Genomic DNA, 47221 nt, shown 5'->3' on the forward strand with positions numbered 1-47221 from the left:
AATTCGAAACCTTCTACACGAAGAACATTCTTCTGAACGAAGGTCTGCGTGCCTGGATGGCACCAGCTGACCAGCCTCACGAAAACTTCATCTTCCCCGAAGAGGTTCTGCCCCGTGGTAACGCTCTTTGAGCGCTGATTGTTAGCCAGCAAGGCGCCTCGCAAGGGGCGCCTTTTTTTTGTGCGTTCCGCTTCGCGGGGTTACGTCTCAAGGTGGTGGGTGCCCCCGCCAGTGAAGCGGCATGACCCCTGGGGGCAGGGCCAGAAACCCCGCTGGGGCCTCGCGATCAGCCTGGAAAGTCCGATACCATCGGCGGGTTCCGTCAGCAGTGACGTGGCAGCGGATTTCGGTTCGCCGCCGCAGGCGTCGCCGGCTGGCTTCAATCCCCCCAAGGAGGAGGTGCCCGTGAGCCACAGTTCCATGACCCAGGGTCTGCTGATCGCGGAGAACGCCGGCTGATTTCGGCGCCTGTTTCCTGATCAATCGGTTCCGCGACAGAGCGGACCCGGCGAGAGCCCCCGATGTCCTGCTTCCTGCGGGGTGTCGGGGGCATCGTTTTGGCTCCGTTCAACCGGGCCGCCGCTGCTGCTCCAGGCGGATTGCGCCAAGCAGGGCCTCCAGTGGCCGCTGGGGCTCCTCCAGATCACTCTGGCCGCGCTGCAGCAGCACCACCCCATCGCGGAACGCCCGCACCCCATAGGTTGCCCGCAACGACCTGAGTGCTTCCAGGCTGCCCTCCAGGGCCCCGCGATCGCTGCGGAACGCGTTGGCGTAGCGGCGCAGCCAATCCAGGTCCAGGGCGATCCACTCCACGGCCTTGCTGTTGCCCTGGCGATCCCGGTACATCACCCCTTCCGGGAAGCGGATCAACACCGACCGTTGGGCCAGATGGGGAATCAACGGGGTGTTGGCGGCCACGCTGGCTTCGGCGGGAATCAGGCGCAGAAGCTCCCGGGCGGCGACCCCATGGTTCCACTGCCGTGCTGGTGAGCTGTACACCCAGGGGTTGAGGCTGTCGGGAATCAGGAACGAGAGGCTGCGGTTCGGGTTCGCCAGCAGGGTGAACAGCAGCGAGAGGGCGATGCAACCGATCCAGACCTGGCGCAGCCGCCGCCGCGCGAAGGGCTCCGGATGGGATCGCCACCACTCGATCGCACCGGCGAACAACCCGGGTACCACCAGCAGGGCGTAGCGGATGTTGATCGAGAGGGGGTTGTTGGAGCCCTGGGCCAGGAGCAATCCCAGCAGGGGCAGCCCCATCAGCAGCCAGCTGTCGAGGCTGACCAGGGGGACCAGCATCAGGGGCAGGCCCTGGGCCAGCAGATAGCGCAGGGTGTCGCCCGGCGGAGAGATCAGCTCCATCAGCACCACCAGCGGCTGCCTGAGCGCCCTGAGCAGCACCTCCAGGCTGCTGGCCTTCTCGGCATCGCCGATGTACTGGCCGAAGTTCTCCACCATGAAACGGCGGGAGTTGTCCTCGCTGAACATCGGCATCAGCACGTTGGTGACCAGCAGCACCCAGCCGATCCCCAGTCCAGCGAGCCCCAGGGCCAGCGGCCAGCGCCGCCGTTGCCGCAGCAGGATCCAAAGGGCCACACCGACCAGCAGCACCCCCGTGTCCTCCCGGATCAGAGGCAGGAGCAGAGCGGCGACCGCCACCAGCCAGCCCTGGCGCCGTTGCAGGCCGAGCATCAACAGGAAGAAGGCCAGAGGCAGCTGAGCCAGATCCGTGAAGTTGCCCCAGGTGGGGCCGATCACGGCGTTGGCCCCGAAAAAGCTGATCGCCACGAAGGCGGCCAAGCGGGGATCCGTGAGCCTCTCGAGGGCGAGCCGATGCAGCACCAGCCCGGCGGCGGTCATGAGCCCCACCTGCACCAGCGCCAGGGCCCAGATCCCCAGCAGCCCCACCAGCGGCACCCAGAGCAGCAGGGCCGGGGTGAAATGCTGCCCGAGACGGTGATAGCCCAGGGCCGGCAGCTGGCCGGCATGGATCACGTTGGTGGACAGCTGCGACGAGAGGGTGCTCTCAAAGGGGTGCCCTCGGAGGCCGTTCCACAGCACCTGCAGGAAGATGCCCTGGTCGTAGGAGGCGGTGAGCACCTGCAGGCGCCACCACTGCAGCAGGAGCCCGACCACGGCGAACAGCAGGGCGGCCACCAGCACGGCCCGGTCGGCCCGTGCCGCCTCAGGGGGGCGGGGCTGCTGAGTGCCCGGGTTGGGCGCAGTGCCAGCGTTGCCAGTTCTGGTCACCAACAACCTCCAGGCGGCAGAGCGATCCCTTGGGGAGCAGTATCCGTGCCGGGGGGTCGCTGGCCTGGCGGATCAGATCGAACGGACCGGGAATCCCGGCGTCCTGGTCATCCGGCAAGCGCAGCACCTCACGCTGGGCGTACCAGCGCAGGCTGGGCCGCTCGGCCGCGTCCCCATCCATGTACACCGGTGGCCGCTCGCCCGCCGCCAGGGCCGCTGCCGGAAGCACCGACCAGCGCTCATTGAGCTCCCAGTTCCACAGGGGGCTGGTGGCCAGCAGCAGTAGCGACAACCACCAACCGGAAGTGAGCAGCAGCAGGCCCTGCCGCCGGCGCGATTCCATCGGCCGCAGCAGCAGCCATCCGCCTCCGAGCAAGCCGACCCCCGCCGGAAGCGGCAGCCAGCGGTAGGGGGCCAGGGCCGCCTGGCCCGGCAGGTTGGCCACCGTCCACGCTGCAAGCAGAACTCCGCCCAGCACCATCCAGAACCAGGGCAGGCGCCGCAGCACCCCACCTCGGGCCCCCCTTGGGCAGAGCAGGTCGGCCAGCGGCACAGCGCACAGCAGGGCGAAGGGCAGCCAGAGGGGGTGGCTGTACCAAGGCAACTGGGTGCGCAGGGGCAGGATGGAGGCGGCCATCACGGCTTGCAGCACCAGGCACCACCGCCCCCAGGCCCGATGCCGCTGCCGCCAGGCCATCACCACACTGATCGGCCAGAGCGGCAGCCAGGGCCAGCCCCCTTCGAGCACCTTCAATACCGGCACCCTCCAGCCCAGGGAACTGCCTTCGCCCGCATCCAGCAAAACCCTGCCCACCCCGTCGCCCCCCCAGAGCCAGAGGGCCTGCTGGCCGCGCATCAGGCCGTGATACGCGTGCCAGGCCAGGCCAGGCACCAGGCCAAGCGCCAGCCCGGCCAGGAGCCAGCGCCAGCGCCGCGGGCCGGGGGTGGGGTCGAACGCCAGGCCCAGGCCACCGGCCAGCAGGGCGGGCAGCAGGATCGGCGCCTTCAGCAACAGCAGGGAACTTCCCGCCAGGCCCGCCAGGGCGCCGCTGGGCCAGGCCCGCTTCGCGCTGCGGCTGCGCAGCAATGCCCACCAGAGCAGGGCCATGGCACTCAGCTGGGCGCCGTCCAGCATGGCCAGCCGCCCCTGGCGCATCACCGGCAGCAGGGTGAGCAGGATGGCGGCGGTGGCCAGGGCTGCAGTGCGTTGGCTTGGCCGCAACTGCCATTGCACAAGGCCGCCCAGGGGCACCACCAGCGTGGAAAGCACCGCCGGCACCAGCCGCACCACCCACTCGGGCGGCAGGGCGGAGGCAGGGGCTCCGGAAAGCTGATGCCAACAGGCGATCACCGCGGCGATCAGCCAATGCAGCCCCGGGGGCTTGTTGAGGTAGTCATGGCCCCAAATGGTGGGCAGAAGGCCCTGGGGCAGGCCCCGATTGGCGATCTCCAGGGCCACCCGCGCCACGATGCCCTCGTCCCAGTCGCGCAGCGGCAGGTTGCCCAGCCCGGCCAGGGCCAGCACCAGCGCGGCCGCCCAGAGCAGAAGCAGCAGGCGCCAGGGGGGTGGGCCAAGAGAAGGACTCACAGGAGGGGTCATGGAGCGGTGGTTCCTGCGTTCAGCGGCACAACGAAAGCAGAACCACTCGGACATCCCGGCGGCTGGGCGCAGACCCAGCGACGCAGACGGTCTTTCTCGGGGCCATCGGGGAAGGGCCTGTAACTCTCGATCACCGCAAAGCTGCCCGCCACCGCATCGGCGCCCTTCCGGCGCCAGGCGGCAGCCTCCTGCTCGCTGAGGGCCTCGGGAGTCACAAGCCAGCCCTTGCGGTTCGCCAGGTAGAGCACGGTGGGATCGGGGCCGCTCATCACCACCACGCGGGCCTGCTCAGGGGTGCTGGCCTGAATCTGGCGGCCCAGCTCCCAGGCGGCCGAGCCGGTGATGCGCTCCCGGCTCCAGTAGTCAACTCCCAGAATGGTGAGACTGACCAGCACCATCAGGCTGAGCACAGCCCAGGCCCCACGCCGCCAGCCGATCGACCCCGAGCGCAGTCGCACCCAGCCCTGGCCCATCAGCGGACAGGCGAACAGCATCAGCGGCAACTGGTAGTACTCATGCACAGCGGTGGTTTCTGGGGCCAGGGCGCCCGCCACCACCACCGCCACCAGACCCAGCGGCAGCACCCGTACCAGCGGGTGAACCCCGGCGGCTGAGCCAGCGCGGGGCGGCAGCAGGCCCAGGATCAGCAGGGGCACCCCCAGCACGGCCAGGTTGCGCACCGCCACCCGCAGGGCCAGCTCCCCCCAGTAGCTGAACCCCAGCAGGTCGGACCAGGTGTAGCGGTTCGCCTGGCCGCCCCAGAAGCCGAAACTGAGACCGCTGCTTTCCCCCAGCTGGCGGGCATGCCAGTACCAGAGCGCGGTCACCGCGGCGGCTCCCAGTGGATAGAGCCAGGCAATGGGACGGCGAAGCGCCTGCACCCACCCCCCCTGTCCCCGCGCCCAGAGCCAGAGCAGGGGCGCCCCCAGCCAAAGGAAGGGGAGCACCTTCACCAGGCATGCCCCGCTGAAGGCCAGCCACGACACCAGCACAGCGGAGCGCCGCCCCCCTTCCAGCCAGACCAGAAAGCGTTCCAACGCCAGGGCCGCCAGCAGCATCAGCAGGGCCTCCGGTTGCACCGTGCGTCCGTAGAACACTGGAATCGGCAACACGGCATAGAAAATCCCCCCCCACCAGCCGGCCCGCTCTCCCAGCAGCCGCCGACCGATGCGGATGACGAGGAAGATCGTGAGCACGCTGCAGAGCACCGACAGCCCGCGAGCCAGCCACTCGTGTACCCCAAACAGCCTGTAGAGCAGGGCCACCCCGTAGGGGTAAAGGGGAAACTCGGCTTCCACCAGGCCGCTGCCGGCACCGCCCCAGTCGATCTGGGGCAGCCAGAACCGCATCCCCTGTTCGGCGAAGTTGCGGGCCATGGCGGCCGTGTCCGCCTGGCGCCAGCTGTGGATGCCCAGGATCGGTGCCTGGATCTGCACCAGGCGTAAGGTCGCCCCGATCAGCAGCGGTAGCCAGAGCGGCAGGGGATGGCCCTTGGAACGGCTGACGCCCATGGTTCAGCAGGTTATTGGGAGGGCGCTGGCGGGTTGCTCAGTTGGCCCTGCACCGCATCCACCGCCGCCGGCAGGGAAGAGCGAAGCGCGGGAATCCGGGTGAGGTTGCCGCTGAGGCTGACGGCCAGATCCGCCAAGCCCTTCAGAACCGGCTCGTCATGGCGATTTTGTGCCGCCTGGGCCACGGCGGCGGCCTGGGGGGCGCGCCAATCGGCCAGCAGCACCACCGAGTGGTAGGCCGCTGGCCAGGGGTTGGCGGGTTCGAGCGTTTCCAGGCGGCTGAACCACTGGGAGGCGACCATCGGGCGGTTCTGCAGCACCCCGAGCAGGGCCAGGCTCCAGAGGGCATCGCGATCGTCGGGGTTGATGCGCAGTTTCTCGTTGGCCCAGCGGGCCACTCGCTCCTGGTAACGGAAATGTCCGTCGAGCTGGTGTTCAGGGCCGATGCTGGCGAACACGGCCGCCAGTCCCCTGGGGCCCTGCTCCATCCCCCGGGCCAGGCCGATGAAGCGCTGATCGAAGCGCGTCGGTGCTGGCGCGTCGGCCCGCCGGCGCCAGAGCTCAATGGAGCGCCCCTCGTTCCAGGACCAGCGGCTCAACCGTTCGAAGCGGCCGTCGCTGCGCACCTGGCGGCTCAGCTGGCGGGACACCTCCCGGTGGGTGCCCTGGTCACCGGTGGCCAGCACCAGCCATTCCGCCTCGCGCAGCACCAAGGGATGGTCCTGCGCCCGTTTGCCGATTTCTCGTCCCACGATTTCGCCACCGCCGCTGCGGCCGAACACCGTGACGTTGCTCTGATTGAAGTCACCGGTCGTCGGAATCACGATCACCGTGGTGGGGGCGGTGCCCACCCGTTGGCGCAGGACGCGGATCAGTTCCGCCATCGGGAAGGGCGGTTTGCGCTCCAGAGCTTCAGCTCGCTCTGCGGCGGTGGTGGTGGCGCCGCCGATCAGCCCAAGGCCCAGCATGGCCAGGGCGGCCTTGCGCCCCCAGCGGGCGCGGAACCAGAGGAGCAGGACCCACCAGCCCCGGGCCAGCAGCAGCACCAGCAGGGGCAGCACCGGCGCGATGTAGCGGGGGTCCTTGTTGGGGCTCAAGGTCGTGAACAGCCAGCCGCTGAAGGCGCAGCCGATCAACCAGCTCCAGTCCCAACCTTGGCCGGTTTCCGGGGCGCTGGGCTGAAGGTGTTTCCTCCAGGAACTGGTCGCCGCCGCCAGACCTCCGACCAGCCCTGGTAAGCCATTCATGAGTCCCAGCTGTTCGGGCCAAAGCCTGAGGTACCAGAGCAGGCTGGCCAGACTGAACGCTGGCGGATCTCCTTCCTGGGCGGCGGACTCCAGCACCGCCCTGTTGGTGCCACCGATCGTGGTGATCCAGTTGTGCTGCAGCCAGGGAAGAATCAGGGCGAGCACCAACCCCAAAGCGGCCAGAACCTGCAGTCGCCGTTGAGGTCGACCCAGGCCCATGGCTGCGGCCCAGAGTGCGGGGAGGAGCACCACCAATAGTGCGCTCTGCTTCACCAGCACGGCGGCCGCCAGCGCCAGGGCGGCCGCGCCCGCCTGTCCCCAGCTGCCGCCGCGGGGATCGGGTGCCGCCCAGCGTCCGAGCAGCCAGAGGGCCAGTGCGCTGGTGGCCGCCAGGGGCAGATCGAGCGTGAAGTCAACCCGCAGGGCCACCAGGGCCGGGGTGGTGCTGGTGAGTGCCGCGGCCAACAGGCCGAAGCCTGGCGAAACCAGCTGGCGCCCCCAGCAGGCCACCACCACCAGCAGCAGGCCCTGCCAGATCGCCAGGGCCCAGCTGGCCTGATCGGGGCTGTCGCCGGCCAAGGCGATCACCGTGCCGTTCAGGAGGCTGGCGAGGGGGGGGATCTTCGGCGACAGATCCAGAAGCGCCTGCCAACCCTGCCAGCCGCCGCCGGGCAGCAGTCCAAGGGCGCGGCCATGGTCCACGGCGCTGTTCAGGTAATCGGCCTGGTCCCAGGAGGGCAGCCGTTGATCCAGTTGCAGCCAGAGCCTGTCGGCCAGGGTGCCGGCGGCCCAGATCAGGCACAGGGCCAGCCACCAGAGCCAGGGTCGGGGGAAGCGGAACGTCAGGGGCCCGGGGCAACCAGGCGCTCAGTCTGAACCGGCGGCTCAGTGCTCACGGACGTTGTGCTTTCTGGCACATCGATCCTTGAGAACTTGGGGCATTAGGGGGATTATTTGGTCGGCGCATTGCGCCTCTTGTGTGTGAGGACCCCATGAAACTTTTCCAGCAACTCCTGCTGGCCCCCGCAGCCCTGGGCCTTCTGGCTCCGATGGCTGCTTCGGCCGCAGATCTCAACCTTGACGCCGTCAACAAGTACGCCGGCGCCGAGGAGCAAGTCACCAGCATCACTCAGTTTTCCGACGTCCAGCCCACCGCCTGGGCCTACCAAGCGCTCTCGAACCTGGTCGAGCGCTACGGCTGCGTCGCCGGCTATCCCAACGGCACCTTCAAAGGCGGTCAGGCCCTGACCCGCTGGGAAGCCGCTGCCCTGCTCAACGCTTGTCTTGATCGGATCACCGAAGTGACCGACGAACTCAAGCGGCTCATGAAGGAGTTCCAGAAGGAACTCGCCGTGCTGCGCGGCCGCGTCGATGGCCTTGAGGCCAAAGTGGGAGAACTGGAGGCCAACCAGTTCTCAACCACCACCAAGCTGCGTGGTGTGGCCACCTTCACCATCGGTGCTAACGCCTTCAGCGGTGATGCCAACGCCACCCTGGGTGAATCCGTTCTCCTCGGCGGCAAAGTATTGCCTGGTGGGAACTTCGCAGGAGCCTCTTCGTTCCTGCAAGGCGCCACCGCCATGAACTACAACCTCGACCTCTTCCTGGACACCAGCTTCACCGGGAAGGACCTGCTCCGCACTCGCCTGCGTGCCGGCAACTTCGGCGCCAGCCCCTGGGGTGCCGCCAATGCCAATAACCTGGTCGGCCTGAACGCCTTCGAGGTGTCCTTCGAGGGCGCACCGGGTGCGGACACCGTGATGGTGAATCGCCTCTTCTATCAGTTCCCCATCGGCAGCAACTTCACCGCCACCGTTGGTGCGAAGGTCCGTCAGGACGACATGCTGGCCCTGTGGCCCAGCGCCTACCCCGCTGACACCGTTCTCGACATCTTCACCTACGGCGGTGCCCCCGGCACCTACAGCCTGAACCTCGGTTCTGGCGCGGGTCTCTGGTGGAAGAGCGGCGGCTGGAGCATCAGCGCCAACTACGTCTCCGCCAACGGCAATAACGGCAATCCCAACGTCGGTGGCATCGGCACCGACGGTGCTGCCCAGACCGGCACCGCCCAGATCGCCTACTCAGGCACCAACTACGGCTTGGCAGCGGCCTACACCTACACCACGCCCCAAGGCGGCATTGCCGGCCTTTACGGTGGTAACGGCACTCCCCTGGCCAACCTGGGCTTCGCTCTCTCTGACAGCGTGAGCTCCGTAGGCATCAGCGGCTACTGGACCCCCACCAGCTCCGGCTGGGTTCCTTCGGTCAGCGCAGGCTGGGGTATCAACAGCCACAGTTCGGACGTCGCCGAGATCGATGGCGCCCAGAGCCAGTCTTGGTATGTCGGCCTCCAGTGGTCCGATGTGTTCATCAAGGGCAACGCCGCCGGCATGGCTGTGGGCCAAGCCACCTTCCTGACCAAGTCGGGTGATGACAGCATCTTGTCTGCCAACGACGGCAACTATGCCTGGGAGTGGTGGTACAAGTTCCAGGTCACCGACAACATCAGCGTGACCCCGGCGATCTTCTACCTGAGTGCTCCTCTGGGTCAACTCCAGAAGGCCAACGGCGATTCCTTCGACAACTTCGGCGGCCTCGTCAAGACCACCTTCAAGTTCTGATCGTTTGATCGGAACGGCTTCGGCGAAGTTCCTCACACTCTTCTTCGCCGAAGCTTCTTTCATTCACTTTTCACAATTTCTTCCTCAATCAACCCAGCTGGTGAATCACCAGCTGGGTTTTTTCGTGCCGAGCGCGCAATTTGTTTCTGGCCAGAGTTTTTGGGCGATCGGTGCCTGTGAAGGCCGTGTAGTCCGCGCTACACGGCCGGGTAATCCTTGCCAGTCGATTTTTTTGAAAACTGGCTAATATCAGCCAGCACCCTATGGTGCTTCCTCTTTTTGGTGTGAGGACCAATGAAACTCTTCAGCAAGCTTGTGCTTGCCCCGGCCCTTTTGGGCTTGGCAACGCCGATGGCGGCTTCAGCCGCCGATCTCAATCTCACTGATTTCAACCGTTACTCGGCGCCCGTCTCCAGCAAGGAGCAGGTCACCAGCATCACCCAGTTTTCCGACGTTCAGCCCACCTCCTGGGCCTATCAGGCGCTTTCGAACCTGGTTGAGCGCTACGGCTGCGTCGCCGGCTACCCCAACGGCACCTTCAAGGGCGGTCAGCCCCTGACCCGTTGGGAAGCCGCCGCTCTGCTCAACGCTTGCCTTGATCGGATCACCGAAGTGACCGATGAGCTCCAGAGACTCCTGAAAGAGTATCAAAAAGAGCTCGCCATCCTGCGTGGTCGCGTGGATGGCCTTGAGGCCAAGGTTGGTGAGTTAGAGGCCACCCAGTTCTCCACCACGACCAAGCTGCAAGGAGAGGCCACCTTCGTTCTTGGCGGTGTGGATGCCGGTGGTGACCGGCCAGGGGCTGGTGTGTTCGGTCCTGGTGGCAGTGTCCCTGGCGGCAGCGGCCGCAATGCAGCCGATAAGTACAACCAGCAGTTCGGCGCCACCACCTTCAGCTACGACCTGCGGTTGAACCTGCTCACCAGCTTCACCGGCAAGGATTTGCTCTATACCCGTCTGCGCTCGGGCAACTTCAATAACGCCTTCAATGGCCAAGGCCTCAACCTCACGGCCCTGGACAAAGCGAGTAACGGCGCCAACAACGCCAGCGACGCGATCGGGGTTGATCGTCTCTACTACAGCTTCCCATGGGGCAAGGAGTTCACCTTCGTGCTGGGCGCCAAAGCCCGGAACACTGAGCACCTTGGGGTGACTCCAACGCTCTACGGGGGCGGCAAGGGTGAAAGGATCCTTGATCTGTTCTCGTTGAATGGCGCGCCGGGCACCTACAACAAAGCCACCGGTTCATTGGGGGCTGTGATCTGGAAGCAGAACGTCAAGAAAGGTCAGGGCCGTTTCAGCGCCTCGGCGAGCTATGTGGCTCCCCAGGGTAATGTCGGTGCGCCCAATGATGGGGACAGTAATTTCACCTGTTCCAGCGGCGAGGGTGGCATCGGCACGGATTGCTCCCGTTCCAGCTTCCTCACCCAGCTCGCCTATACCGCTCCCCAGTGGAGCGTCTCGGCGGCCTACCGCTATGGCCAGTCAGCATCCAACTTCCGCAGGGGCACCAATTTTGTTGCCTCCAACAGCTGGTTCCTTGCCAATGGTGAATCCAACAGTGTGGCTGTGAACGCCTACTGGCAGCCCAAGACGAGTGGCTGGGTCCCCTCCATCAGCCTGGGCTGGGGATACAACTCTCTGTCCGATAACTCGATTCGTTCCACCGGTGTCGAGTTTGTTGCCCCTTACGTCACTCAATCCCAGAGCTGGTTCGCCGGCCTCCAGTGGACCGATGTGTTCGCGAAGGGTAATTCTGCGGGCATGGCTGTTGGCCAACCCACCTTCGCCACGGCCCTTACTCGAGGCAGCAGTGGTATCGGCAACACCACTCCGACAGATGGCAACTATGCCTGGGAGTGGTGGTACAAGTTCCAGGTGACCGACAACATTTCCGTCACCCCCGCCATCTTCTACCTGAGCCGCCCCCTCGGTCAGCTCACCGGAAATGGCAATTCCTTCGACACCCTCGGCTACCTCGTTCAGACCACCTTCAAGTTCTGATCCCAAGCGCCTCCCTCACACCCCTCACGTGCTTCACGCACACCGCCCCCCTGTTTCAGGGGGGCTTTTTTCATGGCGCCAGCTGGCGGCCCGCACAATCGATCCTGATTCGGGAAAATGGGGCCTCTTCCGAGACTTGGAACCATTGCCTGCCGCCTCCAACCCCGACCCCTACCGGGTGCTGGGCGTCAGCCGCCAGGCCAGCCCGGCGGAGATCAAGGCCGCCTACCGGGCCCTGGTCAAACGCCACCACCCCGATGCCGGCGGCGGGAGCGAGGCAATCGTGGCGATCAATGCCGCCTGGGCGCTGCTCCGTGACCCGGCCCGGCGCCTGCGTCACGACCAGGTCACAGGCCATGCAGGCGCCGCCGCCGCTGCCAAGGGGCGGCCCCACCGGGCTTCAGGCGCCCAGCGGGACGGGGAGTTGCTGCGCTGGCTGCAGCAGGTCTATGGGCCGATCGACCGGCTGCTGGGGCAGGTGATCAACCCATTCCCCGCAGAGTTACGCGCCCTCTCGGCCGATCCCTACGACGATGGCTTGATGGAGGCCTTCTGCTCCTTCCTTGCGCACGGCCGTCAGCGGCTCGAGAAGGTGGAGAGCCTGTTCCAATCGATGGCCTGCCCAGCCGCCGCCAAGGGTTTTGGCCTGAGCCTCTACCACTGCCTCAGCCAGGTGCAGGACGCCCTCGCTGAGCTGGAGCGCTACACCATGGGTTATGTGGACAGCTATCTGCGCGACGGGCGCGAGATGCTGCGGGAGGCCAAGCGGCGCCGCACGCTGCTGCACGAAGAGCGGCGTCGCCTTGAGCTCTAGAAGCTTTCCAGCTGGTCGAGCCGCAGCCAGAGATCGGGCACGGGCCGGTTCCAGCGCAGCTGGGCGTGGTCGCCCTTGAGGGCCAGCACCTCGCCGGGCCCCTCGAACAGGTAAGCCGGTGGCTGGGGATCACTGGCGGCGGCCTCGAGGCTGCCGAGATAGGCGCTTCGGTTCACCTTCACCAGGGAGCCCTTCTTGATCGGAGCCACCGCTGGGCTGGGGGCCGAGGCCGTGCTGGGGGTTTCAGCCATCGCGACTCGGGAACGATCCATGTGTGTGCAGGTTACCGGCCCTGGCGGTGGAGACGCCGCATCAGCAGGCCTATAAGAGGGCCAGAACGGGGCGCGCGGTCTTGACTCACAACCTGGCCCTTTCGCTGACGCTGTTCGGCGGGCTGCTGCTGATGGCTGTGTGGCTTGACGACATGGCCGCCCGGATCAGGGTGCCCGGCATCCTGCTGGTGCTGGTGCTGGGTCTCCTGATCGACAACAACCTCAGCGCACTGCCAGGTGATTCCCCGCCCCTGCTGAGCCTGGCCAACGCGGAGCAGATCTCTCAGTTGGCGCTGGTGCTGGTGCTCTTCTTCGGTGGGCTCACCACCAACTGGAGGGAAATGCGCCTGGTGGTTCGGCCCGCCGTGCGGCTGGCCACCCTCGGTTCGTTGTTGACCGCCGCCTTGGTCACCGCCTACATCCTCGGTCTGCAGAGCCTGCCCTTCTCGGCGGTGCCCGTGAGCCTGGCTGTCGCCCTGTTCATCGGCGCGATGGTCTGCAGCACCGATGCCTCCGCCACCCTGGGTTTGCTGCGTCCCCTTGTGGGGCGACTGCCGCAACGGCTGATCGATCTTCTGGAGTGCGAGTCAGCCCTCAACGACCCCATGGCCGTGGTGCTGGCGGGGCTGGCCCTGGCGCTTGCGGCGGGGGATGCGGGGCAGGGATCTGAGGTGGTGGTGGAGGTGATGCGCCAGTTTCTGCTCGGGGTGTTTCTGGGCTTCATCGGTGGCAAGGCCGCCACGCTTCTGCTCAGCAGTCAGCGGAGCCAGTCCTATGGACGTCTTGGGGCGATCGTCAGCCTGGCGTTGCTGATGGTGGTGGCGGGGGGCTCGAACCTTGTGGGGGCCAGCGGCTTGCTGGCGGCCTATCTGATGGGCCTGGTGCTGGGCAACGACCCCCAGGTGGATCGGCCGCTGCTGGAGGAGTCCCATGCCGGTTTCGCCAAGCTGGCCGAGCTGGTGTTGTTTCTCTGCCTGGGGCTTGTGGTGGAGCCCAACGACGTGGTCAATGATCTGTTCTGGGCGCTGTTGCTCCTGATCGGCATGGTTCTCTCCCGTTGGGTCGTGGTGGAGCTGTTGCTGCTGCGATCCGGGTTCCAGTGGCCCCAGCGGCTGTTCACCACCCTGGCGGGCCTGCGCGGGGCTGTGCCGGTGGCCATCGCCATTCAGGCTGCCGCCAGCCCGGTGGCCTGGGGCCAGATGATGCCACCCCTGGCCCTGGCGGTGGTGCTGCTGGGTCTGATGACTCAGGGGCTGTCCCTGGTGCCGGTGGCGCGTTGGCTGGGCCTGGCCCAGGACACGCCCGCTGCCCCATAGCCTGGTCTTTCCTTTTGCACTGACCCGCGTGCGCCTGTTGCTCCTTGGCTGCACCGGTTTCGTGGGCCGCGAGCTGGTGCCCCATCTGCTCGGGCGGGGTCACCAGATCACCGTGCTGAGCCGTCGCCCCGGGGCCCTTCCGGCTCTCGGATCGGCAGAGCTCGATCGGCTGGTGCTCGATCCCGCTCAGCCTGCGAGCTGGCAGGACCCGGCTCTGATCGCCGCTTTGAGGGCGGCCGAGGGGGTGGTGAACCTGGCGGGGGAACCGATCGCCGAGCGCCGCTGGAGCCCCGCCCAGCTGCAGCTGCTGGTGGACAGCCGGGTGCGCAGCACCGAGCTGCTGGTGGAGGCGATCAAGGCGGCTGGGGCTCCGCCGGCGGTGCTCGTGAATGGTTCGGCCGTGGGTTATTACGGCACCGATCGCGACGCCCGCTTCGATGAGGGCAGCCCGGCGGGCAGCGACGTGCTGGGCCGGCTCTGCGGGGCCTGGGAGGCGGCGGCCGATGGGGCGCTTGCGGCTGGAGTGGGCCGGCTGGTGAAGCTGCGCATCGGCATCGTGCTCGGACCCGATGGCGGCGCCCTCGGCAAGATGCTGCCGGTCTTCCGGGCCGGCTTCGGCGGCCCCATTGGCTCGGGCCGGCAATGGATGAGCTGGATCCAGCGCACGGATCTCTGCCGTCTGGTGGCCGCGGCCCTGGAGGATCCCGCCTTCGATGGCACCTACAACGCTGTGGCCCCCAAGCCGGTGACCATGGCCGTCTTTGCCTCCAGCCTCGGCCGGGTGCTGGGTCGCCCCAGCCTGCTGCCGGTGCCAGGACCGCTGCTGCAGCTCCTGCTCGGCGATGGGGCCCAGGTGGTGCTGGAGGGTCAGCAGGTGCTCCCTGAGCGCCTGCTGCATCAGGGCTTTGCCTTCAGCTATCCCGAGATCAGCGCTGCCCTCGCCGCTGCCACCAGCCCAGGGCACCGCTGAGCAGCGCGGCGGCCATCAACAGCCCGATGGCGGGGGTGAACAGGGGTTCCCAGAGCCGTTGAAACAGCGCCAGGGGCGCCTCGATCTGCCGTCCGTGCAGCACCACCGCAAGGGCGAACCACAGGGCTCCTGCGATCACGAGGAACACGTCCGCCACCAGAAAATTGTCCAGGACGTTCTTGAAGCGGGCGCCTGAGCTCGGTTGATCGATGCCTGGAGTGGCAGGCGGGGCTTGGGCAGCGGGGTCAGCCATGGGCGGAATTGTGCAGGGCCTGGGCGGAGGGCCCCAGCAGGGCGGCGATCTGATGGGCCATCCTCGCCGCCCCACCGCCGGATCCGATCCGCACCTGGCCGTTGCGGTGGCAGCGATCGGATAAATCAGCATCCGCCAGCAGCACGCTGATCAGTTCAGCGCTGGCCTGAAGGTTGGCCGCAGAACCTGGTGCCCCTGGGGCGCAGAACAGGGACGGACCCAGCAGTCGCCGTTGGGCCTCGGCAAAGCCCGGGGTGAACTGGGGACCGAAACCGGGCAGTTGCAGCACCGGTTTGCCCAGTCCCACCGCCTGCTCCGCCGCCGTGCCCGTCATCGACAGCAGCAGATCGCTCTGCTGCACGATCGCCGCGAACTGGCCCCAGCGCAGCTGCAGGCCCAGGGGCCCGTGCCGCAACACCGTTCCATCAAGCCGCCAGCCCAGGGGTTCAGCCAAGGCCTTGACGCTCTCCAGGGAGAGCTCGCCCACCAGGGCCGCCTCCAGGGCCAGGGTTTCCGCCTGGCGCAGCGGCGCCGCCAGGCGGGTCAGCACCTGCAGCATCAGCTCGAGGTTGCGCTCGGCCTCCGGAAGCCGGCTGCCGGGCAGCAGCCCCAGGCGCTGGGCCGCCGGCGGCGCGCCCGGCGCCTCCAAGGGCCCGCTGGGCTCCAGAACGCGGTCGAGGAAGGGGTTGCCCAGGAAGGTCACCGGTCTCCTGAGCTGCTGGCTGAGATCGCCCGCGGTGAGAGCATCGCGGCTGAACACCCGCTGGAACCGCTGGCTGCGCAGGCAGGCGCCGCAGGGCCAGGGCAGCCGCAGACGGCCCTCGTAATGGCTGGAGTAGGCCACCAGGTAGGTGACCACCGGCCGCCGCACCAGCCAGGCCGCCAGCACCGGGATCACATCCCCCACCACCACCACCAGGTCGTAGCGGCCAGCGATGCGGGCCAGCAGCGCCAGGCGCCGCAGCAGGTAGAGCAGCTGCCCCTCGACGATCTCCGTGAGCCGGCCCAGGTGGCTCGTGTAGCCGAGCCCGCCGGTGCTGTACTCGCGGGTGTGGCCCAACACCTGCAGGCCCGCCTGGCGGTAGGCCTGGCCGTGGCCCACCAGGGGCAGGGCCGCCAGCTCGAAGCCCCTCTCGATCAGCTCCTGGCCGATCAGGGCGCCGCTGAGGTCCTCCCCGTGCCCGTTGCTGAGCAGCAGGATCCGGCTCAAGCGTCCAGCCAGCCCTTGAGTTTTTCCAGGGCCTTCCAGCCGGGCTTGCGGCTCAGCCCATCGGCGATCGAAGCGTGCAGTTCACCGGCCAGATCCGGCGCCATCGCCATCACCCGTCGCACCAGGTCCACGTGCTCACGCACCCCCTTGGCGTTGGTTTCCAGCAGGGCCAGGCTGAGATTGATGCGGGACTGGGGGTCCTGGGGGTTCAGCTTGACCGCCGTGCGCGCCGAGCGCAGCGCCTCCTGGGGCTGGTCATTGAGCAGCTGCAGCCAGGCCAGGCAAGTCCAGCCGGCGGAGTGCTGCGGTGCCTGGGCGGTGATGGCGCGGAAATCCTCCAGCACCTCAGCAGCCGGGGCCCCCTGCTGGTAGCGACCGATGGCGTCCTCGAAGAGGGTGTCGTGGCTGGCCGTCATGGTCGCGAAAGGGCGCGCGGAGCGATCACCAGAGTCCCATGGGGCCAGCCTGAACTAAACAGCGAAGGAACTGCCGCAGCCACAGGTCTGGCTGGCGTTGGGGTTGCTGAAGTTGAAGCCGCCGCCGATCAGCGCTGAACTGAAATCCAGCTGCATCCCGTAGATGTAAAGCAGGCTCTTGGGATCACTCACCACCTTGAAGGGCTGGGCCCCCTCGGGCTCGTAGATGTAAACGGCGTCATCGGCCGCGATGGCGCCGGCGTCGATGAAGTCCATCGTGTAGCTCATGCCGCTGCAGCCCCCGGAGCGCACCCCCACCCGCAGCGCCTTGGCTTCGCCCTGCTGCTGACAGAGGGTGGCCAGCTGGCGCATGGCCGGCTCGGTCACGAGGATCCCCTTGCCATCGGCGGCGGTGTGGGTGCGGGGGCTGGTTTCGACGGTCATGGGTGGCGCGGGCGAACGGGCGGGGCGGTTTCTTGAATCCACTCTATGGAGGCCGGCTTCATAGAGTCGTGGGAACCAAGGGAGAACCGGTGCGGGTTGCGATCGTGGGAGCGGGGCTGGCGGGGCTGGCCGCGGCGGTCGACCTGGTGGAGGCCGGTCACCAGGTCGACCTCTACGAGGCTCGTCCGTTCGTGGGCGGCAAGGTGGGCAGCTGGGTGGACGGTGATGGCAACCACATCGAGATGGGGCTGCACGTCTTCTTCTTCAACTACGCCAACCTTTTCGCCTTGATGCGCAAGGTGGGGGCGTTCGAGAACCTCCTGCCCAAGGACCACACCCACCTGTTCGTGAACAAAGGCGGTGATCTGCGCGAGCTGGATTTCCGTTTCCCGGTGGGTGCCCCGTTCAACGGCCTCAAGGCTTTCTTCACCACCCCCCAGCTCGACTGGATCGACAAGCTGCGCAACGCCCTGGCCCTGGGCACCAGCCCGATCGTTCGGGGCCTGGTGGATTACGACGGCGCCATGGCCGTGATCCGCGACCTCGACCGCATCAGCTTCGAGCAGTGGTTCCTGGGCCACGGCGGCAGCCGCCGCAGCATCGAGCGGATGTGGAACCCGATCGCCTATGCCCTCGGCTTCATCGACTGCGCGTCGATCTCGGCCCGCTGCATGCTCACCATCTTTCTGATGTTCGCGGTGCGCACCGAGGCCTCCAAGCTCAACCTGCTCAAGGGCTCCCCCCACCGCTGGCTCACCGGCCCGATCGTCGACTACATCGAGGCCCGCGGTGCCCGGCTGCATCTGCGCCATCGGGTCACCGACATGCCCTTCGAGGAGCGGCCCGCAGCCGGCGGCGATCCAGCCAGCACCCGCGTCACCGGCCTGGTGCTCGGCACCCCCGACGGGGAGAAGCGCATCGAGGCTGACGCCTACCTGGCCGCCTGTGACGTGCCCGGCATCCAACGGCTGCTTCCGCCCGCCTGGCGCCGGTTCCCCCAGTTCGAGAACATCTACCGGCTCGAGGCCGTGCCGGTCGCCACCGTGCAGCTTCGCTACGACGGCTGGGTCACCGAACTGGGCAACGGGGCGAGCGCCGAAGCGAAACGCCACGATCTGGCCCAGCCCTCTGGTCTGGACAACCTGCTCTACACCGCCGACGCCGATTTCAGCTGCTTCACCGATCTGGCCCTCGCCAGCCCCGTCGATTACCGCAAGCAGGGCCTCGGTTCCCTGCTGCAATGCGTGCTCACCCCAGGCGATCCCTGGATTCCGAAGAAAACCGAGGAGATCGTGGCCCACACCGATGCCCAGGTGCGGGCGTTGTTCCCCTCCGCCGGGGGCCTGAAGCTGGTCTGGAGCAACGTGGTCAAGCTGGCCCAATCGCTGTATCGGGAGGCGCCGGGCATGGAGCCCTTCCGCCCGCAGCAGGCCACCCCGGTGGCCAATTTCTTTCTGGCCGGCAGCTACACCCGCCAGGACTACATCGATTCGATGGAAGGCGCCACAATGAGCGGGAGATTGGCGGCTGCTGCCATCGTGAACGCACCCGTTGCCCTGGCGACCAACGCCGCCGTGGCCTGATTCCTATGGGCCGATGGTTGGAGCACAGCGTGACCACGGAGATCGACTCTCCCGTTGACCAGGTCTGGGAGGTCTGGAGTGATCTGGAGGCGATGCCCCGCTGGATGCGCTGGATCGAGTCGGTCAAGACCCTTGATGACCCGGATCTCACCGATTGGACCCTGGCCGCCCAGGGGTTCCGTTTCCACTGGAAAGCCCGCATCACCCAGCGGGTGCCAGCCCAGCAACTGCACTGGGAGTCGGTGGGGGGCTTGCCGACTAAAGGGGCGGTGCGCTTCTATCCACAAGGTGATGGGCGGACAGCAGTGAAACTCACGGTCAGCTACGAATTACCCGGCGTCGTGGCACCGTTGATGGAGCCCAGCATTCTTGGTGGCATCGTCACCAGGGAACTCCAGGCCAATCTGGATCGTTTTCGTGACCTGGTGCAGAGCGGTTATGGCCAAGTCTGAGCACAATTTTCTGGGACTTGCCCTGGGGATCCCAGGCAGGCCTGATCCGGCGAGGGTTCTGCTCGCCGCCTTGCCCCTGCTGGCCCTCACGGCCTGTGGGGCGCCAGCTCCGCCTCCCACCGCCGTCACGCCGCCGCCGCTGGCGGTCCCCCAGCCCCCAGCCCCCAAGCCCCCAGCCCCCGAGCCCACCACCGCGGCCACCCCGGTGCCTGGTCTCACCCCGTTGCCCACCCCCGCTGCAGTGGTGGGAGGGATTGGTCAGGGACGCCTGGATCCTTTCGCTCCGGTGGCCTCGGCCGGCTCAACCGCCACCGATGCCAATGGCAGGCCCATTTCCACGGTCAAGCCCGTGGCCCAGCTGCCGGCAGGGTTCAGTTTCACCGGGGTGGTGAGCTCCCGTGGCACCGCCCAGGCGCTGGTGCAGGTTTCCGGTCAGACGGGCCCCCTCTGCGTCGGGCCCCGGGGCTTCTGCCCAGGAGCTGGGCAGGCTCCGCTGCTCCCGCCGGGCTGGATCGTGACCACGATCGATGTCAACAACGGCCGCCTCAGCCTGCGCCAAGGCAAAGACCGAGTCAATCTGACCCTTTGAGGGCCAGCGCGCAGGCCTCCACGAGGCCGGCGAGATCGTGGGGGGAGGCTTCGGCATCCAGCCGCCCCAGCAGGTTTCTGCACACCTGACTGGTCTGGGGGCCGATCGAGACCACGGCCAGTGGGTCCAGCCGTGCTCTCCAGCACGATCCAAAGGCCTGCTCCAGCATCGAGCAGGTGTGGCGCACGGTCTTGCCGCTGCTGAAGGTGATCGCATCCACCTGGCCCCGCTCCAGGGCCGCCAGCGTCGCCGTCGGCAGGCCCGCAGGGCAGCGGGACTCGTAGGCGGCCACCTCAACCACCCGGGCACCAGCGGCCGCAAAGGCCTCCGCCAGCACGGTGCGTCCTCCGCTCTGCACCCGGGGCAACAGCAGCCGCAGGCCCCAGCCTGAAACCGGGAAGTTCTCCAGCAGGCTGTCGGCCACGAACTCCGGGGGCACGAAGTCCGCCGCTGCCCCCAGCTCCTCGAGTCGGGCGGCCGTCTTGCGGCCCACCGCAGCGATCTTGAGGCTGCGGGGACGGTGGGCCAGGGCCTGGCCCCGGCGCTCCAGCCGTGCCTGCACCGCCTCCACGCCATTGGTGCTGGAGAGGATCAGCCAGTGGAAGCTGTCCCAATCAGCCAGGGCATCATCCAATGGGCCCCATTCATCGGGGGGGCCGATCACCAGGGCAGGCAGATCCAGCACTTCGGCCCCGGCCGCCTCGAACAGCCGCCGGGCTTCCCCCAGTTGCCGTTCGGCCCGGGTCACCGCGATGCGCCGGCCAGCGAGGGCCCCGGCGGCATTGGTCCCTCCCGAGTCGTGGTCGGGGGCGTCCACGCTCAGGCCTCCAGCTTGACCATGGCGCCCGCCTGCTCGCGCAGTTTTCCGGCTTCCTCGCCACGTCCCTGCTGCTGCAGCAGGGCGATCGCCCGGCGGAAGCTTGCGCGGGCCGCGTCGATGTTGCCCCCCAGCAGCTGGGCCACCGCCAGGTTCTGCTGGGCTTCGGCGTAGTCGGGAGCCAGCTCCAGCGCGCGCCCGTAGGCCCCCAGCGCACCGGCGATGTCCCCCTGGCGCCGCCGGATCAGGCCGAGGTTGTACCAGCCCAGGGCCACCTCGGGGGCCACCGCCGTGGCCGTTTCGGTGAGGCGCTCCGCCTCTTCGGGGCGACCCTGCTCAAGCAACTGGGCCGCCAGGTTGAGCCGGGCCGCCAGGGTGAGGCGCGGGTTCAGGGGCTGCTCCAGGGCCTGGCGGTAGAGGGCTTCGGCGGCGGCGGGATCGGCGGCGCTGCGGGCCATCGCCAGGTGCAGCAGCAGTTCGTAGCGTTCCGGGTGGGCCCCGGTGGGGCAGTGCACCAGCCCCCTTTCCAGCAACTCCAGACCGCGCGCGCGGTTGCCTGTGCTGATCTCCAGGCCGCCAAGCTTGGCGCAGACGTAGGGGTCACCCGGTCGCTCAAGCAACTCCCGCTCCATCGCCTCGCGCAGGCGAGCGGCCTTGTTGCCGCTGGCCAGCAGTTCGGGCCGGTAGCCGGAGTGCAGCAGGGCCGGTTCGGGGCAGTCCGCGAGCCGCCAGTGGGGCTCGGCGGCCAGCAGTTCGCTGACGCTGTCGTCCACCATGGCGTGGTAGGCCCGGCTCCAGCGGATCGCCGGATGGCGCCGGAACAGGCGACTGACGCTGGAATAGGGCGACTGCTGGGAGCCCAGCTCGTGGCGGAGCAGGTTGATCAGCAGCACGTTGGGCTGGGCCATCAGGGCCCGCAGCGGCGAGCGGGCTTCGGGCCGCAGCTGCTCATCGGCATCGAGCACCAGCACCCAGTCGCCGCTCACATGCTCGAGGGCCTGGTTGCGTGCGGGAGCGAAATCCCCGGGCCAGGGGAGTTCGTGCACCACGGCGCCCTGGGCGCGGGCGATGGCCACCGTGCTGTCGCTTGAGCCGGTGTCGATGATCACCATCTCATCGACAAAGCCCTGGACCGCCTCAAGACAGGCGCCAAGGCGCTCCGCCTCGTCGCGCACGATCATCGAGAGGCTGAGCATCGGCGGCAGGGGCACATCAAGAGAGCCTAGGGGCCGTGTCCGCGGGGCCTGGGCCCCACCTGCTCAGCCGCTGGCGACCCTGGGGCGGATGAAGCGCTGCGTGACCCCGGCCACGATCAATCCGAGGCTCAGGGCAGTGACCGCCGTGAACGGTTCCCCCAGGAAGACGGCGGCACTCAGGATCGTGACGATGATGCTGCCGCTGCCTGTCAGGGCCACCTGGCTCACGCTGAACAGGCGGCCGCTGATCTGGCGCAGCACTTCGGTGCCAAGACTGAGGGTGATGCCATAGACAACAATCACCCAGAAGACCCACCAGGTTTGAAGCAGCAGAAAATGTTGGGGCCCGTATTGCTGGTACGCGATGACGGCAAAGACGATGGCTCCAGCCAGATTGGATAGCCCGACGGTCAGGCCACGGGATAGCTGGTAAACAGCCATCTTGCGTCGGATGCAGTTGCGAAGGGATGTGGCCAGCACAGAGACGAAGGCCCAGGCGAGGCCGATCCAGTCGTCCATGCTCATCATTCCCCTCGATGCACCGAACAGGATTCCGATCAATAATCCGCCGAGAATCAGAACCAGGCTCAGAGCGAAGCGCTGAGGCAGTTGTTCCTTCAGCCAGAACAGCGCCAGGAATCCAGAAGCGGGCAGGGTCAGGGAGAACAGCAGCGTCTGGGTGATCACCGAGAGGTGATCCAGTGAGAGGTAGAACGCCAAGGGCGCCAGGAAACAGCCCAGGAATGAATCGGCGGCCACGGCTCTTGAGGCCGCAGGGCTGATGGTGCGGATCTCCCTCCAGACAACCCTGGGCTCGGCGCTCAGCAGCGCAATCCCGACCATCGACTGGGCGATGAAAAAGACATTGCAGAAGCTGATCGGATTCTCGCCACCGACGGGATGGCTGGCACCGAACAGTTGCAATCCCTTCAGCACCGTGCTGCGCAGCCCGGAAACAAGCCCATAACCGAGCAGGATCAGGGGCTCAGAGTTGTTCTGGTGCGGCACTCTGCCCACGGATGGCCGGTTGCTCCTGTTGGGTACCCATGGGCAGGCGGATTGGATTGGTCGGCTTCGCTTGACGGCCGGGCAAGGGATCGCCCTGGCTCCAGAGAACCCTGCCGGTGAGGCCATCCACCTGGATGGAGCCATTCGCCCTCGGGGCCAGCTGCCTGAACACGGCCACACCGCGTTGATAAAAGGCCTTCACAATCGAGCGCGGCACATAACGGCCGCTGGACTGATAGCGCTCCAGCACCCGTTGCTGGCTGAGGTGCTCCGGGATCAGAACTTGCACGATAAAGATTCGGTAACCATTATCTTTTAAAGATCCAATCAGTTCCTGATAGCGATCTGCATTGGTCATTGTTCCATCGTAGATCACATTCAGCCGACAGGGTCTGGCAATAGCCTCTAACTGCATGGCGACGATGTCGCGGACCTCATCTTGAGTGGCATTGGCGTTCCAGCCCCGATACTCCGGTAACGCTTCGCGGACCTCATCGGCATCGATCCGGTAGCTGCTCTGCAGAACCGAAGCGGGGATGTGCCGCTTCAGCCAGGTGGTTTTGCCGGCTCCCGGCGGGCCTCCGGTGAGAAGGGCAAACGGAGGCCCCACCGCTACGCAAGGCTTCCTTGACCGGGCCGTTCGGATGATCTCCTCGTGGAGTTTTTGGCGTTCGGGTGAATAGTTGCTTCCGCTGAAGTAAGTGCTCTTGGTTGTGGGGAGCGCGAGCAGGCAGCGCTCCAGCCAGTCAATCGCTGCGGGCTGGATATCGGGTTGGCCGGAGCGGTTCAGCCGTTGGCAGCGTTCTCCAGGTGGCGGATCAGCGGCAACCGGAGCAGCGCGCCCCACCGGGCTGGTGAGCGCCACGGCCAGGGCAGTGGCCAGGGCGCTCGGCAGGGTGACCCAGCGCTGGTGTTGGACTTGCTGGGTCATGAGCTCAGTCTGTGAAGCCCCCCTCGAGGCCGCCCCCCGCCAACCCCAGGCGATCGAGAAGCAGGGCCTGGGCCAGGGGCATCTGCCCCGGGCAGTAGGCCGCCGGCAGCCCTTTCGGCAGCAACGGTCGGATCGCCTGCCACAGGTAGGGGCTGCCGTAGATGGCCAGCCCCGCCAGCCTGCCGGCACCCAGCAGCTGGTGCACCACAGCGGGCCAGGGTTCCTCGCCGCCGGCGCTGCCGCGGAAGGGGTTGCCCCGCACGAACAGCTGCAGCAGCACCGGACCCGGTGCCAGGCGATCGACGGCCAAAGGTGCTGCCGCCTCGCCGCTCCAGGGGCTTGGGCTGCGGCCATCGATCAGGCAGGCGGCGTAGCCGTTGCGGGCTGGCCGCTGCAGGGCCGGTGCCATCAACGGCAGGAAGGGATTGGCCAGGACACTGTCCACACGGATCAGGTTCAGGCCCGGACCCGGAGGCAGTCCCGGGCGGCCCTGGCTCAGCAGGCTCACGGCCACCAGCTCCCTGGCCAGGGCAAGCTCCGCGCTTGATTCGATCCCCTCCAGAGCTTCAGGGGCGGTTGGATCGCTGGGCGGGGCGGCCACCCGAGCGAGGGCCCGCTCGCGCCGTCCCAGGCTCTGCTCCAGTCGCGCACGGCTGATCCGGCCGCTGGCGAGCGCCTCCAGCAGGGCGTTGATCGCGGCGTCGGCATCGGCGGGCATCAGCAGCAGATCGGCCCCGGCCTCAAAGGCCAGCACCGCCGCTTCTCCGGCGCCCCAGCGCGCGGCAATCGCCTCCATCACCAGGGCATCGGTGACCACCAGCCCACCGAAGCCCAGCTCCCGGCGCAGCAGCTGCTCCAGCACCAGCGGTGAGAGGGTGGCGGGGCGGTCTGGATCCAGCTCCGGCAGAAGCAGGTGGCCGGTCATCACCGTGGCGACGCCCGCTTCGATGGCGGCGCGAAACGGCGGCAGCTCCACCGCTTCCAGCCGCCTGCGGCCATGGGGCAGCCGTGGCAGCTCCAGGTGCGAGTCGCTGTCGGTGTCGCCGTGGCCGGGGAAATGCTTGGCGCAACCCAGCACCCCCTCGGCCTGGGCGCCGGCGATGAAGGCGGCCACCAGCTGGCCGGCCGTGACGGGATCCTCCCCCCAGGCCCGCACATTGATCACCGGGTTGGCCGGGTTGTTGTTGACATCGCAGACCGGCGCCAGGACCCAGTTCAGGCCCAGCAGGCGGGCCTGGCGACCGGTGCAGTGCCCATAGGCGCTGGCCAGGGCGATCGCCCGGGCTGGATCGCTGGCGTGGAGCAGGCCGAGGGCCAGGGGAGGGGGCAGCCAGCTAGCCCCCTCGAAGCGTTGGCCGACCCCTTCCTCCACATCGGCGCAGAGCAGCAGGGACTGGCCCGCCCAGCGCTGGAGCTGGTCGGTGCGAAGGCGCAGTTCGCTGGCGCTGCCGCCCAGTAGGATCACCCCGCCCACCCCCTGGCCCAGCAGCCGCTTGAGTTCGGCGTTGGGCAGCTCCCAGCGGGGATAGCGGCGCTGGCCATCGCCCAGATGGCCGCTGCATCGCACCACCAGCAGCCGGGCCACCTGCTGCGCCAGAGAGAGCTGTCGCCTGTCAGGCGTCGAGGTCATCACTGCCGGGCGGGACCTCCCCTCTCTCCTGCCGCTGGCGCCCGAGCTGGTTGAGCAGTCCCAGCACGGCGGTGCCTTTCTCGAGGCTGCGATCGAGCAGGAAGGCCACCTCGGGGGTGCGGCGCATGCTGAGGCGCCGGCTCAGTTCGCCTTTGACGTAGGGGGCCGCCGCCCGCAGGCCGGCCAGGGCCTGGTCGCGGTCCTCCTCGCTGCCGAAGATGCTCACGAAGACCTTGCAGTGCTGCAGGTCGCCCGCCACGTCCACCGCGGTGACGCTGACCATCCCCAGCCCCACCCGTTCGTCCTTGATGCCGGTGATCAGCAGCTCGCTGATCTCGCGGCGAATCGAGGCCGCCACCCGCTCCACCCTGCGGCTCATTGCCATGGCTATGCCAGCGGTGCGGCCGGATTCACCATGGCACGCAGCACCAGAACCAGGCTCACCAGGCCGCTGACCAGGGCGCCGATCAAGGCGACGGCGGTGACGGGATTGCGGGTACGAGCGAGCAGGGGCTGGAGCACCGAATCCAGTACCCCCAGCCCCAGGGCCACCAGGTAACGCGGATAGCGCGTCACGTTGATGAAAAAGTCCTTCATGGCCTGGGCGAGCGCGGTGACGCGAAGCTGCTGGCTACTCTGCCGCCCAAAGGCCCACCCTGGCGATGCCTGAGCTCCACCAGTTCAAACACTCCGCCTTCTGCGAGAAGGTGCGCCTGGTCCTTGCGGCCAAAGGCATCGACTACACGGTGGTGGAGGTGACGCCGGGCCTGGGTCAGTTCGAGCTGTTCCGCCTCTCAGGCCAGAAGCAGGTGCCGGTGCTGGTGGACGGCGGTGAGGTGATCGCCGATTCGACGGCCATCTGCCTCCACCTGGAGCGCACCGTTCCTGAGCCGCCCCTGTTGCCTTTGGACGATTTCGAGCACGCCCGTGAGCGGGCCCAGGTGTTGCTGCTCGAAGACTGGGCCGACACCGCCCTGGCGGCCGGAGTTCGCCTGGCCCTGTTGCGGGCCGCCGTGGCCGATCCGGCCCTGCGCACCGCCCTGTTGCCTGAGTCCACTCCTGGAGCCCTGCGCTCCCTGGTGGGGGCCTTCCCGGGTGATCTGCTGGCCGGTGTCGGTCAGGTGGTCGGTCGCTCTCAGGATCAGCAGCTGGTGGCCAGCCTCGAGCAGTTGGCGGTGCTGGTGGCGGGTGAGGGCCACCTGGTCGGTCAGCGGCTCTCCCTGGCCGATCTGGCGGTGGCCGCGCAGCTCTCCCTGATCAAGTTCCCCGCCAGTGTCGGGGCCCCCCTGGCGGGCCGCGGCGTGCCGGGGCTGGCCGATTCGCCTCTGCTGGCGCCGTTGTTCGCCTGGCGCGATCGGCTCTACGCCCAGCTTGCCCGTAGCTGAACCCCCACCGATGTCCGATCCACTGCTGCGGGAGCTCGACCACTACGTGGTGCTGGAGCCGGGGATTGAGGAACGGATCCTCTCGGCCGCCGAGACCGTCACCTGGCTCGCCGCTCAGCTCGCTTCCCTGGGCGCCGTGCCCACCGACCTGGCCGACCTGGGCACCGATGCGCTGCGGGCCGGGCGTCTGCTGGACACCGCCTGTGAACTGGAGCTGGAGCCCGGCTGCGCCGTGCAGTGGTTCGCGGTGCGCCTGGAGCCGCCCGGCTCCTAGGGCGCCGGTGCCACGGGACGCTCTTTGAGCACCGCCGGCAGGGCCTCCAGCACCTGCTGGGCCACCGCCTCGGGCGGGCCGCCCGCCTGGACGATGTGCAGATCCGCCTGGGCGTAGAGGGGCCGCCGCGCCTGCAGCAGCTCGATCAGGCGCCGTTCGGGCTCGGGCCCCGCCAGCAGCGGCCGGGGGGTGGGATCGGCCCGCAGTCGCCCGAGCAGCAGCTCGGCCGGGGCATCCAGCCAGATCACCACGCCCTGCTGCAGCTCCCCCCAGTTGCTCGGCCGGGTCACCACGCCGCCGCCGGTGGCGACCACCAGGGAATGCCAGCCGGCAATGCGATTGAGCACGGCGCTCTCGAGCTCGCGAAAGCCTGTCTCCCCCTCGCGCTCGAACAGCTCCGGGATCGGGCAGCCGGCCACCTGCTCAAGGGTGGTGTCGGCATCGAGAAAGCGGTAGCCCAGGGCCTCCGCCAGGGGGGCGCCGACGGCGCTCTTGCCGGCGCCCATCATTCCGACCAGATAGACGTTCAGACCCTGAAGTCGCTGGCGCAAGCTCTGGCCCATGGGCGTGGGGTCGGGACGGCTGGATTTGGCCATAGCACGGGACAACTTGCCTAGGATGCTGCCTTAACTCCCAGCTTGAGATGACGGCAGTGGCTGCCCACGGCAAAGGCAGGGGCTGTGTGATCACCCGGCGGGCCACCTTCAGTGCCAGTCACCTGTACTGGCTGCCGGAGCTGAGCGCTGAAGAAAACCAGGCTCGCTTCGGCCGCTGTGCCCTGGCCCCGGGCCACGGCCACAACTACGAGTTGGTGGTGGCCATGGGGGGGGCGCTCGACGCCGACGGCATGGTGCTCAACCTCTCGGATGTGAAACAGGCCATCCGCCGGGAGGTCACCGATCCGCTCGACTTCCGCTTCCTCAATGAGACCTGGCCGGAGTTCGACCTGGGCACCCCCGGAGGGCGCCTGCCCACCACCGAGGCCCTGGCCCAGGCGATCTGGAGCCGGCTTGCCCCCCACCTGCCGCTGATGGGCCTGCGGCTCTACGAACAACCCACCCTCTGGGCCGACGTGCTCGGCAACCCCATGGAAGCCTTCCTTTCGATCCGCACCCACTTCGCCGCCGCCCACCGCCTGGCCCGTCCTGAGCTTTCGGCGGCCGAGAACGACGCCATCTACGGCAAATGCGCCAGGCCCCACGGCCACGGTCACAACTACCTGCTCGACGTCACGGTGCGCGGGGCGATCGATCCCCGCACCGGCATGGTCTGTGATCTGGCCGAGCTTCAGGGGATCGTGCAGGAGCTGGTGGTGGAACCCTTCGATCACACCTTCCTCAACAAAGACGTCGAGCATTTCGCCACCTGTGTGCCCACCGCCGAAAACATCGCCCTGCACATCGTCGATCGGCTTGCCGCTCCGATCGCCGCCACCGGGGCCCGCTTGCACAAGGTGCGGCTTCAGGAGAGCCCCAACAACGCCGCCGAGGTGTTCGCCGAAACCCCTCAACTGGAGATGCGCCCCCACGCCCTTGAGGTCCTGGCGGCTGTTTGAGTGAGCTGAGGCTGGTGCTGGCCGTCAGCCTCGATGGCCGGCTCGCCCCCGCCGAAGGGGGCCCTGCCCAGTTGGGCGGTGCGGGCGATCGGATCGCCCTGGAGCAGGCCCTGGCCTGGGCCGATGGGGCCCTGATCGGCGCCCAGACCCTGCGCTTGCACGGCAGCACCTGCCTGATCCGGCGCCCGGAGCTGCTGGAGGAGCGCCGCGGCGCTGGCCAGGGCGAGCAGCCCATTGCCTTGGTGGTGAGCCGCAGTGGTGCCATCGATCCCTCGCTGCCTTTCTTTCATCAACCCCTGGAGCGCTGGCTGCTCGCCCCTTTGGATGCACAGGTAACCGGGTTTGAGCGCAGGCTGGCCCTGGGGCCCTGGCCCGCGCTTCTGGGGCAGCTGGGGGCCCTGGGCCTCAACCGTCTGGTGGTGCTGGGGGGCGCCCGGCTGGCGGGCAGCTTGCTGCAGGAGGCGCTGGTGGATGAACTGCAGCTCACCCTTTGCCCGCAACTGCTGGGCGGCGCGCACAGCTGGCTGCCTCCAGGCACTGTCCTGCCGCTGGGCAACTGGGAGCTTCTTGAGCACCGGTCCCTGGGCGAGGGGGAGCTGCTGCTGCGTTACGGGCGGCGGCGGGAGCCAGGCTCCGCTGCGCCGAGCTCGGCAGCCGAGGCAGCTCCAACGAAGACAGCTACGACGAAGGGGCCGGCAGGCCGAAGCGGCGCTGCAGATCCTTGAGGGGCAGTTCCTGGAGGGTCTCGGGGGGCAGGTTCAACAGCTTGGCCACGCAGCGCTTGATCACCACCTCGCTGTCGTCGCCGATCCGGCCCGCGATCAGCTCACTGATCACCCCCAGGCTGCGGCCGCTGGCATCGGTTTCGTTGATCAGGCAGGTGCTGGCGGGGCCGGCCAGTTGCTGGCAGGGCCGCTGCAGAGATGTCTCCAGGCTTGCCACGCCGCCAGCGAGGGAGCGCAGGCAGAGCTGGTTGAGCCGTTGCTCCAGCTGGGGCCGCATCAGCATCAGCAGGGGTCGCAGCAGGCTGGCCCGGGCGGGCGGCGCCAGCGCCAGGCTCAGCAGGACAAGCCCGCTGGCTAGCGTTGAACCCCTAAGGCTTTGCCCCATCGCCATGCCCTTCGATGGCTGAGCTGCAGGCCCGTTGGCACCGGTCCATGGCGGAGTTTCACCAGGGGCCATGGCAGGCGCTCGTCGAGGCGTCAGGGCTTCCCTTCTACTCCTGGAATTGGCTCCAGGGCCTTGAGTCCTCCGGCAGCATCGTGGCCAGTGAGGGCTGGCAGCCCCTCCACCTCGGGATCTGGCGCGGCGAGGTGCTGATCGCCGTCGCACCGCTCTACCTGAAGGGCCACAGCTACGGAGAATTCGTCTTCGACCAGTCGTTCGCCCAGCTGGCGGGCCAGTTGGGGCTGCGCTACTACCCGAAGCTGCTGGGCATGAGCCCGGTGAGCCCGATCCAGGGCTACCGCTTCCACATCGCAGCTGGGGAAGATCAACTGGCGATCACGGCGTTGATGTTTCGCCTGATCGAGGAGTTCTGCCGCCAGAACGCTGTGCTCAGCTGCAACCTGCTCTCAGTGGATCCCGATTGGCTACCGCTGGTGGAGGCCTCTGGCTGGGCCCATTGGCTGAACCAGCGCAGCGAATGGACCAACAACGGCTTCAGCAGCTTCGACGACTACCTGGCGGGGTTCAACGCCAACCAGCGCCGCAACATCAAGCGTGAACGGCGCTCCGTCACCGAGGCCGGCCTCACCGTCACACCCCTGGTGGGGGAGGCGATCACGGAAGCTGCCCTGCTGCGCATGCACCGCTTCTACGCAGGCCATTGCAGCCGTTGGGGCGCCTGGGGCAGCAAATACCTCAGCGAAGCCTTCTTCACCTATGCCCATCGGCACCTGCGCGACAACCTGGTGCTGTTCAGTGCCCACCACGGCGACCCCAGCGACCCGGTGGCCATGTCGTTGTGCGTGTTCACCGATGACGACCTCTGGGGCCGTTACTGGGGCAGCGACCTTGAACTGGAGAACCTGCATTTCGAGGTTTGCTACTACGCCCCGATTGCCTGGGCGATCGAGCGGGGGCTGCGCCGCTTCGACCCTGGAGCCGGTGGAAGCCACAAGCGCCGGCGGGGGTTCCTGGCCCAGAGTCAGGTGAGCCTGCACCATTGGAGTGATCCGCGCTTCGGCTCGATCATCCGCCGCTGGTTGCCCGAGGCCAATGCGGCCCAGCTCGAGGAGATCGAGGCGGTCAACGCCGAACTCCCGTTCAGCCGCCGGGAGGTGCGCCTGGAGGCCCCTGCTTAGCATCGGGCCATGGCCACCCTCACCCCGTCCGACCGCCAGCGACTCGATGATGGGTTGTCGAAGCGGTTCATTGCCCTGGATCCCGCCGGGTACTTCGTGATTCGCGTGGATGGGGAGGCGGGGGAATTGGTGGCGGAACACTTCGGCAACGCCATCAACGACCAGGGGTTGGCCGTTGACCCGGAGAGTGGGGAGGTGATCGCCTGTCGCGGATCAGGGCCGCGCGAACCTCTGGCGACCTACCGGGGTCGCTCCGCCAAGGAGCTCGGCATCGCCCTCACTGAAACGGCGGCGCCAGCGCCCCTGAGCCGGCTCGACCATGCCCTCTATCTCGGCCGCGAACTGGCCCGAGCGGAGCGCTGCCTGGAGCAGGGAATCCCCTACGTACAGGACTGAGACCTAGGCCGGCTGGAGTTCGCGGCTGGGTTGGCGGGAGCTCTCCGGGGGCTCAGGGGGCAGGGAGGCCAGCTGCTGCTGAATCTCCCGGGTCACCACCCCGCGGTACTCCTGGAAATGCTCGTTATGGGCGAGGGTCACCAGGAACTGCTCCAGGTTGTCAGGATTTTTGCGGGCGATCGTGGCCAGGGCACGCCAGAAGCGGCCGCGGGTGTCGCGCTTGATCCCCTGGCGCCAGATCACGATCGAGAGGGCGCGGATGTCAGTCCAGGTGGGCAAGGTGGCTTTCCCGAAGGCCGCTTTTGGCACGAACTGCTGCCAGCGCGGTTTACCCATCTTCTGGTAGTAATGCGTGACCCGATCGATGTAGGCGTTGGGCTCGTAGAGCCGGCAGAAGGCATCGACGTATTCGTTGGCGATGTCACGGATCGGCCGGGTGGGCACGAAATTGAGCAGGTTGGTCTGGTTGACGCCCTTGGCATCGGCCTTCTCCTGGATGAGACGGCCTTCCTTTTCAAGGCGGTGCCAGAGACCCGTGTTCGGCAGGGCCTGAAGCATGCCCATCATCGCGGCGGGGATTCCGGTGCGGCTCACGAAGGTCACGATCCGGTCGCCGGCTCCGGTCTTCTCGCCGTCGAAGCCGATGATGAAGCCCGCCATCACGCGGATGCCATAGGACGTGATCCGGTCCACCGAATCCTCGAGGGAGCTGCGGGTGTTCTGGTGCTTGCCAGTCAACGAAAGGCTGGCTTCGTCGGGCGTCTCGATCCCGAGGAAGACGCTGTCGAAGCGGGCTTCCGCCATCATCTGCATCATCTCGTCGTCGGAGGCGAGATCCACCGAGGCTTCAGTGGCGAAACTGAACGGATAGTGATGGTCGATCTGCCATTGCTTGATGGCCGGCAGCAACAGTTTGGCGTTGCGCTTGTTGCCGATGAAATTGTCATCGACAAGGAAGATCGAACGTCTCCAGCCGAGGTCATAGAGAGCCTGCAATTCGGCAACTAGCTGCTCTGGTGCCTTGGTGCGCGGCTTGCGGCCGTAGAGCACGATAATGTCACAGAACTCGCATTGAAACGGGCAACCGCGCGAGAACTGAACGGACATTGAGTCGTAGGCATCGAGCTCGAGCAGATCGAAGCGCGGCACCGGGGTTCCGGTGACATCAGGCTTCTCTCCGTTGGAGCTGAAGCGACCACCGGTATCACCGCGTTCGATCGCTTCGATGAACATCGGCAAGGTGATCTCGCCTTCGTCGAGCACCTTGAAGTCGGCCAGATCGATTTCTGGGGCGTCGGGGGTGGAACTGGCAAAGGGACCGCCCACGGCCACCGGCAGGCCTCGCTGCTTGGCCTTGGCGATCTGCCGTTGCATGTCTTCCTTCTGGACGATCATTCCGGAGATGATCACCAGTTCGGCCCAGTTCCACTCCTCTTCGGTCACCTCCCTGACATTGCGATCGGCGAGCTTCATCTCCCAGCTCTGGGGCAGCAGGGCTGCCACCGTGACCAGCCCGAGCGGGGGCAGCAGAACCTTGCGGTTCACCAGCTCGAGGATCTTCTCGTAGCTCCAGAACGTTTTGGGAAATTCCGGGTAGATGAACAGGGCGCGCATTCCGTCCTGGCGGGGTGAATTCGAATGACGACGGCTGGACCAATCCAGGCGTGGCATCGGTAAAGGTATCGTCGCGTCACCTTAGGTGGTTCCGCCCTGGCCGGGGCCTGTTTCTGCTGTAATGGCGGGGTTGTGTTGCTCCGATCACCATGGCTGTGGCCCTCTACCTCGTGCTTGTTGTCGGCGGGTTGGCTACGGCGGCGGTGGTCTCCGGTGTGTTGCGCGGCATCCGCCTGATCTGAGCCCTGGCGCCCTGCCGCCGCCCAGTGAACTCAGGTTGCCGGCAGCAGACGCCTGCGGCCGTTTCGAGCCAGTTCCCACAGGCCCAGCACCAGGCCGAGGCTTCCCAGCAGGGCGAAGGTGGCCCTCAGTCCGATGCTGAGGCTGAGGCTCGCCGCCAGCAAACCGCTCAGACCGCCGCCGCCGAGAAAGGCAATCTGCCCCAGCCCCGCCATTCGCCCCCGCAGCACCACCGGGGAAGCCACCTGGGTGATCAGGTTGCTTCCCGCCAGCAACCCAGCCGTACCAGCCCCGATCACCAGGGCCATCGCAAGGCTGAAGGCCTGATTGAGCGCCAGGGCCATCCCCAGCTGGGCCAGGGCCGTCACCAGGGTGCAGACCCCCAGCAGCAGGCCAGGCCGCCGGCTGAGTTGGGCACTGTTGCGCTGCAGAACCACCCCGCCGCTGATGCTGCCCACGGCGATCACGCTGGTGAAGATCCCCAGGTCCTGGGGGCTGGAGCCCACCAGCTGGGCGGCCATCAGCGGGGCCAGTCCGGGGTGGAAGAAGCCCACCAGACAGGCCACGCCGGTGAACAGCAGCACATGGCGCAGGGCACCGCCGCAGTCGCGCCAGGCGCTGCCCAGGGATCCGCGGCTTCCGGCCTCGCTGCGCTGCTCCCGGTCGCGGTGGGGGTGGAGCAACCAGATCACCGTGGCGATCGGCAGCAGGTAGCTGGCGGCGTCGATGGCCAGGGCCGAGGTGGGCCCGGTCAGGGCCAGCAACCAGCCCCCGATCGGCGGGCCCACCAGCTTGCCCACGTTGAAGACCACCGAAAAGCTGGTGAGATAGGCAGGTAGCTGGTCCGGCTCATCCACCAGCAGAGCGCAGTACTTGTTGCGGGCGGTCAGTTCGAAGGAGCTGGCCAGCCCGACGATGAAGGTGCTCAGCAGCAACAGCGCCACCTGGGGGCCACCCTCGAGCAGCGGGATCGCCACGGCCCCCAGGGAGGCACCGACCACCAGTCCCCACTGGGCTCGAATCAGGATCCTTTCGCAGCCCAGGCGGTCGGTCCAGACTCCGGCCAGGCCACTCACCAGCAGCGTGGGCAGGGCCAGGGCACCGAAGTGCAGTGCCAGCATCAGCGGGTTGTGGCTCCCGTTCATCAAGATCCAGCCCTTGGCCGTGATCCCGGCGAACGAGCCCGCCGTGGACAGTCCCGATGCGATCAGGAAGGTGGTGCGTTGATGGCGGACGACCCAGCTGAGCAGAGGGCTCAAGCCCCACCCCGGTGGGCGGCAAGGGCCTCGTTCACCATCGCGGTTGCCCCGACCACCACCCCCTGCAGGTCGTAGGGGCCTGAGCCCGTGATCCGCACGGGAACCATCGTGCCCGGGGCAGCACAGAGTCCACCTTCACCCGGCAGCACCTGCACCTCCCCGTCCACATCCGGGGCAAAGCGGCCACAGCGGCCCAGCATGGCGCCGCTGGAGGGGTTCTCCTGCTCGATCAACACATCGACGATGCGGCCCACCCAGGCAGCATTGCGTGCGGCGGAAATCGGTTGCTGCAGGGCCATCAGCCGGTCTTTGCGCTCCTGGGCCAGCTCAGGCGGCACCGGATGGGGCAGGTCGGCGGCGGCGGTGCCGTCTTCAGGGGAGAAGGTGAACACGCCCACGTGGTCGAAGCGCTGTTCGGCCACGAATTCCAGCAGGTGCTCGAACTGCTCTTCGGTTTCCCCCGGGAACCCGACGATGAAGGTGGTGCGCAGCACGGCCTCCGGCAGTTGCTCCCGGATGCGCTTCAACAGTCCGCCGGTCACCCCCTCCTGCCAGGGACGGTTCATGGCCCGCAGCACCTCCGGATGGCTGTGCTGCAGGGGCAGATCCAGATACGGCAACACGTTGGGCACCTCCCGGTAGGCCGCCAGCACGTCGCTGGTGAGGCCCGTGGGGTAGGCGTAGTGGACCCGGATCCAGGGGATCTCCACCGCACCGAGCGCCCGCAGCAGCTCCGCCAGCTGGGGCTTGCCGTAGAGGTCGAGGCCGTAGTTGGTGGTGATCTGGCTGATCAGGATCAGTTCCTTCACGCCCTGGGCCGCCAGCTGCTGGGCTTCGGCCAGAATCGATTCGATCGGTCGCGAGCGTTGGTCGCCGCGCAGTTTGGGAATGATGCAGAAGGCGCAGCGGTAGTCGCAGCCTTCGGCCACCTTCAGGTAGGCCACGGCCTCGGAGGTGGTGCGGTAGCGGGGGAGGTGCTCGTCGGCCACGAAGGTGGGCACGGCGCTGACCTGGTTCACCCGCTCGCCCCCCTCGACCCGCTCCAGCACGCTGACGATGTGCTGGTAGTCGCCGGTGCCCACGATCGCCCGGGCCTCCGGCAGTGACTCCAGCAGTTCCTCCTGGAAGTGCTGGGCCAGGCAGCCGGCAATGATCAATTGCTTGCCCTGCTCCGCCAGCTCCACCAGCGTGCGCACCGATTCCTCCCGGGCGTCCTGGATGAAGCTGCAGGTGTTGACCACCACCACAGCGGCGTCGGTTTCGTCGGCGCTGACGCCATAACCGGCTTCCGCCAGCAGGCCGAGCATGTGTTCGGTGTCCACACGGTTCTTCTCGCAGCCCAGGTGGGCGAAGGCCACCGTCGGTTTGCTGGGGGTGGCGGGCTGGCCGGTGGCTGCGGTCATGGCACGGCGGGCTGATCGTTCACCCTATGGGACCAAAGGTGACGAGTTGTGCGATGGCTGCCCCCTGGCGTGCGTTGTTCCCCATGCCCTGCCCGCTGATCGGAGTGGTGCACCTGCAACCCTTGCCGGGCTCTCCGCTCTGGGCGGGGGATCTGGAGGCGGTGCAGGCGGCCGCCCTGGCCGATGCCCGGGCGTATCTCGAAGGCGGGGCCGATGGCCTGATCGTGGAGAACTTTGGCGATGCGCCGTTCTGGGGGGAGCGGGTGCCGCCGGAAACGGTGGCCTCGATGGCCCGGATCGCCACCGCCGTGGTGGGGGCCACACCCTTGCCCGTGGGTCTCAACGTGCTGCGCAACGATGCCCTGGCGGCCCTGGCGATCGCCCAGGCCAGCGGTGCCCGCTTCATCCGCGTGAACGTGCTCACCGGCGCCACCGTCACCGACCAGGGGTTGCTGCAGGGGCCCGCCGCCGAGCTGCTGCGCCGCCGCCGGCTGCTGGGGGCCGAAGGGATTCGGATCCTGGCGGATGTGCTGGTGAAGCACGGCGCCCCCCTGGCCCCGTTGACGATTGAAGAGGCGGTGCGCGACGTGCTGGCCCGAGGCGGGGCCGACGGGGTGATTGTCTCCGGCAGCGGCACGGGCCAGCCCACCTCCCTGGACGACCTGCGGCGTGCCCGAGCGGTCGCCGCCGGTGCCCCGGTGCTGATCGGCAGCGGCGCCAGGGCCGAAACCATGGCGTCCCTGGCGGCCGCCTGCGATGGGGTGATCGCCGGCACCGCCCTCAAGCAGGAGGGCCTGGTCCATCGGCCGGTGGAGGCGGCCCGGGTGGAGGCACTCCGGCTCCTGCTGCCACAATCGCCTTAGCGACGCCGCTTCAGCTTTGACCACCAACCGCCTGAACACCCGTCTGGGCAGCCGCCGCCGCGGCAGTGATCCCGGCCGCCGTTGGGCTCGGGTGGTGATCGCCGTGCTGGCCACGGTCGGCGCGATCGACACCGGTGCGATCACCCTGAAGAAATGGGGGCTCCTCGGGGGCCTGACCTGCGCCAAGGAGGGATTGTTCGGCTGCAATGGCTGCGAACAGGTGCTCTCCAGCGGCTGGGGCACGGTGTTGGGGCAGCCCCTGTCGCTGTTTGGCTTCCTGGCCTACGCCAGTGTGCTGCTGCTGGCGGTGGTGCCCCTGGTGATCAAGGGGGAGGCCAAGGCCAGGCTCACAGACGCCAGTTGGTGGGGCCTGGTTCTGATCAGCACCGGCATGGCGGTGTTCAGCTCGGTGCTGATCGGGGTGATGCTTTTTGCGATCAAGAGTTGCTGTCCGTTCTGCATCCTCTCGGCGGTGCTGAGCCTCTCTCTCCTGGTGCTCAGCCTGGTGGGCGGCGAGTGGGAGGACCGGGGCCAGCTGCTGTTCCGTGGCATCCTCCTGGCGCTGGTGGTGGGCTTGATGTCCCTCGGTTGGGCGGCTTCGGTGAATAAGCCGGCGGTGTTGGCCACCAAGGGGGTGCCGATGGCGGTCGTCCGTCAGAGCACCCCTGAGACCCTGGCTCTGGCAGAGCATCTCAACGCTGGAGGCGCTGTGATGTACTCCGCCTGGTGGTGCCCCCACTGCCATGAGCAGAAGGAGCTGTTCGGCAAGCAGGCCACGGCGAAGCTCAAGATCGTGGAGTGTGCCCCCGATGGTCAGAACAGCCAGCGGGAGCTCTGCGAGCAGAAGAAGATCGAGGGCTTCCCCAGCTGGGAGATCAAGGGCAGCCTCAGCTCCGGGGTCAAGAGCCTCAAGGAACTCGCCAAGCTCAGCGGCTATTCGGGGCCTGTGAGCCCTTGAACGGCGCCCCCAGCGGGGCCGTGGCCATCGGCTCGTCCCGGTGCTGCAGGCTGTGGCGGGCCCAGAACGGCTGGCTCGCCGGTGCATCGAGGCGAAAGTGGCCGCCTCGGCTCTCCTGACGGAAGGCGGCCGCCTCCAACAGCAGCCTCGCCAGCACAAGCTGCTGGCTCAGTTCGTGTTGATCAAGCAGGGTCCTGACGTCCTGGGGTTCCAGCTCCAGCTGCTCGCCTGGATTCAGGCCAGCCACCGAGTGGTGGGAGCCGCCTGCCCAGGCGGGGCCAGCCTGCTCCCCCAGCATTCGCAGGCTCCGCCGCAGCTGCCCCCCGTCCCGTTCCACCCCCGCCACCCGCCAGCAGAGGCTGCGCAGGGCATCAAGACCCAGCTGAGCGCCAGCAGCTGGGCGCAGAACTGAGCTGGCGCTCAGGTGGTGACAGGGTTCCTGGCCTGGGCCCGGGGTCTGGGTCGCCAGCTCGATCCGCCGAAGCTGCCGGGCGAAGACCAGGCATTCCATCAGGGAGTTGCTGGCCAGCCGGTTGGCCCCGTGCACCCCCGTGCAGGCCACCTCACCGACGGCGTAGAGCCCCTTGAGGCTGGTGCTGGCGTCCAGATCGGTGCTCACACCACCCATCCAATAGTGGGCGGCGGGGGCCACGGGGATCGGCTCCCGCAAAGGCTCCAGCCCCAGCTCCCGGCAGCGCCTCAGGATCGTCGGGAACTGGCGTGCCAAGCGGTCTTCCCCCACCGGGCGCAGGTCGAGCCAGACGTGATCCAGCCGCTGGTCCTGCATGCAGCGCACCAGGGCGCGGCTGACCTGATCTCGGGGGGCGAGATCCCCTCCCGCCAGGCGGCCCACGGGGCTGTGGCCGTGGGGGTCCAGCAGCCGGGCTCCCTCGCCCCGCACCGCCTCGGAGATCAAGAAGTGGGGCGCCCCCGGCAGCATCAGAGCGGTGGGGTGAAACTGAACGAACTCCAGATCGCGCAGCACCGCTCCGGCCTGCCAGGCCATCACCACCCCGTCACCGGTGGCCTGGGGGGGGTTGGTGGTGTTGGCGAATAGGTGAGCGCCCCCGCCGCTGGCCAGCACCACCGCCCCGGCCCGTAGCCAGCGCAGCCGCGGGCCTTCGAGGACCTGCAATCCCTGGCAACGACCGCCCTCGACCCAGAGCGAAAGCGCCGCCACCCCCTTGCGCTGCACCAGGCCCGGCCGTCTGAGCACCTCGCGCTCGAGGGCATCCACCAGCGCCCCTCCGGTGCGGTCCTGGGCGTGGAGCACGCGCCGGTGGCTGTGGGCGGCCTCCAAGGTGGTGCTCAGGTGTTCGCCGTCACGGTCGAAATCCATCCCGAGTTGCAGCAGCCGCTCGACGCAGGCGGGGGCCTCGCGCACCAGAAGAGCGACGGCCTCGGGATCGCACAGGCCGCCACCGGCCCGCAGGGTGTCCTCCTGGTGGCTGGCGAAACTGTCCTCGGGCCTGGTCACCGCGGCGATGCCCCCCTGGGCCCAGCGGCTGGCGGATCGAGGGGCGGCGTCCTTGCTCAGGAGCAGCACCCGCAAGTCCGCCGGCAACTCCAGGCAGGCCATCAGACCGGCGGCGCCGCCGCCGATCACCACCACATCCCAGCTGGTCGAGAGCGGCGAACTGGAAGCCTGCTCAGCCATGGTCGCCACGAAAAAAGCCGCCGGGAGCAAGGCCCGACGGCTTGATGAGGGAGCCAGAAGAACGCTGGATCAGCGGTAGACACCGTCGTTGATCCGATCAAAACCTTCGTTCAAGGCGATCGAGGGGGGAGTGACCGTGAAGTTGGCCTTGTATTTCTCGAACAGCTCCTTCTGACGGGACGTCAGTTCCAGCTTGAGCACGTCGTCCACGTTGTCGTAGGGCCCGCCCAGCACGATCTTGCCGGCCAGGGTGGGATAAAGGCCAGGGAACTGCTGGAAGGCGCGCACCGAGGAGTTGTTGAGATCAACCTTGTCGCCCCGTTCGGCCATCTTGTCGTCGGCGATGTTGCGCAGCTCCGCCGCCTGGGCGGCGGGAGGAAGCAGGAGGGTGAGCAGCAGGCTGGCCATCACCACGCCACTCATGAGCCACGACAGCAGGCGTTTCATCGCAAAAACTCCGATCCAAACAGCGAGCAATGTGGCCGCAAAGCAACCATCAAACCAACGCTACAGGTGCGCTGCATGGGACCAGCCCAGGGGCGGAAGGCTTTTGCAGAACTTCAATCGGGCGGCTCCCCTGGAGCGCGGTGCGACGGCGATCAGACCAGGCCGCTGAGCTTCGGGGCCAGCAAGGCAGCCCCGAGAAACAGGCCATCCACGGCCACGGTGGTGGCCAGGGCGGCTGCAGCGATGTGCCAGGCCCTGTCCCGATGACCCCGCCAGGCCCAGTGGCAGCCTGCGCCGAGGGCGGCGGCCACGCCCAGCACCAGCAGCAGGCAGGGCGGTTGAAGCACGACCTGGGCGGCCGTTTGCAACAGCAACGCCGCCTGGTCGGGGGGAGCCTGGACCACCGCGGGCCAGAGACGGATCACGCCGATGAGGGCCATCACGGCATCGGTGCAGGCGGTGCCCAGCAGCGAAGCGAGATAGAAACTGCAGGCCATGCGCCAACGACCGCCCAGACCGGTGAGAGCCAGGGGCAGGGCGAAGGCCTCGATCGGCAGGTGCCAGAGGGGATGCTCCCGGCACCAGCCCCAGAACAGGCACCCCGCCAGCCAGCTGCCGCTAAAGCCCACCAGCAAGGGGCCCGAGGTTTTCCAGGTCCCCCGTCCGAAGCGTTCCAGGCCCAGGCCGAGCAGCAGCAGCGGCAGGGTGAACAGGGCCGCGCTGAAGGGTTGAAGACGCACCCAGGGTGCCTGCAGAAACACCGGCAGCAGCACCAGAAGTGCTGCCAGCATGGGCAGGGAGTCGCGCTGACTAGAGAGTCGGACCGCCCTTGTTTGCGGGGCCGGAGGGGCCAGTGTGCGAGTGGACAAGGCCTCGGGCCGCTGTCGGGAGGGGGGAGGAGCCAGGGTCCCGAACACCAGGAACATGAAGAAAGGTGTTCAACCTTAAGGGAGTCCCTGGCTCTGCCATCAGCGCCCGTCGCCATAGGGTCGGATCAACCACACGCTTCTCCGGTGCCGATTTCCGCCCTTACGCCAGCTCCCATGCTTGACCTGGCAACGGCCTGCTGGCATTTCCTGGTGCTTGGGGTGGTGCAGGGGCTGACCGAGTTCCTGCCGATCAGCAGCACGGCCCACCTCAAGGTGGTGCCTGTGCTGCTGGGTTGGGGCGATCCCGGGGTGGCCGTCACCGCTGTGATCCAGCTGGGCAGCATCGTCGCTGTGATCGCCTATTTCTGGCGTGATCTGGCTCTGGTGCTGGCGGGGGTGGCCAAGGCCTTCCGGGAGGGCAGTTGGGGTTCCACCGAAGCCCGGCTGGGTCTGGCGATCGCCATCGGCACCCTGCCGATCCTCGTGGCGGCGGCGGTGATCAAGAAACTGGTGCCCGATTTCGACCACTCGCCCCTGCGCAGCATCAGCTCGATCGCCATCGCCTCGATCGTGATGGCCCTGTTGCTGGCGCTGGCGGAGCGCTTTGGCCAGCGCCTCAAGCAGATCTCCCAGGTGCGCGGTCTCGATGGCCTGCTGGTGGGGCTGGCCCAGGCCCTGGCCTTGATTCCCGGTGTCTCCCGCTCCGGCAGCACGCTCACCGCCTCCCTCTTCGATGGCTGGCGCCGGGAGGATGCGGCCCGTTTCTCCTTTCTGCTGGGCATTCCTGCCATCACCCTGGCGGGGCTGGTGGAGCTCAAATCTGCCTTCAGCGTGCCGATCGCCGGCGGGGCGCTGCCGTTGTTGATCGGTGTGGTCTCCGCTGGCCTGGTTTCCTGGTGGGCGATCGCCTGGCTGCTCAAGTACCTGCAGAAGCACAGCACCTGGATCTTCGTGGGATACCGCCTGGTGTTCGGGCTGCTGCTGCTGGTCTGGACATCCCAGGTCGCGGCGGTCCCAAACTGAACCCCATCGCCCCAGCTCCGCCCCGTGTGGATTGAACCCTCCGCCGGAGTCGCCCTCGCCGCCGGCCAAGACCAACGGCTCCCCGCCCCTGCGGTGGTGGCCTCGGTGGAGCCGGGCTCCATCGGAGAGGAGCTGGGCTTTGAGCCCGGGGACCGACTGCTCAGCATCAATGGGAGCCGGCCGCGCGACCTGATCGATTACCAGGTGCTCAGTGCCGCCGAGGAACTGACCCTGGAGGTGGAGGATCCCAGCGGTGAACGGCACCTGCTCGAGATCGAGAAGGACCTCGACGACGGTCTCGGCCTGGGATTCACAGAGGCGCTCTTCGATGGCCTGCGCCAGTGCAACAACCACTGCGCCTTCTGCTTCATCGACCAGCAGCCTCCGGGCCAGCGCGCCAGCCTCTACCTCAAGGACGACGATTACCGCCTGAGTTTTCTCTACGGCTCCTACCTGACCCTCACCAACCTCGCCGCCGCCGACTGGCAGCGGATCGAGGAGCAGCGCCTTTCACCCCTGTTCGTCTCGGTCCATGCCACGGATCCCAAGTTGCGACAGCAGCTCCTGGTGAACCCCCGGGCGGGCCTGTTGATGGAGCAGTTGGGCTGGTTCGCCGAGCGCCGGCTGCAGATCCACGCCCAGGTGGTGGTCTGTCCGGGCCGGAACGACGGTGCGGCCCTGGAGCGCACCCTGCGGGATCTGGCGAGCCTGGCCAGTGGCCAGTGGCCGGCGGTGCTCTCGGCGGCGGTGGTTCCGGTGGGTCTGACGCGCTTTCGCCCCGACGGCGACGGGCTGATTCCCGTGGATCGGGCCTGCGCCCGGCGGGTGATCGAGTTGGTGGAGGCCCTGCAGCGAGAGTTTGAACCCCAGCTCCAGAGCCGCTTCACCTGGCTTTCCGATGAGTGGTACCTAATCGCCGGGCGCCCGTTGCCACCGCGCAGCAGTTACGAAGATTTGCCGCAACAGGAGAACGGCGTGGGGAGCATCCGAGCCTTTCTGGAGGCCCTGGATCATGCGACGCGGGAGTTGCCCGCCGCCCTGGAGCGGCCCCGTCGGTTGAGCTGGGTGGTGGGCCAACTGGTGGCCGAGGCCCTGCAGCCGGTGGTCGATCGGCTCAACCGGGTGGAGGGTCTGGAGCTTCGCCTCTATGGATTGCCGAGTCCCTACTGGGGCCAAGATCAAGTGGTGACAGGCCTTTTGACCGGTTCTGATCTGCTGGCGGGACTGGCCGGAAAGGACTTGGGGGAGGAGTTGCTTCTGCCGTCGGTGATGTTGCGACAGGGACAGCCGGTGTTCCTTGATGATCTAACCCTTGCTGAGATTCAGGAACGTTTGGTGGTGCCCATCAACCTTCTGAAGGGGGCGGATGATCTCGTGGCCGCCTGCCTGGTGTGTTCGCCGCAAACTCATTAAACTCAGCGTGCATATTTTGAAGGTATCTGGTGAGACGCTCGCTGTTGGCAGTTACTGCCTTGACCGGTACCTGTCTTGTCAGTGTGCAGCCGCTCGTTGCCTTCGCTCAGCCCACCAAGGAGCCCCAAGAGCTGTCAGCCGCCCGTGGTGGCGTTGAGATTCCGCCGCTGCCCCAGCTGATTGCCGAGGCCCCGTCTCCAACGGTGATTCCGGTGGTGGGCCAAGCCGCCACGCCAGCCGTTGCACCGGTGGCCGCCCTGGATGCTCCCCCGCCGCTGCTTGATCCCCCGCCCCAGGTGCTGCCCCTGGCTCCCAAAGTCAAGGGCCCCAGGCCCAAGTCCAACCCGGATGTGCTCGCCCCTGCCGCCACCAAGGTGCTTCCTGGGTTGGAGCGTCTCGTTGCCCCGAACTCCCTGGCCCTTCCCACCAAGCCCGAGCAAGTGGTGATCCGGGCGCTGCGGCCCCTGGGCCTGGTGGATGTCGAGAACCTGGTGGAGGTCAACAATTCAGACCTCAAGGCCGTCGCCTCCCAGGTGGACCAGGCCAAATCCAACCTGCGGGCTCAGATTTCCTCCTGGTACCCAAACATCCAGCTCACGGCCCAGAGCTTCCCCCAGCTGTTCAATCAGGAGTCCTACACCAGCCGCCCCAATGGCGGGTCTTTCTTTGCCGATGGCCTCACCCAAACCAAGCTGATCGGGGGGGCCGGCACGGTTGGAATCACCTGGGGTCTGATCAATCCCCAGCGCGTTCCCCAGGTCGCCGCCGCCCGCGACCGCTACGAGAAAGCCAAGAACCAGTACCTCATCGCGCTCCGGGAAAAGAGGCTTGAAGCCGCTCAGCGCTACTTCGACCTTCAGCTCTCCGATGATCAGGTGCGCATCGGCCAGCAGTCCGTGCGGGCCTCACTGGTGAGCCTGCGGGATGCCAGGGCCCGCTATCAGGCCGGCGTAGCCACCAAGCTGGAGGTTCTTGAAGCAGAAACCCAACTGGCCCGCGACCAGCAGCTGCTCAACGGTGGCCTGGCCCAGCAGGCCATCGCCCGCCGGGCCCTGGCGGCCCTGCTCAACCTTCCCCAGAACGTCACCCCCACCGCCAAGGAGCCCCTGCGTGCCCTGGGCGTCTGGACCCCATCCCTCCAGGAGAGCATCGTGGCGGCCTATGCCTTCCGCGAAGAGCTCGATAATGCCCTGCTTGACATCTCCGTGTCCAACAGTGATGCCAACGCTGAAAAGGGCCGCGTGCAGCCGTTCCTGAACATCTTCAACAACTTCGGGTTGTCGCGCAACCGCGGGGTGGTCGACCCCAACGGTTTGAACACGATCAACACCACGAACATGAACGGCTATCAATACCAGGTCAACAACGCCGTCGGTCTGAACCTCAGCTGGAACCTGTTCGATGGGGGCCGTGCCAACGCCGAGGCCCGCCGCTTCAAGCAGCAGGCCGAGCAGAACACCTATCTGTTCGCCTCCCAACGCGATGCCATCCGGCTGCAGGTGGAGGACAGCTTCTACAGGCTGCTCCAGAACAACCGCAACATCCAGACCACCTCCCGCCAGGTGATCTCGGCCAGGGAATCCCTGCGTCTGGCCCGGTTGCGTTTCCAGGCCGGCGTCACCACCCAGCGGGAGGTGGTTGACAACCAGCGGGACCTGACCCAGGCCGAAGTGGCCTACTCCTCCGCTCTGGCCGACTACAACCGCCAGTTGGCTGAGATCCGTCGCCGCACGGGCCTCGATCAGATTGTGACCTGTCAACCCCGCTCCCTGCCGTCCACCATGCCTGACAACGGCGTCAACGTGCCGGTGCCCCCCGAGCCCCTGTTGCCCGCCTGCCTGGCCTCGTTCAAGTCCGCCGCCGGCGGGCCCCTGGGGCCCTAGGTGGCCTGCATTCTGCTGTTGTTCGAGTAAGCCGTGGCCCCCTCCGCCATGGCCCCTACGTACCCCCAGGTTTCCAGCGGAATGAAACTGCATCAGGTCCTTCGGCTCGGTCTGTTTCAGGCCTGCCTCGGTGCCTTGGCGGTGATCTTCGCCGGCCTGCTCAACAGGATCATGATCACGGAGCTCGGCATGCCCGCGGTCCTCGTGGGCGGGGCCTTGGCCTTTGAGCAGTTCATGGCCCCCACTCGGGTGTTGTTCGGCCATGTCTCCGATGCCCGTCCCCTGGGGGGGCGCCACCGAACGCCTTACATCTGGATCGGCACACTGCTGTTCACCGGTTTGGCGGTGCTGGCCGTGCCGCTCATCTTTCAGGTGGCGTCGGCGTTTAATGGCGGCAGTCCAGGAGCCATGGCTGCTGGAGCCGCCGGGCTCTGCGCTCTCTTCGCCGCTTACGGCATTGGAATTTCCCTTGCCACCACCCCCTATCTCGCCCTGGTGATCGATCGCACCAGCGAGGCAGAGCGGCCCAGGGCGGTGAGTGTGATCTGGTCGATGCTCACCGTTGGCATCGTGGTGGGGGCCATCGCCATCAGCCTCAGCCTCAAGGGTCTCGATGGCGTGACCGATCCGGCCGTGCTGAAACCGGTGTTGCTGGCCTTCATCGCCAAGGCGGCCCTGATCGTGGTGGCGCTGACCCTGGTGGCCACCTGGGGGCTCGAAACTCCCCGTGGACCGTCGACCCTCAGCCGCGCCAACGAGCGCGACGATGCCGTCACACTTGCCCAGGCCTGGCAGTTGATCACCTGCAGCCGCCAGGTGCTGATCTTCTTCTTGTTTCTGGTGTTGTTCACCCTGGGGCTTTTTCTGCAGGATCCGATCCTCGAGAGCTACGGCGCCGAGGTCTTCGCCCTGCCGATCGCCGCCACGGCCGCGCTCAACGCCTTCTGGGGCGTGGGCACCCTGGTGGGTCTGGTGTTGGCGGGCCTGCTGATCGTGCCTTGGCTGGGTAAGTTCGCCACGGCGCGCCTGGGTTGTCGTCTGATCGTTGCGACGTTGCTGTTGCTGGTGGTCGCGGGCAGTCTTGCCAGTGTTCCGTTGCTGCGTGTGGCGATGGTGCTCTTCGGCCTCGCTGCGGGCATCGGTACCAATGGCGCCCTCTGCCTGATGCTCGATCTCACCCTCCCCGAGGTGGCCGGTACCTTCGTTGGGGTCTGGGGTCTGGCCCAGGCCCTCTCGCGGGCTGTCGGCAAGGTGGCGGGGGGGGCTCTGCTCGACTTCGGACGCTGGCTGCTCCCTGGTCACGGACCCTTTGGCGCCTATGCCCTGGTGTTGCTGCTGGAAGTGTTCGTTGCCCTGGGTGCCCTCGTGCTGCTGGAGCGCGTCGACCTGCAGCAGTTCCGCCAGGACACCGGCCGCCGCCTCGCCCACGTTCTCTCCCTGGAGCTCGGATGACCACCACCCTTGCCACCTATCCACCTGAGCTGGCTCGGCTGGAAACCCTGGTGGATGCGGTCGCGGACCGCCAGCGTCAGGATTTTGGCCACATGGCCTCCGAGGCCAAGGCCGACGGAAGCCTGATCACCGCTTGCGACCGCTGGAGCGATGAAACCATCGTGCGCGGTCTTGGCGACGCCTTCCCTGGGGAGGGGGTGCTGAGCGAGGAGGGGGACCAGCACGTGCCCATCAGCTCGGCTTACTGGGTCGTCGATCCCCTCGATGGCACCACCAATTTTGCTGCCGGCATTCCCTACTGGGCGATCTCGATTGCCCGCTTCGAGGGGGGACTGCCCGTGTGGGCCGTGCTGGATGTGCCCCCCCTGCGCCAGCGGATCATCGCCGTGCGAGGTCAGGGGGCCTGGCGCAACGGCAAGCTGCTGCAGCCCCCATCGCGACAGGCCGATGTGGCGGGGTGCGCCTCCCTGTGCAGCCGCTCCATCGGCGTTCTCCAGAAACTTCCCGACCGCCGCTTCCCCGGCAAGATCCGCTTGCTGGGCGTGGCCAGCTTGAACCTGGTGAGCGTTGCGATGGGGCAGACCGTTGCCGCCCTTGAGGCCACTCCGAAGATCTGGGATCTGGCGGCGGCCTGGCTTGTGCTCACGGAGCTTGAGTGCCCGATCCGCTGGCTGCTGATCGATCCCCAGGATCAGGCGCCTGGGGCCAATTTGGCCCATACCGACTATCCGGTGCTGGCGGCCCGCAGCGACTCCACGCTCGAGACCTTCCTCCCGTGGGCCAAGGCTCTGGTGGCTGGCTGAAGCCTGTGATACAGTTTTGGACTGCGCACCACCGAGAGGCGGAGCGCGGAGCCGAAAGCAGCGGATGGCGAGAGCCGATCGATGTTGTAGGTTGAAAAGGCGGTTGAGAGATCGCCGAGCCGGATGCCCTGAGAGGGGCGAACGGAGCACCTGGACAACCAAAAAGTTTAGGAACTGACGCTTTTGCTGCGTCATGTCTGCTTTGAACTGAAGGCGCTGATCCGTTTGGGTTGAGCGCTAAGGGGAGGAGCAAGATGTGGCCGAATAGCAGCAAAGGTGTGAGGTCC

47 protein-coding genes and 1 pseudogene are annotated in these 47221 nt (G+C 67.3%); 24 read left to right on the forward strand and 24 right to left on the reverse strand.

What is annotated here, in order from left to right:
• Together KBZ13_RS15180 and KBZ13_RS15185 are read left to right on the forward strand one after the other, a co-directional pair.
• A pseudogene (locus tag KBZ13_RS15180) lies at positions 1 to 131 on the forward strand (photosystem II D2 protein (photosystem q(a) protein)); the annotation flags it as partial.
• An 88-nt stretch (positions 132 to 219) separates the two neighbouring features.
• Entirely contained in the window at positions 220 to 459 is a 240-nt protein-coding gene (locus tag KBZ13_RS15185; protein ID WP_255010710.1) for a hypothetical protein, read from the forward strand.
• A 108-nt stretch (positions 460 to 567) separates the two neighbouring features.
• Here KBZ13_RS15185 and KBZ13_RS15190 read toward each other — a convergent pair whose 3' ends face one another.
• From KBZ13_RS15190 to KBZ13_RS15205, 4 genes are read right to left on the reverse strand one after another with little or no spacing between them, the layout of a single operon-like run.
• A complete protein-coding gene (locus tag KBZ13_RS15190; RefSeq protein WP_409995675.1) occupies positions 568 to 2163 on the reverse strand; it encodes a DUF2079 domain-containing protein in 1596 nt (531 codons plus the stop codon).
• A 22-nt stretch (positions 2164 to 2185) separates the two neighbouring features.
• Positions 2186 to 3850, reverse strand: coding sequence for an ArnT family glycosyltransferase (locus KBZ13_RS15195; RefSeq protein WP_255010712.1), 1665 nt, complete (start codon positions 3848 to 3850; stop codon positions 2186 to 2188).
• On the reverse strand, positions 3847 to 5361 hold the full coding sequence (locus KBZ13_RS15670; RefSeq protein WP_261359090.1) for an ArnT family glycosyltransferase: 1515 nt from the start codon (positions 5359 to 5361) through the stop codon (positions 3847 to 3849). The genes KBZ13_RS15195 and KBZ13_RS15670 overlap by 4 nt, the downstream gene beginning before the upstream one ends.
• An 11-nt stretch (positions 5362 to 5372) precedes the next feature.
• Complete coding sequence (locus KBZ13_RS15205; RefSeq protein WP_255010714.1) at positions 5373 to 7310, reverse strand: glycosyltransferase family 39 protein; 1938 nt, start codon at positions 7308 to 7310, stop codon at positions 5373 to 5375.
• A gap of 290 nt (positions 7311 to 7600) precedes the next feature.
• Between KBZ13_RS15205 and KBZ13_RS15210 the strand changes: the two genes are divergently transcribed.
• The 3 genes from KBZ13_RS15210 to KBZ13_RS15220 all read left to right on the forward strand — a co-directional run bounded on the left by KBZ13_RS15210 (position 7601) and on the right by KBZ13_RS15220 (position 12047).
• Positions 7601 to 9229, forward strand: coding sequence for an iron uptake porin (locus tag KBZ13_RS15210; protein ID WP_255010716.1), 1629 nt, complete (start codon positions 7601 to 7603; stop codon positions 9227 to 9229).
• 294 nt (positions 9230 to 9523) lie between these two features.
• Complete coding sequence (locus KBZ13_RS15215) at positions 9524 to 11233, forward strand: iron uptake porin (RefSeq protein ID WP_255010718.1); 1710 nt, start codon at positions 9524 to 9526, stop codon at positions 11231 to 11233.
• Positions 11234 to 11378: 145 nt separating this feature from the next.
• The gene (locus KBZ13_RS15220; protein WP_255010720.1) at positions 11379 to 12047 is read left to right on the forward strand and encodes a J domain-containing protein; all 669 of its coding nucleotides are present in this window, start codon (positions 11379 to 11381) and stop codon (positions 12045 to 12047) included.
• On the opposite strand, the gene ndhO is transcribed toward KBZ13_RS15220, so the two are convergent.
• Positions 12044 to 12298, reverse strand: coding sequence for an NAD(P)H-quinone oxidoreductase subunit O (gene ndhO / locus KBZ13_RS15225; protein WP_255010721.1), 255 nt, complete (start codon positions 12296 to 12298; stop codon positions 12044 to 12046). The genes KBZ13_RS15220 and ndhO overlap by 4 nt on opposite strands.
• Positions 12299 to 12399: 101 nt before the next feature.
• Here ndhO and KBZ13_RS15230 point away from each other — a divergent pair, with 101 nt between their 5' ends.
• Together KBZ13_RS15230 and KBZ13_RS15235 are read left to right on the forward strand one after the other, a co-directional pair.
• Positions 12400 to 13635, forward strand: coding sequence for a cation:proton antiporter (locus tag KBZ13_RS15230; RefSeq protein ID WP_255010723.1), 1236 nt, complete (start codon positions 12400 to 12402; stop codon positions 13633 to 13635).
• Positions 13636 to 13663: 28 nt separating this feature from the next.
• Positions 13664 to 14605, forward strand: a complete 942-nt coding sequence (locus tag KBZ13_RS15235) for a TIGR01777 family oxidoreductase (protein WP_255010725.1) — start codon at positions 13664 to 13666, stop codon at positions 14603 to 14605.
• Here KBZ13_RS15235 and KBZ13_RS15240 read toward each other — a convergent pair.
• The 4 genes from KBZ13_RS15240 to KBZ13_RS15255 are packed head-to-tail and all read right to left on the reverse strand — an operon-like array spanning position 14562 to position 16928.
• Positions 14562 to 14858 carry a hypothetical protein gene (locus KBZ13_RS15240; protein ID WP_255010727.1) on the reverse strand — a complete coding sequence of 99 codons (297 nt, stop codon included), beginning with the start codon at positions 14856 to 14858 and terminating at the stop codon, positions 14562 to 14564. The two genes, KBZ13_RS15235 and KBZ13_RS15240, sit on opposite strands and share 44 nt — an antisense overlap.
• Complete coding sequence (locus KBZ13_RS15245) at positions 14851 to 16068, reverse strand: lipid-A-disaccharide synthase-related protein (RefSeq protein WP_255010729.1); 1218 nt, start codon at positions 16066 to 16068, stop codon at positions 14851 to 14853. Before KBZ13_RS15245 ends, KBZ13_RS15240 begins: the two co-directional genes overlap by 8 nt.
• On the reverse strand, positions 16065 to 16484 hold the full coding sequence (locus KBZ13_RS15250; protein ID WP_255010731.1) for a hypothetical protein: 420 nt from the start codon (positions 16482 to 16484) through the stop codon (positions 16065 to 16067). The genes KBZ13_RS15245 and KBZ13_RS15250 overlap by 4 nt, the downstream gene beginning before the upstream one ends.
• 54 nt (positions 16485 to 16538) lie before the next feature.
• A complete protein-coding gene (locus KBZ13_RS15255; protein WP_255010732.1) occupies positions 16539 to 16928 on the reverse strand; it encodes an iron-sulfur cluster assembly accessory protein in 390 nt (129 codons plus the stop codon).
• Between the two features lie 89 nt (positions 16929 to 17017).
• On the opposite strand from KBZ13_RS15255, the gene zds reads away from it, so the two are divergent.
• From zds to KBZ13_RS15270, 3 genes are read left to right on the forward strand one after another with little or no spacing between them, the layout of a single operon-like run.
• Positions 17018 to 18511, forward strand: a complete 1494-nt coding sequence (gene zds, locus KBZ13_RS15260) for a 9,9'-di-cis-zeta-carotene desaturase (RefSeq protein ID WP_255010741.1) — start codon at positions 17018 to 17020, stop codon at positions 18509 to 18511.
• 5 nt (positions 18512 to 18516) lie between these two features.
• Positions 18517 to 18963, forward strand: coding sequence for an SRPBCC family protein (locus KBZ13_RS15265; protein WP_255010743.1), 447 nt, complete (start codon positions 18517 to 18519; stop codon positions 18961 to 18963).
• Positions 18950 to 19552, forward strand: coding sequence for a hypothetical protein (locus KBZ13_RS15270; protein ID WP_255010745.1), 603 nt, complete (start codon positions 18950 to 18952; stop codon positions 19550 to 19552). The genes KBZ13_RS15265 and KBZ13_RS15270 overlap by 14 nt, the downstream gene beginning before the upstream one ends.
• Here KBZ13_RS15270 and KBZ13_RS15275 read toward each other — a convergent pair.
• The 7 genes from KBZ13_RS15275 to KBZ13_RS15305 all read right to left on the reverse strand — a co-directional run bounded on the left by KBZ13_RS15275 (position 19536) and on the right by KBZ13_RS15305 (position 25731).
• Positions 19536 to 20369, reverse strand: coding sequence for a uroporphyrinogen-III synthase (locus KBZ13_RS15275; RefSeq protein ID WP_255010747.1), 834 nt, complete (start codon positions 20367 to 20369; stop codon positions 19536 to 19538). The two genes, KBZ13_RS15270 and KBZ13_RS15275, sit on opposite strands and share 17 nt — an antisense overlap.
• A gap of 2 nt (positions 20370 to 20371) precedes the next feature.
• On the reverse strand, positions 20372 to 21565 hold the full coding sequence (locus KBZ13_RS15280) for a TPR domain-containing glycosyltransferase (protein WP_255010805.1): 1194 nt from the start codon (positions 21563 to 21565) through the stop codon (positions 20372 to 20374).
• Positions 21566 to 21628: 63 nt separating this feature from the next.
• Entirely contained in the window at positions 21629 to 22573 is a 945-nt protein-coding gene (locus tag KBZ13_RS15285; protein WP_255010749.1) for a hypothetical protein, read from the reverse strand.
• On the reverse strand, positions 22551 to 23438 hold the full coding sequence (locus tag KBZ13_RS15290; protein WP_255010751.1) for a zeta toxin family protein: 888 nt from the start codon (positions 23436 to 23438) through the stop codon (positions 22551 to 22553). Before KBZ13_RS15290 ends, KBZ13_RS15285 begins: the two co-directional genes overlap by 23 nt.
• A gap of 70 nt (positions 23439 to 23508) precedes the next feature.
• The gene (locus KBZ13_RS15295; RefSeq protein ID WP_255010753.1) at positions 23509 to 25134 is read right to left on the reverse strand and encodes a glycoside hydrolase family 3 protein; all 1626 of its coding nucleotides are present in this window, start codon (positions 25132 to 25134) and stop codon (positions 23509 to 23511) included.
• Positions 25118 to 25519: a 30S ribosome-binding factor RbfA gene (rbfA, locus tag KBZ13_RS15300; RefSeq protein WP_255010755.1), complete on the reverse strand. Its 402-nt coding sequence runs from the start codon at positions 25517 to 25519 to the stop codon at positions 25118 to 25120. The genes KBZ13_RS15295 and rbfA overlap by 17 nt, the downstream gene beginning before the upstream one ends.
• Positions 25520 to 25521: 2 nt before the next feature.
• Positions 25522 to 25731, reverse strand: coding sequence for a DUF751 family protein (locus tag KBZ13_RS15305; protein ID WP_255010757.1), 210 nt, complete (start codon positions 25729 to 25731; stop codon positions 25522 to 25524).
• A 65-nt stretch (positions 25732 to 25796) separates the two neighbouring features.
• Here KBZ13_RS15305 and KBZ13_RS15310 point away from each other — a divergent pair, with 65 nt between their 5' ends.
• Both KBZ13_RS15310 and KBZ13_RS15315 read left to right on the forward strand, forming a co-directional pair.
• The gene (locus tag KBZ13_RS15310) at positions 25797 to 26519 is read left to right on the forward strand and encodes a glutathione S-transferase family protein (RefSeq protein WP_255010759.1); all 723 of its coding nucleotides are present in this window, start codon (positions 25797 to 25799) and stop codon (positions 26517 to 26519) included.
• 10 nt (positions 26520 to 26529) lie between these two features.
• Positions 26530 to 26793, forward strand: a complete 264-nt coding sequence (locus KBZ13_RS15315) for a chlororespiratory reduction protein 7 (RefSeq protein ID WP_255010761.1) — start codon at positions 26530 to 26532, stop codon at positions 26791 to 26793.
• Here KBZ13_RS15315 and KBZ13_RS15320 read toward each other — a convergent pair.
• Positions 26790 to 27389 carry a shikimate kinase gene (locus KBZ13_RS15320; RefSeq protein WP_255010763.1) on the reverse strand — a complete coding sequence of 200 codons (600 nt, stop codon included), beginning with the start codon at positions 27387 to 27389 and terminating at the stop codon, positions 26790 to 26792. The two genes, KBZ13_RS15315 and KBZ13_RS15320, sit on opposite strands and share 4 nt — an antisense overlap.
• Positions 27390 to 27436: 47 nt before the next feature.
• Between KBZ13_RS15320 and KBZ13_RS15325 the strand changes: the two genes are divergently transcribed.
• Positions 27437 to 28348, forward strand: a complete 912-nt coding sequence (locus tag KBZ13_RS15325; RefSeq protein WP_255010765.1) for a 6-carboxytetrahydropterin synthase — start codon at positions 27437 to 27439, stop codon at positions 28346 to 28348.
• Positions 28345 to 29073 (forward strand): RibD family protein, encoded by a 729-nt coding sequence (locus tag KBZ13_RS15330; RefSeq protein WP_255010767.1) that lies wholly within the window; start codon positions 28345 to 28347, stop codon positions 29071 to 29073. The genes KBZ13_RS15325 and KBZ13_RS15330 overlap by 4 nt, the downstream gene beginning before the upstream one ends.
• Here KBZ13_RS15330 and KBZ13_RS15335 read toward each other — a convergent pair.
• Positions 29027 to 29464: a hypothetical protein gene (locus KBZ13_RS15335; RefSeq protein WP_255010769.1), complete on the reverse strand. Its 438-nt coding sequence runs from the start codon at positions 29462 to 29464 to the stop codon at positions 29027 to 29029. The two genes, KBZ13_RS15330 and KBZ13_RS15335, sit on opposite strands and share 47 nt — an antisense overlap.
• A gap of 8 nt (positions 29465 to 29472) precedes the next feature.
• On the opposite strand from KBZ13_RS15335, the gene KBZ13_RS15340 reads away from it, so the two are divergent.
• Positions 29473 to 30654, forward strand: a complete 1182-nt coding sequence (locus tag KBZ13_RS15340) for a GNAT family N-acetyltransferase (RefSeq protein ID WP_255010771.1) — start codon at positions 29473 to 29475, stop codon at positions 30652 to 30654.
• Between the two features lie 9 nt (positions 30655 to 30663).
• Complete coding sequence (locus KBZ13_RS15345; protein WP_255010773.1) at positions 30664 to 31050, forward strand: DUF4346 domain-containing protein; 387 nt, start codon at positions 30664 to 30666, stop codon at positions 31048 to 31050.
• 3 nt (positions 31051 to 31053) lie between these two features.
• Here KBZ13_RS15345 and KBZ13_RS15350 read toward each other — a convergent pair whose 3' ends face one another.
• Positions 31054 to 32664, reverse strand: a complete 1611-nt coding sequence (locus KBZ13_RS15350) for a B12-binding domain-containing radical SAM protein (protein ID WP_255010807.1) — start codon at positions 32662 to 32664, stop codon at positions 31054 to 31056.
• Between the two features lie 149 nt (positions 32665 to 32813).
• Between KBZ13_RS15350 and KBZ13_RS15845 the strand changes: the two genes are divergently transcribed.
• Entirely contained in the window at positions 32814 to 32906 is a 93-nt protein-coding gene (locus tag KBZ13_RS15845; RefSeq protein ID WP_409995674.1) for a cytochrome B6, read from the forward strand.
• 30 nt (positions 32907 to 32936) lie between these two features.
• Here the strand turns inward: KBZ13_RS15845 and KBZ13_RS15355 are convergent, their stop codons facing one another.
• Together KBZ13_RS15355 and rimO are read right to left on the reverse strand one after the other, a co-directional pair.
• Entirely contained in the window at positions 32937 to 34154 is a 1218-nt protein-coding gene (locus KBZ13_RS15355) for an MFS transporter (protein ID WP_255010809.1), read from the reverse strand.
• 5 nt (positions 34155 to 34159) lie between these two features.
• Complete coding sequence (gene rimO / locus KBZ13_RS15360; RefSeq protein WP_255010775.1) at positions 34160 to 35566, reverse strand: 30S ribosomal protein S12 methylthiotransferase RimO; 1407 nt, start codon at positions 35564 to 35566, stop codon at positions 34160 to 34162.
• 83 nt (positions 35567 to 35649) lie between these two features.
• Between rimO and KBZ13_RS15365 the strand changes: the two genes are divergently transcribed.
• Together KBZ13_RS15365 and KBZ13_RS15370 are read left to right on the forward strand one after the other, a co-directional pair.
• Complete coding sequence (locus tag KBZ13_RS15365) at positions 35650 to 36429, forward strand: BtpA/SgcQ family protein (protein WP_255010784.1); 780 nt, start codon at positions 35650 to 35652, stop codon at positions 36427 to 36429.
• Between the two features lie 16 nt (positions 36430 to 36445).
• Positions 36446 to 37387 carry a vitamin K epoxide reductase family protein gene (locus KBZ13_RS15370; protein ID WP_255010786.1) on the forward strand — a complete coding sequence of 314 codons (942 nt, stop codon included), beginning with the start codon at positions 36446 to 36448 and terminating at the stop codon, positions 37385 to 37387.
• On the opposite strand, the gene nadB is transcribed toward KBZ13_RS15370, so the two are convergent.
• From nadB to KBZ13_RS15385, 3 genes are all read right to left on the reverse strand, one after another.
• Positions 37356 to 39044 carry an L-aspartate oxidase gene (nadB, locus tag KBZ13_RS15375; RefSeq protein WP_255010788.1) on the reverse strand — a complete coding sequence of 563 codons (1689 nt, stop codon included), beginning with the start codon at positions 39042 to 39044 and terminating at the stop codon, positions 37356 to 37358. The two genes, KBZ13_RS15370 and nadB, sit on opposite strands and share 32 nt — an antisense overlap.
• Before the next feature lie 69 nt (positions 39045 to 39113).
• The gene (gene psbU, locus KBZ13_RS15380; RefSeq protein WP_255010790.1) at positions 39114 to 39491 is read right to left on the reverse strand and encodes a photosystem II complex extrinsic protein PsbU; all 378 of its coding nucleotides are present in this window, start codon (positions 39489 to 39491) and stop codon (positions 39114 to 39116) included.
• 152 nt (positions 39492 to 39643) lie between these two features.
• Positions 39644 to 40282, reverse strand: a complete 639-nt coding sequence (locus KBZ13_RS15385; RefSeq protein WP_255010792.1) for a DUF3120 domain-containing protein — start codon at positions 40280 to 40282, stop codon at positions 39644 to 39646.
• Positions 40283 to 40534: 252 nt separating this feature from the next.
• On the opposite strand from KBZ13_RS15385, the gene KBZ13_RS15390 reads away from it, so the two are divergent.
• From KBZ13_RS15390 to KBZ13_RS15410, 5 genes are all read left to right on the forward strand, one after another.
• The gene (locus KBZ13_RS15390; RefSeq protein WP_255010794.1) at positions 40535 to 41383 is read left to right on the forward strand and encodes an undecaprenyl-diphosphate phosphatase; all 849 of its coding nucleotides are present in this window, start codon (positions 40535 to 40537) and stop codon (positions 41381 to 41383) included.
• 24 nt (positions 41384 to 41407) lie between these two features.
• The gene (locus KBZ13_RS15395; protein WP_255010796.1) at positions 41408 to 42796 is read left to right on the forward strand and encodes a TIGR03279 family radical SAM protein; all 1389 of its coding nucleotides are present in this window, start codon (positions 41408 to 41410) and stop codon (positions 42794 to 42796) included.
• Between the two features lie 248 nt (positions 42797 to 43044).
• Complete coding sequence (locus tag KBZ13_RS15400; protein ID WP_409995676.1) at positions 43045 to 44679, forward strand: TolC family protein; 1635 nt, start codon at positions 43045 to 43047, stop codon at positions 44677 to 44679.
• A gap of 81 nt (positions 44680 to 44760) precedes the next feature.
• Positions 44761 to 46131 carry a BCD family MFS transporter gene (locus KBZ13_RS15405; RefSeq protein WP_255010800.1) on the forward strand — a complete coding sequence of 457 codons (1371 nt, stop codon included), beginning with the start codon at positions 44761 to 44763 and terminating at the stop codon, positions 46129 to 46131.
• Positions 46128 to 46934 carry an inositol monophosphatase family protein gene (locus KBZ13_RS15410; protein WP_255010802.1) on the forward strand — a complete coding sequence of 269 codons (807 nt, stop codon included), beginning with the start codon at positions 46128 to 46130 and terminating at the stop codon, positions 46932 to 46934. The genes KBZ13_RS15405 and KBZ13_RS15410 overlap by 4 nt, the downstream gene beginning before the upstream one ends.
• Positions 46935 to 47221: the final 287 nt, after the last annotated feature.

The organism is Cyanobium sp. ATX 6F1 (assembly GCF_024346315.1).
Lineage (GTDB): Bacteria > Cyanobacteriota > Cyanobacteriia > PCC-6307 > Cyanobiaceae > ATX-6F1.

Excerpts from the sequence above, each read along its gene's own strand:
- KBZ13_RS15195 (WP_255010712.1), bottom strand. The coding sequence starts at position 3,850 with ATGACCCCTCCTGTGAGTCCTTCTCTTGGCCCACCCCCCTGGCGCCTG.
- KBZ13_RS15670 (WP_261359090.1), bottom strand. The coding sequence starts at position 5,361 with ATGGGCGTCAGCCGTTCCAAGGGCCATCCCCTGCCGCTCTGGCTACCG.
- KBZ13_RS15210 (WP_255010716.1), top strand. The coding sequence starts at position 7,601 with ATGAAACTTTTCCAGCAACTCCTGCTGGCCCCCGCAGCCCTGGGCCTT.
- KBZ13_RS15215 (WP_255010718.1), top strand. The coding sequence starts at position 9,524 with ATGAAACTCTTCAGCAAGCTTGTGCTTGCCCCGGCCCTTTTGGGCTTG.
- ndhO (WP_255010721.1), bottom strand. The coding sequence starts at position 12,298 with ATGGCTGAAACCCCCAGCACGGCCTCGGCCCCCAGCCCAGCGGTGGCT.
- KBZ13_RS15240 (WP_255010727.1), bottom strand. The coding sequence starts at position 14,858 with ATGGCTGACCCCGCTGCCCAAGCCCCGCCTGCCACTCCAGGCATCGAT.
- KBZ13_RS15250 (WP_255010731.1), bottom strand. The coding sequence starts at position 16,484 with ATGACGGCCAGCCACGACACCCTCTTCGAGGACGCCATCGGTCGCTAC.
- KBZ13_RS15255 (WP_255010732.1), bottom strand. The coding sequence starts at position 16,928 with ATGACCGTCGAAACCAGCCCCCGCACCCACACCGCCGCCGATGGCAAG.
- KBZ13_RS15265 (WP_255010743.1), top strand. The coding sequence starts at position 18,517 with ATGGGCCGATGGTTGGAGCACAGCGTGACCACGGAGATCGACTCTCCC.
- KBZ13_RS15270 (WP_255010745.1), top strand. The coding sequence starts at position 18,950 with ATGGCCAAGTCTGAGCACAATTTTCTGGGACTTGCCCTGGGGATCCCA.
- KBZ13_RS15280 (WP_255010805.1), bottom strand. The coding sequence starts at position 21,565 with ATGCTCAGCCTCTCGATGATCGTGCGCGACGAGGCGGAGCGCCTTGGC.
- KBZ13_RS15295 (WP_255010753.1), bottom strand. The coding sequence starts at position 25,134 with ATGACCTCGACGCCTGACAGGCGACAGCTCTCTCTGGCGCAGCAGGTG.
- rbfA (WP_255010755.1), bottom strand. The coding sequence starts at position 25,519 with ATGGCAATGAGCCGCAGGGTGGAGCGGGTGGCGGCCTCGATTCGCCGC.
- KBZ13_RS15305 (WP_255010757.1), bottom strand. The coding sequence starts at position 25,731 with ATGAAGGACTTTTTCATCAACGTGACGCGCTATCCGCGTTACCTGGTG.
- KBZ13_RS15310 (WP_255010759.1), top strand. The coding sequence starts at position 25,797 with ATGCCTGAGCTCCACCAGTTCAAACACTCCGCCTTCTGCGAGAAGGTG.
- KBZ13_RS15315 (WP_255010761.1), top strand. The coding sequence starts at position 26,530 with ATGTCCGATCCACTGCTGCGGGAGCTCGACCACTACGTGGTGCTGGAG.
- KBZ13_RS15320 (WP_255010763.1), bottom strand. The coding sequence starts at position 27,389 with ATGGCCAAATCCAGCCGTCCCGACCCCACGCCCATGGGCCAGAGCTTG.
- KBZ13_RS15325 (WP_255010765.1), top strand. The coding sequence starts at position 27,437 with ATGACGGCAGTGGCTGCCCACGGCAAAGGCAGGGGCTGTGTGATCACC.
- KBZ13_RS15335 (WP_255010769.1), bottom strand. The coding sequence starts at position 29,464 with ATGGCGATGGGGCAAAGCCTTAGGGGTTCAACGCTAGCCAGCGGGCTT.
- KBZ13_RS15340 (WP_255010771.1), top strand. The coding sequence starts at position 29,473 with ATGGCTGAGCTGCAGGCCCGTTGGCACCGGTCCATGGCGGAGTTTCAC.
- KBZ13_RS15345 (WP_255010773.1), top strand. The coding sequence starts at position 30,664 with ATGGCCACCCTCACCCCGTCCGACCGCCAGCGACTCGATGATGGGTTG.
- KBZ13_RS15350 (WP_255010807.1), bottom strand. The coding sequence starts at position 32,664 with ATGCGCGCCCTGTTCATCTACCCGGAATTTCCCAAAACGTTCTGGAGC.
- KBZ13_RS15845 (WP_409995674.1), top strand. The coding sequence starts at position 32,814 with ATGGCTGTGGCCCTCTACCTCGTGCTTGTTGTCGGCGGGTTGGCTACG.
- rimO (WP_255010775.1), bottom strand. The coding sequence starts at position 35,566 with ATGACCGCAGCCACCGGCCAGCCCGCCACCCCCAGCAAACCGACGGTG.
- KBZ13_RS15365 (WP_255010784.1), top strand. The coding sequence starts at position 35,650 with ATGCCCTGCCCGCTGATCGGAGTGGTGCACCTGCAACCCTTGCCGGGC.
- nadB (WP_255010788.1), bottom strand. The coding sequence starts at position 39,044 with ATGGCTGAGCAGGCTTCCAGTTCGCCGCTCTCGACCAGCTGGGATGTG.
- psbU (WP_255010790.1), bottom strand. The coding sequence starts at position 39,491 with ATGAAACGCCTGCTGTCGTGGCTCATGAGTGGCGTGGTGATGGCCAGC.
- KBZ13_RS15385 (WP_255010792.1), bottom strand. The coding sequence starts at position 40,282 with ATGCTGGCAGCACTTCTGGTGCTGCTGCCGGTGTTTCTGCAGGCACCC.
- KBZ13_RS15390 (WP_255010794.1), top strand. The coding sequence starts at position 40,535 with ATGCTTGACCTGGCAACGGCCTGCTGGCATTTCCTGGTGCTTGGGGTG.
- KBZ13_RS15405 (WP_255010800.1), top strand. The coding sequence starts at position 44,761 with ATGAAACTGCATCAGGTCCTTCGGCTCGGTCTGTTTCAGGCCTGCCTC.
- KBZ13_RS15410 (WP_255010802.1), top strand. The coding sequence starts at position 46,128 with ATGACCACCACCCTTGCCACCTATCCACCTGAGCTGGCTCGGCTGGAA.